The 57,087-nt window shown below is 72.4% G+C and carries 50 protein-coding genes (1 of these 50 only partly in view); 19 read left to right on the top strand and 31 right to left on the bottom strand.

Annotated features, from left to right (window positions below; all coding sequences use genetic code 11):
• The 7 genes in view from Cba03nite_RS13835 to Cba03nite_RS13805 are tightly spaced (at most 2 nt apart) and all read right to left on the bottom strand, a layout consistent with a single transcriptional unit that may run on beyond the window.
• Positions 1 to 807, bottom strand: the 5' portion of a protein-coding gene (locus tag Cba03nite_RS13835; RefSeq protein WP_203745826.1) for a glycoside hydrolase family 26 protein. The gene continues 204 nt to the left of window position 1, outside the view; the window shows 807 of its 1,011 coding nt (coding positions 1–807); it begins with the start codon at positions 805 to 807; its stop codon lies beyond the left edge, outside the window.
• Entirely contained in the window at positions 804 to 2,402 is a 1,599-nt protein-coding gene (locus Cba03nite_RS13830) for an MATE family efflux transporter (protein WP_203745825.1), read from the bottom strand. Before Cba03nite_RS13830 ends, Cba03nite_RS13835 begins: the two co-directional genes overlap by 4 nt.
• Positions 2,399 to 3,268, bottom strand: coding sequence for a sulfotransferase domain-containing protein (locus Cba03nite_RS13825; RefSeq protein WP_203745824.1), 870 nt, complete (start codon positions 3,266 to 3,268; stop codon positions 2,399 to 2,401). The genes Cba03nite_RS13830 and Cba03nite_RS13825 overlap by 4 nt, the downstream gene beginning before the upstream one ends.
• 2 nt (positions 3,269 to 3,270) lie before the next feature.
• Positions 3,271 to 4,485: a protein kinase family protein gene (locus Cba03nite_RS13820; protein ID WP_203745822.1), complete on the bottom strand. Its 1,215-nt coding sequence runs from the start codon at positions 4,483 to 4,485 to the stop codon at positions 3,271 to 3,273.
• Positions 4,482 to 5,921, bottom strand: a complete 1,440-nt coding sequence (locus tag Cba03nite_RS13815; protein ID WP_203745820.1) for an O-antigen ligase family protein — start codon at positions 5,919 to 5,921, stop codon at positions 4,482 to 4,484. Before Cba03nite_RS13815 ends, Cba03nite_RS13820 begins: the two co-directional genes overlap by 4 nt.
• The gene (locus Cba03nite_RS13810; RefSeq protein ID WP_203745819.1) at positions 5,918 to 6,916 is read right to left on the bottom strand and encodes a DUF3048 domain-containing protein; all 999 of its coding nucleotides are present in this window, start codon (positions 6,914 to 6,916) and stop codon (positions 5,918 to 5,920) included. Before Cba03nite_RS13810 ends, Cba03nite_RS13815 begins: the two co-directional genes overlap by 4 nt.
• The gene (locus tag Cba03nite_RS13805; protein WP_203745817.1) at positions 6,913 to 8,637 is read right to left on the bottom strand and encodes a Wzz/FepE/Etk N-terminal domain-containing protein; all 1,725 of its coding nucleotides are present in this window, start codon (positions 8,635 to 8,637) and stop codon (positions 6,913 to 6,915) included. Before Cba03nite_RS13805 ends, Cba03nite_RS13810 begins: the two co-directional genes overlap by 4 nt.
• A gap of 357 nt (positions 8,638 to 8,994) precedes the next feature.
• Here Cba03nite_RS13805 and Cba03nite_RS13800 point away from each other — a divergent pair, with 357 nt between their 5' ends.
• Genes Cba03nite_RS13800 through Cba03nite_RS13785 form a run of 3 tightly spaced genes read left to right on the top strand, consistent with a single transcriptional unit; the run spans position 8,995 to position 11,890 of the window.
• Positions 8,995 to 9,438 (top strand): glycosyltransferase family protein, encoded by a 444-nt coding sequence (locus tag Cba03nite_RS13800; protein WP_239125713.1) that lies wholly within the window; start codon positions 8,995 to 8,997, stop codon positions 9,436 to 9,438.
• Positions 9,435 to 10,982 (top strand): glycosyltransferase, encoded by a 1,548-nt coding sequence (locus Cba03nite_RS39700; protein ID WP_239125711.1) that lies wholly within the window; start codon positions 9,435 to 9,437, stop codon positions 10,980 to 10,982. The genes Cba03nite_RS13800 and Cba03nite_RS39700 overlap by 4 nt, the downstream gene beginning before the upstream one ends.
• Positions 10,979 to 11,890, top strand: coding sequence for a glycosyltransferase family 2 protein (locus Cba03nite_RS13785; protein ID WP_203745813.1), 912 nt, complete (start codon positions 10,979 to 10,981; stop codon positions 11,888 to 11,890). Before Cba03nite_RS39700 ends, Cba03nite_RS13785 begins: the two co-directional genes overlap by 4 nt.
• A 54-nt stretch (positions 11,891 to 11,944) precedes the next feature.
• Here Cba03nite_RS13785 and Cba03nite_RS13780 read toward each other — a convergent pair whose 3' ends face one another.
• The 6 genes from Cba03nite_RS13780 to Cba03nite_RS13755 form a co-directional block, all read right to left on the bottom strand.
• Positions 11,945 to 13,495, bottom strand: a complete 1,551-nt coding sequence (locus Cba03nite_RS13780; protein ID WP_203745811.1) for a CBM96 family carbohydrate-binding protein — start codon at positions 13,493 to 13,495, stop codon at positions 11,945 to 11,947.
• 262 nt (positions 13,496 to 13,757) lie between these two features.
• Complete coding sequence (locus Cba03nite_RS13775) at positions 13,758 to 15,080, bottom strand: hypothetical protein (protein WP_239125710.1); 1,323 nt, start codon at positions 15,078 to 15,080, stop codon at positions 13,758 to 13,760.
• 247 nt (positions 15,081 to 15,327) lie between these two features.
• The gene (locus Cba03nite_RS13770; protein WP_203745809.1) at positions 15,328 to 17,886 is read right to left on the bottom strand and encodes a malectin domain-containing carbohydrate-binding protein; all 2,559 of its coding nucleotides are present in this window, start codon (positions 17,884 to 17,886) and stop codon (positions 15,328 to 15,330) included.
• 639 nt (positions 17,887 to 18,525) lie between these two features.
• A complete protein-coding gene (ispF, locus tag Cba03nite_RS13765) occupies positions 18,526 to 18,996 on the bottom strand; it encodes a 2-C-methyl-D-erythritol 2,4-cyclodiphosphate synthase (RefSeq protein WP_203745807.1) in 471 nt (156 codons plus the stop codon).
• Positions 18,997 to 19,066: 70 nt separating this feature from the next.
• The gene (ispD, locus tag Cba03nite_RS13760; RefSeq protein WP_203745830.1) at positions 19,067 to 19,774 is read right to left on the bottom strand and encodes a 2-C-methyl-D-erythritol 4-phosphate cytidylyltransferase; all 708 of its coding nucleotides are present in this window, start codon (positions 19,772 to 19,774) and stop codon (positions 19,067 to 19,069) included.
• A 26-nt stretch (positions 19,775 to 19,800) separates the two neighbouring features.
• Positions 19,801 to 20,286, bottom strand: a complete 486-nt coding sequence (locus Cba03nite_RS13755; protein WP_120317389.1) for a CarD family transcriptional regulator — start codon at positions 20,284 to 20,286, stop codon at positions 19,801 to 19,803.
• 297 nt (positions 20,287 to 20,583) lie between these two features.
• Between Cba03nite_RS13755 and Cba03nite_RS13750 the strand changes: the two genes are divergently transcribed.
• From Cba03nite_RS13750 to disA, 5 genes are all read left to right on the top strand, one after another.
• Positions 20,584 to 21,018, top strand: coding sequence for a hypothetical protein (locus Cba03nite_RS13750; protein ID WP_203745806.1), 435 nt, complete (start codon positions 20,584 to 20,586; stop codon positions 21,016 to 21,018).
• 92 nt (positions 21,019 to 21,110) lie between these two features.
• Positions 21,111 to 21,911: a UbiA family prenyltransferase gene (locus Cba03nite_RS13745; RefSeq protein WP_203745805.1), complete on the top strand. Its 801-nt coding sequence runs from the start codon at positions 21,111 to 21,113 to the stop codon at positions 21,909 to 21,911.
• 53 nt (positions 21,912 to 21,964) lie between these two features.
• Complete coding sequence (locus Cba03nite_RS13740) at positions 21,965 to 22,672, top strand: copper chaperone PCu(A)C (protein WP_203745804.1); 708 nt, start codon at positions 21,965 to 21,967, stop codon at positions 22,670 to 22,672.
• Positions 22,673 to 22,761: 89 nt separating this feature from the next.
• Entirely contained in the window at positions 22,762 to 24,183 is a 1,422-nt protein-coding gene (gene radA / locus Cba03nite_RS13735; RefSeq protein ID WP_203745803.1) for a DNA repair protein RadA, read from the top strand.
• Between the two features lie 54 nt (positions 24,184 to 24,237).
• Positions 24,238 to 25,344: a DNA integrity scanning diadenylate cyclase DisA gene (disA, locus tag Cba03nite_RS13730; protein ID WP_346111946.1), complete on the top strand. Its 1,107-nt coding sequence runs from the start codon at positions 24,238 to 24,240 to the stop codon at positions 25,342 to 25,344.
• Positions 25,345 to 25,351: 7 nt separating this feature from the next.
• Here the strand turns inward: disA and Cba03nite_RS13725 are convergent, their stop codons facing one another.
• The 3 genes from Cba03nite_RS13725 to Cba03nite_RS13715 form a co-directional block, all read right to left on the bottom strand.
• The gene (locus Cba03nite_RS13725; RefSeq protein WP_203745801.1) at positions 25,352 to 26,038 is read right to left on the bottom strand and encodes an RAD23 family protein; all 687 of its coding nucleotides are present in this window, start codon (positions 26,036 to 26,038) and stop codon (positions 25,352 to 25,354) included.
• Between the two features lie 60 nt (positions 26,039 to 26,098).
• Complete coding sequence (locus tag Cba03nite_RS13720) at positions 26,099 to 26,659, bottom strand: peptide deformylase (protein WP_203745800.1); 561 nt, start codon at positions 26,657 to 26,659, stop codon at positions 26,099 to 26,101.
• Positions 26,660 to 26,771: 112 nt separating this feature from the next.
• Positions 26,772 to 27,305, bottom strand: coding sequence for a glycine cleavage system transcriptional repressor (locus Cba03nite_RS13715; RefSeq protein ID WP_203745798.1), 534 nt, complete (start codon positions 27,303 to 27,305; stop codon positions 26,772 to 26,774).
• A 31-nt stretch (positions 27,306 to 27,336) separates the two neighbouring features.
• Between Cba03nite_RS13715 and Cba03nite_RS13710 the strand changes: the two genes are divergently transcribed.
• Both Cba03nite_RS13710 and Cba03nite_RS13705 read left to right on the top strand, forming a co-directional pair.
• A complete protein-coding gene (locus Cba03nite_RS13710) occupies positions 27,337 to 28,227 on the top strand; it encodes an iron-sulfur binding domain-containing protein (protein WP_203745796.1) in 891 nt (296 codons plus the stop codon).
• Positions 28,228 to 28,663: 436 nt separating this feature from the next.
• Positions 28,664 to 29,524 carry a polysaccharide deacetylase family protein gene (locus Cba03nite_RS13705; protein ID WP_203745794.1) on the top strand — a complete coding sequence of 287 codons (861 nt, stop codon included), beginning with the start codon at positions 28,664 to 28,666 and terminating at the stop codon, positions 29,522 to 29,524.
• 63 nt (positions 29,525 to 29,587) lie between these two features.
• Here Cba03nite_RS13705 and Cba03nite_RS13700 read toward each other — a convergent pair whose 3' ends face one another.
• Both Cba03nite_RS13700 and Cba03nite_RS13695 read right to left on the bottom strand, forming a co-directional pair.
• Positions 29,588 to 32,116 (bottom strand): ATP-dependent Clp protease ATP-binding subunit, encoded by a 2,529-nt coding sequence (locus tag Cba03nite_RS13700; protein ID WP_203745792.1) that lies wholly within the window; start codon positions 32,114 to 32,116, stop codon positions 29,588 to 29,590.
• A 428-nt stretch (positions 32,117 to 32,544) separates the two neighbouring features.
• Positions 32,545 to 32,895: a histone-like nucleoid-structuring protein Lsr2 gene (locus Cba03nite_RS13695; RefSeq protein ID WP_203745790.1), complete on the bottom strand. Its 351-nt coding sequence runs from the start codon at positions 32,893 to 32,895 to the stop codon at positions 32,545 to 32,547.
• Between the two features lie 512 nt (positions 32,896 to 33,407).
• Here Cba03nite_RS13695 and Cba03nite_RS13690 point away from each other — a divergent pair.
• Positions 33,408 to 34,145, top strand: coding sequence for a class I SAM-dependent methyltransferase (locus tag Cba03nite_RS13690; RefSeq protein ID WP_203745789.1), 738 nt, complete (start codon positions 33,408 to 33,410; stop codon positions 34,143 to 34,145).
• On the opposite strand, the gene Cba03nite_RS13685 is transcribed toward Cba03nite_RS13690, so the two are convergent.
• The 9 genes from Cba03nite_RS13685 to Cba03nite_RS13640 all read right to left on the bottom strand — a co-directional run bounded on the left by Cba03nite_RS13685 (position 34,135) and on the right by Cba03nite_RS13640 (position 42,778).
• Positions 34,135 to 34,899: a type III pantothenate kinase gene (locus Cba03nite_RS13685; protein ID WP_203745788.1), complete on the bottom strand. Its 765-nt coding sequence runs from the start codon at positions 34,897 to 34,899 to the stop codon at positions 34,135 to 34,137. The two genes, Cba03nite_RS13690 and Cba03nite_RS13685, sit on opposite strands and share 11 nt — an antisense overlap.
• 7 nt (positions 34,900 to 34,906) lie before the next feature.
• Positions 34,907 to 35,788 carry a carboxylating nicotinate-nucleotide diphosphorylase gene (gene nadC / locus Cba03nite_RS13680; RefSeq protein WP_203745787.1) on the bottom strand — a complete coding sequence of 294 codons (882 nt, stop codon included), beginning with the start codon at positions 35,786 to 35,788 and terminating at the stop codon, positions 34,907 to 34,909.
• Complete coding sequence (locus Cba03nite_RS13670) at positions 35,785 to 37,575, bottom strand: L-aspartate oxidase (RefSeq protein WP_239125709.1); 1,791 nt, start codon at positions 37,573 to 37,575, stop codon at positions 35,785 to 35,787. The genes nadC and Cba03nite_RS13670 overlap by 4 nt, the downstream gene beginning before the upstream one ends.
• A gap of 90 nt (positions 37,576 to 37,665) precedes the next feature.
• Positions 37,666 to 38,559 carry a septum formation family protein gene (locus tag Cba03nite_RS13665; protein ID WP_203745786.1) on the bottom strand — a complete coding sequence of 298 codons (894 nt, stop codon included), beginning with the start codon at positions 38,557 to 38,559 and terminating at the stop codon, positions 37,666 to 37,668.
• A gap of 99 nt (positions 38,560 to 38,658) precedes the next feature.
• Positions 38,659 to 39,540, bottom strand: coding sequence for a septum formation family protein (locus Cba03nite_RS13660; protein WP_203745785.1), 882 nt, complete (start codon positions 39,538 to 39,540; stop codon positions 38,659 to 38,661).
• A 95-nt stretch (positions 39,541 to 39,635) separates the two neighbouring features.
• Positions 39,636 to 40,499: a septum formation family protein gene (locus tag Cba03nite_RS13655; RefSeq protein ID WP_203745783.1), complete on the bottom strand. Its 864-nt coding sequence runs from the start codon at positions 40,497 to 40,499 to the stop codon at positions 39,636 to 39,638.
• A 79-nt stretch (positions 40,500 to 40,578) separates the two neighbouring features.
• Positions 40,579 to 41,007, bottom strand: coding sequence for an aspartate 1-decarboxylase (panD, locus tag Cba03nite_RS13650; protein ID WP_203745781.1), 429 nt, complete (start codon positions 41,005 to 41,007; stop codon positions 40,579 to 40,581).
• Positions 41,008 to 41,012: 5 nt separating this feature from the next.
• Positions 41,013 to 41,861 (bottom strand): pantoate--beta-alanine ligase, encoded by an 849-nt coding sequence (gene panC / locus Cba03nite_RS13645; protein ID WP_203745779.1) that lies wholly within the window; start codon positions 41,859 to 41,861, stop codon positions 41,013 to 41,015.
• A complete protein-coding gene (locus Cba03nite_RS13640) occupies positions 41,858 to 42,778 on the bottom strand; it encodes a Rossmann-like and DUF2520 domain-containing protein (RefSeq protein ID WP_203745777.1) in 921 nt (306 codons plus the stop codon). Before Cba03nite_RS13640 ends, panC begins: the two co-directional genes overlap by 4 nt.
• A 285-nt stretch (positions 42,779 to 43,063) precedes the next feature.
• Between Cba03nite_RS13640 and Cba03nite_RS13635 the strand changes: the two genes are divergently transcribed.
• Both Cba03nite_RS13635 and Cba03nite_RS13630 read left to right on the top strand, forming a co-directional pair.
• Positions 43,064 to 44,122 (top strand): SAM-dependent methyltransferase, encoded by a 1,059-nt coding sequence (locus tag Cba03nite_RS13635; RefSeq protein WP_239125708.1) that lies wholly within the window; start codon positions 43,064 to 43,066, stop codon positions 44,120 to 44,122.
• Positions 44,123 to 44,328: 206 nt separating this feature from the next.
• Complete coding sequence (locus tag Cba03nite_RS13630; RefSeq protein ID WP_203745773.1) at positions 44,329 to 45,483, top strand: NADH-quinone oxidoreductase subunit D; 1,155 nt, start codon at positions 44,329 to 44,331, stop codon at positions 45,481 to 45,483.
• Positions 45,484 to 45,543: 60 nt separating this feature from the next.
• Here Cba03nite_RS13630 and Cba03nite_RS13625 read toward each other — a convergent pair whose 3' ends face one another.
• The 4 genes from Cba03nite_RS13625 to folK all read right to left on the bottom strand — a co-directional run bounded on the left by Cba03nite_RS13625 (position 45,544) and on the right by folK (position 49,527).
• On the bottom strand, positions 45,544 to 46,767 hold the full coding sequence (locus tag Cba03nite_RS13625; protein ID WP_203745771.1) for a cation:proton antiporter: 1,224 nt from the start codon (positions 46,765 to 46,767) through the stop codon (positions 45,544 to 45,546).
• A gap of 272 nt (positions 46,768 to 47,039) precedes the next feature.
• Complete coding sequence (locus Cba03nite_RS13620; RefSeq protein WP_203745769.1) at positions 47,040 to 48,296, bottom strand: ABC transporter permease; 1,257 nt, start codon at positions 48,294 to 48,296, stop codon at positions 47,040 to 47,042.
• Positions 48,297 to 48,443: 147 nt separating this feature from the next.
• Positions 48,444 to 48,977: a DUF3180 domain-containing protein gene (locus tag Cba03nite_RS13615; protein ID WP_239125707.1), complete on the bottom strand. Its 534-nt coding sequence runs from the start codon at positions 48,975 to 48,977 to the stop codon at positions 48,444 to 48,446.
• 22 nt (positions 48,978 to 48,999) lie between these two features.
• Positions 49,000 to 49,527 (bottom strand): 2-amino-4-hydroxy-6-hydroxymethyldihydropteridine diphosphokinase, encoded by a 528-nt coding sequence (gene folK, locus Cba03nite_RS13610; protein ID WP_203745767.1) that lies wholly within the window; start codon positions 49,525 to 49,527, stop codon positions 49,000 to 49,002.
• A 21-nt stretch (positions 49,528 to 49,548) separates the two neighbouring features.
• Here folK and folP point away from each other — a divergent pair, with 21 nt between their 5' ends.
• From folP to Cba03nite_RS13580, 6 genes are all read left to right on the top strand, one after another.
• Entirely contained in the window at positions 49,549 to 50,382 is an 834-nt protein-coding gene (gene folP, locus Cba03nite_RS13605; RefSeq protein ID WP_203745827.1) for a dihydropteroate synthase, read from the top strand.
• A 2-nt stretch (positions 50,383 to 50,384) separates the two neighbouring features.
• Positions 50,385 to 50,741 carry a dihydroneopterin aldolase gene (gene folB / locus Cba03nite_RS13600; RefSeq protein WP_203745765.1) on the top strand — a complete coding sequence of 119 codons (357 nt, stop codon included), beginning with the start codon at positions 50,385 to 50,387 and terminating at the stop codon, positions 50,739 to 50,741.
• Between the two features lie 234 nt (positions 50,742 to 50,975).
• Entirely contained in the window at positions 50,976 to 51,293 is a 318-nt protein-coding gene (locus Cba03nite_RS13595; RefSeq protein ID WP_203745763.1) for a hypothetical protein, read from the top strand.
• 8 nt (positions 51,294 to 51,301) lie between these two features.
• The gene (locus Cba03nite_RS13590) at positions 51,302 to 51,664 is read left to right on the top strand and encodes a hypothetical protein (protein ID WP_203745761.1); all 363 of its coding nucleotides are present in this window, start codon (positions 51,302 to 51,304) and stop codon (positions 51,662 to 51,664) included.
• A complete protein-coding gene (locus Cba03nite_RS13585; RefSeq protein ID WP_239125706.1) occupies positions 51,661 to 55,395 on the top strand; it encodes an ATP-binding protein in 3,735 nt (1,244 codons plus the stop codon). The genes Cba03nite_RS13590 and Cba03nite_RS13585 overlap by 4 nt, the downstream gene beginning before the upstream one ends.
• A 29-nt stretch (positions 55,396 to 55,424) precedes the next feature.
• A partial coding sequence (locus Cba03nite_RS13580; protein WP_239125712.1) for a DMT family transporter occupies positions 55,425 to 57,087 on the top strand: 1,663 nt, incomplete at its 3' end.

Raw genomic sequence — 57,087 nt, 5'->3', positions numbered from 1 at the left:
CTTCTGCTCGACGCCGAACTCGCCGATGATCAGCGGGCGGGGGCGCTGGCGGGCGAACTCCAGGACCGGCGCCATCAGCTCGGTGAAGGAGTACATCTCCTGGCCGGGGTACACGTCGGCGCAGAGCCAGTCGACCTGGTCGTCGCCGGGGTAGTAGGGCTGCGCCCGGCCATCGATGAAGCCGTCGGCGTGCGGGCACCACACCCACGCCGCGTTGGTGGCCCCGACCTCGGTGAAGATGCCGCGCACCCGCTTCCACGCGGCTACGAAGTCCTCGGGTGAGTGGACCACGTTCTGCAGGTTGGGCCGGTCCATCTCCCACCGGTAGCGCAGCAGGATCGGCACCCGGAACGCGCGCACCGCCTCGGCGCGGCGGCGGATCTCCTCGTCGTACACCCCGGTCATGATCGAGCGGGTGTCGGTGCCCGCCCAGGACACCATGAGGAGCATGTTGCGGTGCACCAGCTCGTAGTCGTACGTCGAGGGGAAGTCCTCGCGCCACGGGTGGAACGAGTGGGCGATGGCGAGGTCGCGCCCGATCAGCTTCTCGAAGCCGTCGATGGCGTCGAGCCGGTCGCCGGTGCGCTGCGGGGCGTCGACGTACGCCCCGAAGTAGGCGCCGTCCGCGGGCACCTGCGGGCCGCGGCCGGTGGTGACGAACGGGCCCGGGTTGGGCGGGGGCATGACTTTGACGCTCGGGGAGGGGCGCACCGGGGAGGCAGGGACCTCCTCGGCGGCAGGGGTACAGCCGGCCGCCGCCACGGCCAGCGCCATCACCAGCCCCGCAGCCGGTAATGAGGTTTTCATCGCACCAAGGTCTCCACTGGGGGTGAGGCCGGCTGAGCCGGCGCCGCGACCGGCCGGCGGCGCAGCTTGCGCAGGCCCGCGAGCTGCAGCGCCTGCCGGTGACGCCAGATCAGCGCGGCGTAGAGGACGGTCGTGAGGAGCACCGCGCCGACGCCGACCAGCGGGTGGTCGCCGAGCGCGAGCCGGGCCAGCAGCGGCAGCACGCCGTAGCAGCCGACGGCCGCGGCCATCGCGATGAGCCCGCCGCGCGACAGCGGCGACAGCCCGTGCCGGCGCTGCAGCTGGAAGAGGGGCAGCAGGTTCTTCAGCAGCAGCGCCGCCGACCAGGCCAGCGCCGCGCCGACGATGCCGTACGAGGGGATGAGCACGATGTTCAGCACCACGTTCACCCCGAGCGCGATCATGGTCTGGAAGAAGGCGACGCCGGTGTTGCCGGCCATCTCCTGCACCGTGGAGACCATGCCGCAGGCCGTCGCCACCAGCATGGTCAGCGACAGCACGATGCCGACCACGCCCGCGTCGCCACCGGCCTGGTAGCCCTCGCCGAACACGGACATGAGCTGCCCGCCGAAGATGGCCCAGGTCAGGTAGAACGGCCAGGTCAGCATGATCAGCCAGGTGGTGGTCATGCGGTAGAGCTGGTTGGCCTCGTCGTGCTGGTCCTGGGCGAGCAGCCCGGAGAAGCGGTGCTGCACGGACTGCGCCAGGGCCTGGCCGCCGAGCTGCCCGATCACCAGGAACCGGGTGGCCGCGGTGTAGAGCGCCGCGTCGACCGGTCCGCGCAGCGCCGCGACGAGCACCACGTCGAGCCGCTGCAGGGCGAGCTGGGCCAGGCCGGTGCCCGCCCGGGGCGTGGAGTAGCGCCAGAACCGGCCCCAGTCCGCGCGGTCCGGGGCCGCGACCGGCTCGCCACCGGCCCGCTCGGCGCGGCGGCGCAGCCGGGCCGACCACAGCACCGCGACGACCACGGCCAGCGCGTACGGCGCGGCCCAGGCCAGGGCGAGCGCGGCGGAGCTGGTCCAGCCCGCGACGAGCACGGCGGCGACGCCGAGCAGCTGCAGACCGGGCCGCAGCACCCGCTCGACGAGCACGTGCGGCCGGGTCGAGCCCAGGCCGCGGCCGACCGCGAGGTGCACGCCGCTGAGCGTGGACAGGGGCAGGAACACGGCGAACACGCGTACCGCGGCGACGGTGCCGGCCGGGGCGTCGGGCAGCGTCACGCCGACGAACCACGGCGCGGCGGCCCACAGCGCCCCGGCGAGCACGAGACTGGCCACCACGACGGGCGCGGTGGCGACAAGGACGGTGGCGCGCAGGCGGCCCGTCTCGTCACGCACCCGCTGCTGGGCGAGCAGGTAGACGACGCCGGTCTCCGCGCCGAGCAGCGCCGCCGCGGACAGGATCAGGAACACCGAGGTGAGGGTGAACAGCACCCCGGCGACACTCGCGTCGAAGCCGCGGGTGACGACCACGGTGAGCGCGAGGCCCGCCAGCGCGGAGACGCCGGCGCCCACGAGGTTGAAGATCCCGGTGCGCATGATGCGCCCCTGGTCCACCCCGTACGCGCCGGCGTGGGCCGGCCGGTCCGCGCTCATCGCCGCCAGCTGGGCGTCCCGCCCAGCCACTCGGCCAGCCGCGCGTCGTACGGCGCGAAGTGGTCCTCCAGCCGCGAGCGCAGCCCGTCCGGCATCGCCATCCGGGGCCGGGCGTTGTGCTGGTCGTGCTCGATGCCGGGCACGTCCGGGATGCCGAGGAAGCCGCACACCCCGGAGAAGACCTGCTCCGGCTGGGCGAAGTAATCGTGGCTGTCCACCACGTGCAGGCGCTCGCGGCCGACCAGCGACTCCAGGTGCAGCAGCTGGTCGACGTACTCGCCGCGGCCGAGGTGGGCCAGGTGGCGTACGGCGTGGCTGTGGTAGCTCGGGTCGGCGGCCATCTTCGCCCGCTCGCCCGCCATGCGCTCCGGCTCCAGGGCGACGGCCTGCTCGAACTTCTCCGTCTCGAAGCCGCGCGCGTACTCGTGGGCGTGGCCGGAGTAGGCGCGCTCCACCGGGTCGCGCAGCAGCACGATCAGCTTGACGCCGGGCAGGTCCCGGGCGATGCGCTCGGGGGCCAGCGGGTGCCACATGTAGTACGGGCTGGCCTCGCCGGTGATCGCGGGCATGCCGGTGGCCTGCGCGGTGCGCTCGGCCTTGGCGCGGCTCGGGAAGTGGCCCATGAACCACTTGTGCCCGCGGTGGTAGTCCATGTCGAAGTAGTGCACGCCCTTGCGGAACCGGGGCGGCAGGTACGCCGGGTGCTGCACGAGTGCCTTGTAGAGCGAGGTCGTGCCGCCGCGCTGCGTGCCGACGATCAGGAACGACGGTGTGAGCCGCCGGTCGGCGGTGAGCTGTCCCGCGGTCCGGGCCACCACGCCCGCGCGGTGCCAGAGGAACTTGCGTACCCGGCTCTTCGCTGCCATATCTAGTTCTTCTCTCCCACCAGAGCTGCCCATCGCCCGCCGAGTCCGGCGAGCGCCCCGTTGATCCACTCGTCGACCCGCCCCATCGCCTGGCCGAATCCGTCCTGCCCGTCGCCGAGGTAGCGGCTGCCGATCTCGGCGAAGTAGAGCGCGGCCACGGCGCGCGCGGCGTCGCCGGCCACCCCGAACGGGGCGAGCAGCTCGGCGGCGCGGCTGCCGGTCGCGCGGGCGGCGGGCACCGGGTCCTGCCCGCGTACGGTCACCGCCTCGTGCAGGTCGAAGTGCACGGCGTCGTAGCCGACCGGCACGTCCGCGGCGAACCGCTCGAAGTCCCACAGCAGCAGCTGCTCGCCGTGGGCGGACATGTTGCCGCCGTTCCAGTCGCCGTGCCAGCAGCCGAAGGGCACCTCGAACCCGGCGCACTCGTCCAGCGCGCGGCGCATGAGCCCGGCGACGGGCCGGTCCCCGAGCCGGCCGATCTGGGCGCGCAGCCGCTCGGCGTAGGCGCTGCTCCGCACCGGGCCGGTGCGTACGCCGTCGACCTCGGCGATCGCGCGCATCGCGGCCGTGGACAGCGGGGTGAGCCCGACGGGCGGGGCGTCGCCGCGCACCGGCAGCGCGCCGACGACCAGCAGCCGCGCCCCGGCCCAGGTGCCGAAGTGGAGCACCTCGGGCACCCGCACCGGGCCCAGGTCGCGGCCGGCGAGCAGGCCTAGCGCCCGGTGCTCGGCCGTGATCAGCTCGGTGGTGAGTTCGTTGACGGCCATCTTGGCGTACGCCACCGTGCGCCCCGGGCCGTCGATGAGCTGGAGCACCGGCTTGCGGTTGGCCCGCGGCGGGCCGAAGCGCACGCTCAGCCGCACCGGCGTGCCGACCAGCCCGCCCAGGTGCGCGGCCAGCGACGGCTCGGCGCCGACCGCCAGCCGGTCCCGGAACACCAGGTCGCCGGCGCCGACGGTGAACACGCCCGCGAGCACGCGCTGGCGCAGCCGGTCCTTCAGCGAGCGCGGCGCGCTGGTGTTGCGGACCGCGACACCGGCGGCGCGCCGGTCCCCGTGCGGCACGAGCAGCCGTGCGGAGCCGATCGCCGGGACGACGGTGTAGACCTCGCGCCCGGCGGGCGCGCCGCGGCCCAGGAACACCCGGTCCGGCCCGGCCGGTCCCGCCCCGGTGTCCTCTCCCAGCAGGCGGCCCAGCTCGGTCAGGAACTCGCTCATGTGTAGACCCGGCTCGTCTCGTTGCGCCAGAGCAGCGCCAGCGAGATCATCATGATCACGAGGGTCATGCCCAGCGAGTTGTAGATGGTCGAGAACCAGATGGCCAGCGGTGCGGTGACCCCGCCCGCGATGCCCACCCAGGAATGGTCACGCCGGAAGCGCCACCCCATCCAGGCGAAGAACAGCAGGTAAAGGCCGGCGCCGACGAAGCCCTGCGTGATCAGGAACATCCAGAGCTGGCCGTCGCTGCCGATGTCGCGGTTGCCGCACTGCTCGCACGACGGGCTCTGCCCGATGGCGATGGAGCGCTCGCTGCCGATCGTCTCCGACTGGCCGCCGAAGCCGATGATCGGCGACGCCTTGGCCGCCTCCACCGCGGCGGCGTTGAGCGAGGCGCGGCCCTCGTTGGAGTGCGGGTTGTCGAACCGCTCCATCATGGTGCTGCCCAGCGGGGTCATCAGCACGATGAGCCCGGCCAGCGCGACGCCGACCAGCACCATGGCGACCGGCATGACGCTGCCCTTGATCGCCATCCGCACCACCAGGTAGCCGACCAGGATGGCGACCCCGGCCCACATGCCCCGGTTGAGCGAGTACACCGTCGGCACCATCGAGGCGATGAGGACCAGGACCGGCCAGGTCTTGCCCCAGAGCGTGCGCGGGCCGTGCAGGGTGGCGATGACGAACCAGGGCATCAGCAGCACCAGGCACTGGCCCCAGGTGTTGGTGTACTGGAACGGCGCGGCGGGCCGCGGCGACGGCGCCTCCCCCAGGATGCTCTGCCACTGCGCGAACTCGATCTTCACCGACGAGCGCACCCAGCCGTTGCTCATGATCGACTGGGGCAGCACCTCGGCCAGCGGGGTGACCACCTGGATGCGCGGCAGGAACATGCCCGCGATGCCGCCGATGACCAGCACCACGAAGAAGAACGCGAGGAACTTGATCACGCGCCGGGTGGGCAGCTCCCGTTCCGACATGTTGCCGATGTAGAGCAGCACCACCCCGGCCGCGAAGATGTCGCCCATCCGCTGCGCGAACGCCAGGATGCGGCCGATGCCCATCTCCGGCGGCAGCGCGTCGGGCACCGTCGCGCCGAGCATGGTCACGCTGACCAGGCCCAGGAAGAACAGCAGGATCCACAGCGTGGCCGGGGCGGGCAGCCGCACCCGGCCGCGCCGGATCAGCTCCAGCGCCATCGGGATGGCGAGCAGCGGGATCCAGGCCAGGGTCAGGCCGAGCAGCCAGCCCACCGGATACAGCACGATCATGGCGAACAGCGCCCAGTCGCGGGCCGGCAGCGGCTCGCGGGTGCCGCGGCGGCGCAGCACCGCCGCCAGCGGCGGCAGGGTCTTCACGTGGTCCGGGGGCACGACGACGCCCCGGGCGACCGGCGCGTCCTCCCGGGATGGCGTATGGCCCGCGGTGGCGGTCACGAGGTGGTCACCTTCGCCGTCGTGGGCACCAGCAGCACCCAGGTCGGTCCGGGCGCCAGGCGCACCAGGTACTGCGACGGGCCGAGGATGTTGAGCGCCGAGTAGAAGCCGGTCTTGTACCAGTGCGCCTCGACGCCCTGCCCGGACGAGAAGATCTGCGCCTTGCCCTCGCCGATCGGGTCGGCCAGCGCCACTTCCTTCTTCAGCGCTTTGACGACCTTCTTCGTGTACGGCATGGTCAGCAGCACCAGGTTCGCGGCGGCGACCGGGGCCCCGCCGACGGTGGCCTGCCACCGCTTGCTCGTCTCGTCGAACTTCCAGGTCAGCGCGGCGTGGCCGGGCGCCGACACCACGACCGTGGTGGCCGGGGTGGTGCCGGTGGCCGCGAGCGGCTCGCCGGGCTGCGCGTACTGGAACAGCGGTGCGGGCTCCAGCTGCGAGTCCGGGGCGCCGGCCTGCAGCGTGCCGGTGTTCACGTAGCTTCGCCCGGCGGCCGTGGTGAAGCCGGGCAGCTTCTTCTGCGGCGTCACCGCGGCGAGCTTCGTCGCGGTCAGCAGGTCGAGAAAGCCCTTCGGAGTGGCGTTGTGCGCCACGTACGGCCGCAGCTGGTTGAGCAGCTTGACGTCGGCCGGGCGCACCGCCGAGACCGGCCCGGCCTTGTCTGCGGGCTGCGACTGGTACACCGCCGCGGCGCGCAGCAGCCTGCCCTCGGCGAACTCCAGCTCGACGATGTCGGCGCGGTCCAGGCCGACCGGCGCGGCGGCCCCGGTGCCCACCTCGATGGGCACCAGGACCGCGGTCTTCGACACGGCGGACGCGTCGACCTCCAGGCCGGTCAGCGGGGCTCGCGGCCGGACCGCCTCGGGCGAGGGCAGCACGAACGGCGACCGGTCGGGCGCCGCGCCGGACTGCTGGCCGGCCGGGCCGACCGAGCAGCCGGCCAGGGCCGCCACTGTCAGGGCGGCCGCGAGGCTGAGGCGGATCTGGCGGGTCATCGCAGGTCGGCGGTGGTGTTGTCGTCCACGGGAGCGCGCTTGCCGACGGCCTTCTTGTCGGACTTGTCGGCGCCCGGGTTCCAGAACTCGATGCGCTCGCCGTCACCGTCGAGCCGCGGGATGACCATGGTCTGGTCGGATTCGCGTCCGGCGCGCGGCAGCTCGACCTGGGCGGGCACGACCGGCTGGGCCGCGACCGGCAGGGCCTGCGCCTTGCGCTTGCGCGACCGGCGGGCCGCGCGGGGGCTGCGCACCACGAGCATGCCCGCGAGCGGGCCCTGGACCCGGGCGACCTGCTCGATGGAGGCCTCGACGTCCTCGGCGCGGGCGACGCGGGTCTCCACGACCAGCAGCACCGCGGCGGCGATCTCGCTGAGCGCCTGCGCGTCCACGGCGCTGCTCGGCGGGGCGGTGGCCAGCAGCACCCGGTCGGCCTGCGCCTGGAGCTGGACCAGCAGGTCGGACACGGCCGCGACGGGCAGTTCGACCCGCGGGTCGATACGTCCCGGGCTCAGCAGCGACACCCCGCGGATGGCGGGCACCGCGTAGAGCGCGCTGTCCAGCGCCACCTCACCGGCGATGACGTCGCCCAGGCCCTGCATGGGCGCGACGCCCAGCAGCTGCGGCAGCGACGAGGTGCTGTCGGTGCACACGATCACGACGCGCTCGCCCGAGCGGGCGAAGGCGGCGGCGAGGTTGGAGACCACGAACTCGACCGCCGGCCCGGGGGCGGCGCCGCAGATCAGCAGCGCGTCGGTGGCCGACGGGCGGCCGCCGCGCGCCACGCCCGCGGCCACCCGCAGCACGTTGCGCAGCAGGCTGAACTCGCGCCCGAGCGCGCTGGCCGCGTCGGCCACCGCCGACCGGTCCCGGCCGCGCGGCACCTCCATCAGGATCGGCACGTCGGTGCGGTACGGGATCTGGCGGCTGTGGTAGATCCGGCTGTCCAGCCGGTCCAGCACCAGCGCACCGGCCAGGCCCAGCAGCAGGCCGATGCCGACGCCGCTGATGAGGTAGAGCATGAGGTCGGGCTTGGCGGGCCCCTCCGGCTTGGTCGCCGCGGAGAGGATGCTGCCCGGCTTGACGATCGTGGCGAGCAGCGGGATCAGCCGGTTGTTCAGCGTGTTGATCTGCTGCGTCAGGATCTGCTGCTGCTGCACCGCGCGCTGGCGGTCCACCGAGTTGTTCGGCAGCGCGGCCACCTGGCCGGCGACGTCGTTCAGCTGCTTGGTGAGACCGGAGATCTCGTCGCGCATCGCCGCGGCCTGCACGTCGAGGTTCTTCTGCGCGTCGGCGGCGCGCTGGTCCAGGTACGCCTGGGCGAAGGCCTGCGAGCCGCGCTGGGCCTCGGCCACGGTGGGCGCCTCGAAGGCGATCGACAGCACCGAGGTGTTCGCGGGGACGGTCACCGACACCCGCTCGACCAGCGTGTCCACCGGCTCGGTGATGTTGAGCAGGTGCGCGGCCGCGTCGCCGACGGTGGTCGAGCGGACCACCTGCGACTCGGTGTCGAGGTTGACCTTGACACTGGTGTCCTGTCCGACCTGGAGCACGAGCACCTTGGTCTCGGACACGTACACCTTGGGCTGGGTGGCGGCGAAGCCGAGCCCGCCGACGGCGCCCACGGCCACCGCGAGCGTCACGAGCCACCAGCGGCGGGCAAGCCAGCCGACGTAATCGCCGATGCTCGCCGTCTGCACCGACGCCGCATTAGTAGCCATTGATACCCCTTGGTTCACGAGCAATTAACACATGGCCCCGGACGAGCGGTGCAGTGCAGGTAGACGTCTCGAAAGGTAGACGGACCTCACCATAACCACCGCTGCCGGGGACGCGGTCAGCCAAACGGCCACATCTATATGAGACCGGAGTTATTGGACGCCGCCATCATGGCGACGGGCTCAAGAGTAGGCGTTCGTGAGCAGCCGTTCGGTCAGATCCCGTGCACTGTCGCGCTACCGACAATTCGCGACGAGGAAATGTTAAATCGTGTCGCTAGGCTGCGGACCGTCTACACAGGAGACGCTGCAACACAGGAGAGGACTGTGGTGGACGAATCGCAACGTGCCCGTCATGTCATGCTGGTCGGCTCCTCGGGCGGCCACCTCGCTCAGCTGTACGCGCTGCGTCCATGGTGGACCGATCGCGCCCGCACCTGGGTGACCTTCCCCACCCAGGACGCGCACAGCCTGCTGGCCGGGGAGCAGAAGGTCGTGTACGCGCACTACCCGACCACCCGCAACATCCCGAACCTGCTGCGCAACGCCCTGCTGGCGGTACGCATGCTGCGCCGCTCGCGCCCCGACGTGGTGATCTCCACCGGGGCCGGCGTCGCGCTGCCGTTCTTCGTGGTGGCCCGCCTGCTGCGCATCCCGACGGTGTACGTCGAGGTCTACGACCGGCTGGAGACGCGCACGCTGACCGCCCGGCTGTGCCGCCCGTTCACCTCGCGCATGCTCGTGCAGTTCGAGGAGCAGCTGCGGCTGTACAAGGGCGCGACGCTGGTGGGACCGCTGCTGTGACGACTCCGTTCGAGACCCACGCCCAGGTCGGGCTCACCGTCCCGGCGCCCCGCCGCCCCGAGCGCGACGCCGTGCTCGTCGTGGTCGGCACCGACGTGCACCCGTTCGACCGGCTGCTGGACTGGGCCGGCCGGATCACCGCCGAGCAGCAGGTGCCCTGCGTGATGCAGTACGGCTCGTCCGCCGCGCGCGACCTGCCCGGCTCGGCCGCGTTCTTCGACCACGAGACGCTCGGCGAGCGGCTGCGCCAGGCCGGTGTGGTGGTCTGCCACGGCGGGCCCGCCACCATCACCGAGGCGCGCCGCGCCGGGCACAAGCCGATCGTGGTCCCGCGCGACCCCACCCTCGGCGAGCACGTGGACGACCACCAGCAGCGCTTCGCCGCCCGCATGGGCGAGCTGGGCATGGTGGAGCTGTGCCGCACCGAGGAGGAGTTCCGGGCGGCGCTGCTCGCCGCGCTGGCCGACCCCACCCGGCTGCACATCTCCGGCAGCGAGGCCGGGGCGGCCGCGGTCGAGGCCGCCAAGCGGGTCGGCGCCATCGCGGACGGGCTGGTCACCCGGCCCTCGCGCGGCCTGCTGCCGACCGACGAGGTCACCGTGCTGTTCATCGGCGGCTGGGGCCGCAGCGGCTCCACGCTGACCGACCGCATGCTCGGCCAGGCCGCCGACACCTGCGCGGTGGGCGAGGTCACCCACATCTGGGAACGCGCGCTGCGCGACAACGAGCGGTGCGGCTGCGGCAGCGCGTTCGACGACTGCCCGTTCTGGGCGAAGGTCGGCGACGTCGCGTTCGGCGGCTGGCACACCCTCGACCTCGCCGACGTCATGGCGCTGAAGACGCGGGTGGACCGCATGCGCTTCGTGCCCCGCATGGCACTGCCGTACTGGCTGAACCGCCGCAAGGCGGACCTGCGCGCGTACGGTGAGCTGCACCGCAGGCTCTACCGCGCGATCGCGGAGGTGTCCGGCGCGCGCGTGGTCGTCGACTCCAGCAAGCACGCCTCGCTGGCGTTCGCGCTGCGCCACGCGCGCGGCGTGGACCTGCGGGTGCTGCACCTGGTCCGGGACGGGCGCGCGGTGGCGTACTCGTGGAGCCGCGAGGTGCGCCGCCCCGAGATCGTCGGCGCCGAGGTGTACATGCCGCAGTACTCCACCGTGCAGTCCGGCGTGCTGTGGTCCGTCCACAACGCGCTGTTCCACGTGCTGGACTGGGCCGGGGTGCCGACGCTGCGGCTGCGCTACGAGGACGTGGTGGCCCAGCCGGGCGACGGCCTGCGCCGCATCCGCGAGTTCGCCGGGCTCGGCCCCGGCGGCCTGGACTTCCTGTCCGACCCGGCACCCGGGGCCGAACTGCCCGTGGCGCAGCTGGAGACCACGCACACCGTGGCGGGTAACCCGATGCGCTTCACCACCGGCCGGGTCGAGCTGCGGCTCGACGCCGCCTGGCGCGGCAAGCTCGCGGCACGCAAGCGCCGCGTCCTCAGCCTGATCACGTGGCCCGGCCGCGTGCGCTACGGATACCTGAACTGGAGACAGAAATGACGGCGAGCGTCTCGGTGGTGGTGCCCACCCGCAACCGCCCGGAACTGCTGCGCAAGGCGATCGACGCGATCCTCGGCCAGGACTACGCCGGGCCGATCGAGATCGTGGTGGTGTACGACCAGAGCGAGCCCGACCACTCCCTGGAGCGCGCCGACGCGCACCGCCGGGTCCGGGTCATCACCAACGAGCGCACCCCGGGCCTGGCCGGGGGCCGCAACACCGGCATCCTGGCCGTCACCGGCGAGCTGGTCGCGTTCTGCGACGACGACGACGAGTGGCTGCCGGGCAAGCTCGCCGCGCAGGCGGACCTGCTGGCCGCGCGCCCGGAGGCGGAGCTGTGCTCGATCGGCGTGGTCATCGACTACGACGGCCGGGACGTGGACCGCACCCTCGGCGTCGACTCGGTGACCCTGCCTGACCTGCTGCGCTCGCGGCTGACCGAGCTGCACCCGTCCACCTTCCTGTTCCGGCGCGCGGCGCTGGTGGACGGGATCGGGCTGGTCGACGAGAACATCCCGGGCAGCTACGCCGAGGACTACGAGCTGCTGCTGCGGGCGGCCCGCCGGGCGCCGATCGCCAACGCGCCGGGGGTCGGCGTACGGGTGCGCTGGCACCGGCAGTCGTACTTCACCGCGCGCTGGGCGACCATCGCCGAGGCCCTGGAGTGGCTGCTGGAGCGCTACCCGGAGTTCGAGGGCGCGCCGCGCGGCTGCGCGCGGATCACCGGGCAGATCGCGTTCGCGCAGGCCGCGGGCGGACACCGGCGGGACGCGATGCGCTGGGCGGGGCGGACCATCCGGCACAGCCCGCGCGAGGCGCGTTCCTACCTGGCCCTGGCCGTGGCGACGCGGCTGGTCTCGGCCGACACGGTGCTGCGCCGGCTGCACGAGCGCGGCCGCGGCATCTGAGCAGTGCCCGGCAGAGGGGCGGGATCCAGCGGATCCCGCCCCTCCGTCATGCCGTCAGGCGTCGCAGAACGAGCGCCACGCCCGCTGCGAGACGGAGTCCCGCAGCCGGAAGTCGTGCGTGGTCCAGTCGATGTCGAAGTACGTGATCCAGAGACCCTTGTTCTTGATGGTCTCGTTCGCCATCGCGGTCAGCCACGCCGCCCGGGTGTTGCCGGTGGTGTCGCTGGCCAGCTTCGCGCTGCCCATCTCGGCGATGCCCCACGGCTTGCCCTCGCCCTTGGAGGTGGCCGCGACGCGGCCCACCAGGTCGGTGGCGGGGGTGTACTTGTTCTTGTCCCAGTTGTAGACGTCCCAGCCCAGCACGTCGATCACGTCGCCGCCCGGGTAGTAGTCCTTCCACTTGCGGCCGGACTGCGACATCAGCGTCCAGTCCATCAGTACCAGGGTGGCGTGCAGCTTGCTGTTGCCCGCCTGGTCGGCCAGGCCCGCCAGCCGCTTCCACGCGGCCCGGTAGTCGGGCGCGGTGAACACGCCGGACTCGATGTTGTCCTCGGGCTCGTGGTAGTAGACCCAGTACACGTCCCGGTCGCGCGGCGCCTTGGCGAACCAGTCCTTCAGGTACGCGTCGCGCGAGCCGTTGAGGATCTCCTTCGGGTTGTACTTGAACGACACGATGACGGTCCGGTTCGCCTTGCCGGCGTTGCCGGGCCAGGCCGCGGGCGCGCCGGGATAGAACACGCGCACCGACTCCAGGCCCCCGAAGTAGCCGTCCTCGCGGGCCAGCGCCTGCGTGTACGACTCGCCGTTCTCCTGGTAGAAGGACGCGCCGCAGAGCGTGCGCCCGGCCGGGATGGTGCTCGGCGGGGGCGGGTTGCCCGTGCTCGTGCTCGGGCTGGTCCCGGGGCTCACCGACGCGGACGGCGCCGCCGAGCCGGAGACGCCCGGTGACGGGGTGCCCGAGACGCTGCCGCTGGGCTTCGGCCCGCCCTGGTGCCCGTCCAGCGGGGCCCGGTCCGGCGCGCCGACCTCGATGAAGCTCACCGCGAGTGCCGGGGCGCCGTCACCGTGCTCACCCGCGAACATGGTCAGCGTCTCGGTGTCGCTGGCGTTGGTCACCGCGAACGAGACGGCGACCGGGAGCTGGTCCGGCTCGTCGCTCGGCGTCACCGCGCCGCCCACGTCGAAGCTGACCAGGTTCTTCGCGGACACCTGCGGGGCGCCCAGCACCTGGCCGAGGCCCGGCCGGTTGGTGTACGCCAGCTCGCGCTCGTTCCACTCGCTGCTGAGCACCGAGCGCACCTGGAGCCCGGCCGGCGGCTTGGCGTCCGCCTGCAGCTGCAGCGACATGCCGGAGATGCGGAAGCCCGACGGGATGGCCACCTGGAACTTCAGGTAGGTGACCGCGTAGTAGTCGGGCCGCGAGACCGAGACGAGGGTGTCCCGGGCTCCGAACACGGTGTCGGGCTCCTCGCGCACCACGTAGGTGTCCTCGGCCACCGGGATGCGCGACGACGCGGTCTCCGGCGGCTCGTCCTTGGCCAGCACCACGGCGGCGCCGATGAGCGCCACGCCGAGGCAGGCGGCGACGATCGCCGCGATGATCATTTTCCCGCGGGAGGGCGGCCAGAAGCCGCGTCGCCGTGGCCGGGGGTCGAATCGTTCGGTCGGTGCGGGTCGAGCGCGTAATGAGGGGTTGACCACAATCAGACTCCGAACAGGTCTCGCGGCCCGTGCCGCGATCTTCGTAGCGAACTCGCCACAGCGGTGTGCGGCACCGCCGCGAGACGCGAACGCCCGCACCGATGCCGCACCACTCACCGTCTATGGAGATCACATTTCTCGTGATCGGTGACCGGATCCGATCCGCTCACGCAGCCGGCAATGGAAAGAACGCAATCCTTCCATGGAACTCGCCATGAACGGTATCCGTGTCACTCGCTATCCACAGTCCCGCGGAAGTGGGGTAGATGTCCTCGGTGCCCACCCCGCGATCCTTTCCGGGGTTCCACAGGAAGGCCTTGCCGGTCCCCGGATTGATCGCGCCGATGCCCTCGGCCTCCACCGCGCCCGGCCCGGCGCTGTCGGTGCCGTTCGGGTTGTCCAGCCAGCGCTGGTGGCCGCCCACGTAGACGGCGTACCCGGCCACGGCCACCGAGAGCAGGGTGTCGCCGCCGGTGTAGTTGACCCATACCGGCTGCTTGCCGGCGACCGCGGAGGTCAGGTCCCAGCGGGCCGCGGTGTCGCAGAGCGAGCCGGTCCGCTTCGCACCCGTGGTGACCGCGGCGAACCAGGTGCCGTCGGGCGAGATGTCGACCGCCCGCATGTACGTCGGGAACGACGGCGAGCACTGCTGCTGGTAGCGGGTGGTGCTCCAGGGCGACAGCGTCGCGGGCGAGGTGGTCAGGTTGACCACCGCGATCTGGTGGCGGGCCTGCCCGGCGACCGAGCTGAAGTTGCCCATGATGACCAGCTTCGAGCCGTCCGGAGTCACGTCCATGCCGGTGACCTTCACCCCGGAGGTGGCGCCGGTGCTGGTCACCCGCGCCCCGTCGAGGTTCATGTTCACCGACGCGTCGGCCGCGCCCGTGGTCGCGTTCAGCGCCGCGAGCCCGCGCCGGGTCGCCCCGCCCACGGCCTGGAAGCGCCCGCCCAGCAGCAGGCGGTTACCGGTCAGCCGCAGCTCGTCCACCCCGCCGGTGATGTCCGGCACGGTGAACCCGGACACCGACGCCCCGGTCGTCGCGCTGATCCGCTCCACGCTGCGGGAACGTACGTTGTTGACGTTGGTGAAGTCACCGCCGATGTAGATCGACTGACCGTCCGGAGCCGCGACCAGCGAGCGCACCGTGCCGTCGACCACCGGCTTGAAGGTGTTGTCGATGGCGCCGGTGGTGGCGTTGAACGCGAACAGCCGGCGCTGCGTGATCACCGTGCCCGAGCTGGCGCTGCGGATCTGCGTGAACGAGCCGCCGACGTAGACGCGGCTGCCGATCTGCAAGACCTTGAAAGCCGTCCCGTCCAGGGCGTGCGGCGTCCAGTTGACCGGGTCCTGGCCCACCAGGGCGGAGTGCTGGATCGACACGGCCGACGCGGAGGTGCCCAGGCCCACCGCGGCGACGGTCGCCACCGAGGCGAGTGCCAGCAGCACCCTGCGCCGCCTGCCGCGACGCGCGATCGAGAAGCCATACATACCCGGATGCTGCCAAAGTTCGGCGATCCGTCCTGTCGCGCAGCCGACCATTGCCGGACCGGAATGACGCTTGCGTGAATACCACTTCACGCGCTATTCCGGGGCTATTGTCGGCAATTCGCGCCGCGATTCGGGATACGGTAGCCGTTCGTCCCCGTAACCCGCAACGACCGTCCCCCGAAAGGCGTCGGACCGGCCACCGCGGGGTGGCCGGTCCGACGTCATTCCGTTGCGGTACGCCCGCGGGTCAGCCGCGGATGAACGCGCCCGGCGAACGCCAGTCCACGTTGTCGATCGTCGGGCCGCTCACCGCGGCCGCCGTGCCCGTGAAGCTGGTGCCGTCGAACGCCCGGCGCACCAGGCGCCCGTCCGAGCCGCCGCGCGACCAGTACACGTACCCGCCGGAGAGGAACAGCACGCCCGACGGGGCGGACAGGTTCTCCAGAGCGGTGGACGTGCCGCTGCCGTTGGCCTGGTAGCGGACCGCCCCGGCGATGCCGCTGTCCGGGCTGAAGGCCCGCCAGAACAGGGCGTTCTGGCCGTTGATGGTGTAGTACAGCCGGCCGTTGCTGTAGAACATGCTCCGCACGTTCGGCAGCTCGGTGTAGATGGCCGTCTTCACCGCGGCGTACGTCAGCGTGGTCGTCGGCTTGTCGTCGACGAGCTGCGTGTCCCAGCGCGGGTCCGAGTGCGGGTTGTGCACCACGGCCGGGCCGAAGTTCACCCCGTCGAAGGTGCGCTTGTAGATGTTGCTGTCCGACATGCCGTAGTACAGCGTGTCGTCGATCAGGAACGCGCCCCGCAGGTTCTGCCAGGCCGTGCCGTCGGCGCCGCCGACCGCGGTGAGCGCGCCCGCGACGCTGCCGTCGTACGCCCGCTTGGCCACGCCGTTGCCGGTGCCCGCGCTGGTGCGCACGATCTCGACCGCGTCCACGGCCGGGTCGAGCACCCCGTGCAGGAACTCGATGTTGATCGTCCCGTCACTGGTGACCGGGAACTTCAGCGTGTGGCCCACCTTGTAGCCGACCGCGGCCACCGTGTCGTAGTCGTCGGCCACCGTGACGCCGTCGATCTTGATGTCGAACACCCGCTCGCCGACCGCGTGATACGCCCAGTCCCGGGCCGCGAAGGAGAGGCGGACCTCCACCTGCGTGCCGGCGGCCACCGGGAAGTTCCACATCATCTCCGGCGCGGCCGACGGATCGTAGCGCCGGTCCGTGAACGCGGCCAGCGGCGTGCCCGCCGGGACCGAGGCATCCAGGGTGATCGTGTTGGAAGAGATGCTGTTCGTGCTGCCACCGGTGTTGTGGTAGCCGCTCGGTGCCGCGTTGGTGTCGGCGTCCCAGTTGAGCAGGCCGTCGGTCGCGGTCAGCGCCGGGCCGCCCGCGTTCACGCGGTACAGCACGTCGTTGGCCGGGATGCTGACGGAGTTGTTCGGGAAGAACACCTCGGTCGGCAGCGCGCCCACCACGCCCTGCGGCGGCACCTGCCCGCCCGCGAGCGGGAAGTACGCGATCCGGCCGCGCTGGTAGTCGAAGTTGCCGATCCACTCGGTGTCCGAGCCGACGTAGAGGCCGTCCTCGGTGGCGTACAGCGCCGACGCGCCGATGCCGCGCGGGTGGCGGCCCGGGTTCCACGCCATCGGGATGCCGTTCATCGGCTCCAGCGCGGCCAGGCCCGGACGGGCCACCGAACCCTGGCGGGCGCGGTCACTGCCCTCCGGGTTGTTCATCCAGCGCTGGTGGCCGCCAACGTACACCGCGGTGCCGGTGATCGCCACCGACAGCAGGGTGTCGCCGCCGGTGTGGTTCACCCAGGTCGGCTGCAGGTTGGTGCCGGTCGCCGAGATCTCCCAGCGGCTCGCGGCGTCACACAGCGAGCTCGCGCCCTGCGGGCCGCCGGTGGTCACCACCACGAAGAAGCTGCCGTCCGGCGAGATGTCGAGGTCACGGACCCACTTGTCGAACGCGTTGCGGTTGCAGGTGTCGTCGAACCGGTTGGTGTGCCAGGGGGCGATCGCCGCCGACGCGCCGGTCAGGTCGAGCATCACGACCTGGTCGTAGTCGCCGCCGTTGGCCTGCTTGAAGTTGCCCAGCACGACCGCCTTGGTGCCGTCCGGCGTGACGTCGACCTCGGTCGGGCCGACCGAGGAGTTGGCCCCGGTGCCGTTGTAGTTGTGGTGCCCGGTCAGCGCCACCTGCACGAACGGGTCCATCGCACCGGTGAGCGCGTCCAGCGACGCCAGTCCGTTGCGGGTGTCGGGGCCGACCGTGGTGAAGAAGCCGCCGACCAGCAGCCGGTTGCCGAACCGCTTCACGGTGGTGACCGCGCCGTTCATCGACGGCGCCTTGAACGAGCTGAGCAGCGTGCCGTCGGCCGTGTTGAGCACGACCAGCTTGCTCCAGCCGCCGGGCACGTTGTTCACGCCGGTGAACCGCCCGCCGACCAGCACGGTGTTCGCCACCGGGCCGGGCTGCAGCGTCATCACCTCGTCGTTGATGACGGGCGTGAAGGCGGTGTCCACCAGGCCGGTGGTCGCGTCGAAGGCGAACAGGTTCGGCCGGGCGTGCACGGTGCCGGTGCCGCGGTCGGTGACGGCGGTGAACGTGCCGCCGACGAAGACCTTGTCACCGACCTTGACGATCGCGTTGACGGTGCCGTCGTTGATGTTCGGGGTAGCGGTCGACGGGACCGCGGACACCGTACGGTCGTGCGACGGCTGCACCGCCGTAGCCGGCCCCACGGCCAAGAGCACGGCGCCGAGGACTGCCAGTCCCGCGACCGTGGTGCGACCTAGTCTTCGCAAGTTAACTCCCACCCAACCCAAGGAAGTGGGCACGGGTGATCACCGGTGCCCTGGCGCGATGAGCCGCAGCTGAACGCTAAACCTGAAGCTTCAGTGAGGTTGGTTGCGCAGGCAAGGGCACGCGGCGCCAATGTGTCTGATCGGACAGTCGATTCACACCCGAGTCGGGCGTCCGCCGTATTTTCGCGGCCGTGAATCGGCCAGGTGCCGCGACCTGGCGTTGATCAGCTCGTCCTGGTGTCGGCGTTGCGACATGCGGATCGACGAGACCCGACAGCGCGCCGCCCACGACGTGATAGGAGCCGAGCAGCCAGTCTAATTCGGACTCGCTTCCACCGCCACCCCCGCCACGCCCTCAGTTCATGATCGGCCAAGTTTTCCGGGGCAGGGGGCTTGATCGCTGTTTCGTGTCAAGAAGTGCAGCTGGACCACACCTTCCGACACGAAACAGCGATCAACCCAGCGGCGCTCACGCAACAGCGCCGAGGACTGCGCCGATCTTGCGCGAAGTGTTGCCCTTATGCCCGGTTGGCGCGTGTCGTCGGCACCGTTCGCGCAAGATCGCCCGGGGTCGGAACGGTGCCCCGAGCCAGCGCGCGGGGCGGGGCGGGTGGGAGGGAGCGGTGGCCTGGGGGGAGGTCAGGGGGTGGTGGGGGTGAGGAGGGCTACGGCGATGGCGGCGAGGCCCTCGCCGCGGCCGGTGAGGCCCAGGCCGTCGGTGGTGGTGCCGGAGACGGTGACGGGGGCGCCGGCGGCTTCGGAGAGCACTCGCTGAGCCTCGCCGCGGCGCTTGCCGATCTTCGGGCTGACGCCGATGACCTGGATGGAGACGTTGCCGATGGCGAAGCCTGCCGCGCGTACCCGGCGGGCGGCCTCGGCCAGCAGCACCACGCCCGCGGCGCCGGACCACTCCGGCCGGTCGGTGCCGAAGTTGGCGCCCAGGTCGCCCAGGCCCGCCGCGCTGAACAGGGCGTCGCAGGCGGCGTGCGCGGCGACGTCCGCGTCGGAGTGCCCGGCCAGGCCGGGCGAGTCCGGCCAGTGCAGCCCGGCCACCCAGCACGGCCGCTCTGCGTCGAACGCGTGCACATCCGTACCGATACCGACCCTCACCGCGCCGCCTCTCTGTTGATCACGGTGCCAGGGTAGCGACACGCCGTCGATCCCGTACCTAAGTTCATGATCAACGCACTTCGGGGTGGGCGGTGAGGAGGGCGGTGGCGATGAGGAGGTCCAGGGGGCGGGTGATTTTGAGGGCCAGGTCGCTGCCGGGGACGGTGTGGACCTGGTGGCCTAGGCGTTCGACCAGGCCGGCGTCGTCGGTGTGGTCGTCGGTGGCCTGGGCGTGGGCGGCGAGGAGGGTTTGGCGGGGGAAGCCCTGGGGGGTCTGGATGATGCGGAGGGGGGTGCGGTCGACGGTTTCGAGGACGCGGTCGGCGGTGTCGACGCGTTTGACCGTGTCGACGACGGGGAGGGCGGGGACGACGGCGGGCAGGCCCGAGCGGACCGCCGCGGCGACCGCTTCGACCAGGTCGGGTGGGGTGAGCGCGCGGGCGGCGTCGTGGACCAGGACGATGTCGATCGTCGCGGGGACGGCGGACAGGGCGGCGGCGACCGACTCCTGGCGGGTCGCGCCGCCGGGGACCACGGTCGCGCCGGGGACCAGCGCACGCACGGCGTCGACCTCGGCGGGCGGCGCGGCGACGACGATCATGGCGACGGACGGGGCCTGGGCGACGCGGCGGCAGGCGTGCACCAGGAGGGGCTCGCCGGCCAGCTCGCGCAGGGCCTTGGGCGTACCCCCGCCCAGGCGCAGGCCCAGGCCGGCGGCGGGAACGAGAACCGCGACGTCCCTGCGCCCGGTGGGCGCTGGAACGTCGCGGCTATCGATATCAGAGGACACTGCTGGTGTGCGGGTCACGCCTCGGCGAGCACCTTGTCCAGGAGAACCTCGGCTCCGTCCTTGGTGCTCTTCTCGGCGAGCGCGACCTCGCCGACAAGGATGTCCCGGGCCTTGGCGAGCATGCGCTTCTCTCCCGCCGACAGACCGCGCTCACGCTCACGACGCCAGAGGTCACGCACGACCTCCGCCACCTTGAGCGGGTTACCCGAGGCGAGCTTCTCGAGATTCGCCTTGTACCGCCGCGACCAGTTGGTCGGCTCCTCGGTGTGCGGGGCGCGGAGGACGTCGAAAACCTTGGACAGGCCTTCCTCGCCAACCACCTCACGCACGCCGACGATCTCGGCGTTCTCGGCGGGCACCCGCACCGTAAGGTCGCCTTGAGCAACCCGAAGGACGAGGTATAGCTTCTCCTCGCCCTTGATGGTGCGGGTCTCGATAGCCTCGATGAGTGCGGCCCCGTGGTGGGGGTAGACAACGGTCTCGCCGACACTGAAATCCATAGGTACGAAACCCCTTTCGCTGTGTCTAGGGTAACACGGGCGTGCCGCGCAGTCCCAGCCCGTCTTGCACAGTTAGCGCAGCTCACCCCTGTTGTGAGCCGTATTTCTTCTGCTTGACACAGCGAGGCGCCCGTTCGTCCGCTACGCTGAGTGACCCTTTCTCCACTCATTGGCGTCTGTGGTGCCGGATGTCCGCATCGTGAACAGCCCTCAATCTCCTGCGATGCGCCACTAGCGTGAGTCTGTACGACGCGGGACAGTTAGAGGGACGCGGTGCAGACGCGCGAGGAGCCGGCGATGGGCACGCTGGGGAACGGCCTTCCGGACCTCCCGCCCGAGTGGGGAGAGGTCGTCATTCCCGATGACCCCGCTGAGCTGGCCGAGGAGGCGGAGCGGGTCCGGGCCGAGCTGAGGCGCGAGGCCAAGGCCGTGCGCCGGGCGGCCCGCCGGGCGAAGTGGCGCCGCCGCCTGCGCCTGCCCGAGCGCATCGACGACCCCGACCAGCCCTCGCTGGTGCTGCCGCTGGTCGTGCTCGGCATCGCCGTGGTGATCACGCTGCTGAGCCTGCTGCTCATCGCCTGGCCGAGCCTGACCCGAACCACCCCGACCCCGCCCCAGCCCGGCCCGCCGGTCCAGCCCGCCGTCTCCGCCCCCGCCGTCATATCCCCGAGCACCCCACCCACGACCGGCTCCCCCGCCGCACCGACCGGCGCCCAGACCTCCCCCCGCTGACCGGCTCCGCACCCCGCCGGCGAAGATCCGGGCGAGCGGCCCGAACGCGGTCCGGCACGCGGAAGGGGCTCCAGCACCGCCACACTGACGGGATGTCCCCGCTGCTGTTGCTGCGCGCCTGTCATCCACTGCCCGCCCTGGCCGTGACCGCCTTCGGGGCGCTGCTCGCCGCGGGCATGGGCCACTCCCCGGCCGGGATCGCGGCGGTCGCGGGCACTGTCGGGCTGAGCCAGCTCTCGGTCGGGTGGGCCAACGACGCCATCGACGCCGCGCGCGACGCGGCCGTGGGCCGGACCGACAAGCCGCTGGCCGGTGACCCGGCGGGCCGCCGTACCGTCGCCGTCGCGGCCGCCGTGGCCACGGGCGGCACCGTCGCCGCCTGCCTGGCCTGGGGGTGGCCCTCCGGGGCCTGGTTCCTGGCCGCGCTGGTCTCCGCGCACCTCTACAACCACCCGCTGAAGGCGACGCCGGTCTCGATCGTGCCGTATCTGGTGTCGTTCGCCTGCCTGGTCGAGTTCGTCAGCACCGCGCGGCCGGGAGCCCCCGCCGCGCCGGGCTGGCTGGTCGCCGCCGCCGCGCTGCTGGCGGGCGCGGCGCACCTGCTCAACGCGGTGCCCGACCTGGCCGACGACGCCGCCACTGGCGTGCACGGCCTGCCCCACCGGCTCGGCGCGCGGGGCAGCCTGCTGGCCGCGTCGGGGCTGCTGCTCGCGGCGACGCTGACGCTGCTGGCCGCGGCCCGCCCGCCGCTGTGGGCGGGGCTGGCGGCCCTCGCCACCACCGCGGGACTGATCGTGACCGGCTGGTACGCCGCACCGCGCACCGCCTTCCGCGCCCTGCTCGCCGCCGCCGCGGTCGACCTGGTGCTGCTGGTGCTGAGCGGGGCGCTGTGATCAGCGGCGGGTCGCCTGCAGCGCCTCGATCGCCGGACATTACGCTGACCCCCGTGACGCGCTCGATCACCATGCTCTTCGCCGGCGGTGCGGCAGCCGCTGTGCTGGCCCTGTCCGGCTGCGGTGCCGGCATGATCTCCCAGACCGCCGACCAGGTCGCGGCCGTTCCCGGCTTCAGCGCGACCGTGCCGGTGCCGGACGGCGGCAACATCGCCCTGCGCGACGCCATGGTCGGCTACCCCGGCATCAAGGGCTACCCGGCCGGTGCCGACGCCCCGCTGCAGCTGCGCATCTTCAACGACACCGACGAGCCGGTGACGCTGGAGAGCATCAGCTCGAACGACGCCGCGAGCGTGAAGCTGGGCACGGTGGCCGATCTCAAGGCCTCGCCGACCCCGGCCGCCGCGTCGCCGACGGCGTCGCCCACGGGTGCCGCGTCCGCGTCGCCGAAGGCGTCGGGCAGCCCGTCCCCGGCGGCCAGCCCGAGCCCGAGCGCGGCGGCGGCCCCGGCCAAGCCGGTCATCCAGCCCGGCGGCTACCTGGAGCTGACCCCGCAGGCGGGCCAGCTGGCGCTGCTCACCGGCCTGAAGAAGCCGCTGGCCAACGGCGAGGGCGTGCACCTCAAGCTGACCTTCTCCAACGGCGTGGTCATCGAGACCCTGCCCGGCACGGTCGTCCCGGTGGCGCCGCCGCTGAGCCTGGCGCCGCGGGTGCCGGTCGCCCCGTCGCCGCGTCCCGGCACCGAGGGCGAAGGCCACTGACCTCCCGACTTCGAGCCGCCCGGCACGCCACCGCTCGCGTGGTGCGCCGGGCGGCTTTTCACGTCGCACCTTCGCGGTAGGTTGCGCGGGTGACCGTGCGCAGCACCACCTCCAAGTCGGCCAAGCCCGCCCGCCCGGCGTACGAATGCGACGCCTGCGGGCACCAGCCGCCGAAATGGGTCGGCCGCTGCCCGGAGTGCGGCGAGTGGGGCTCGGTCGTCGAGTCGTCCACCGGCCCGGCGCTGGGCGCGATGCGTTCGGTGGCGCCGCGCGCGCCCGGTGAGCCCGCCCGGCCCATCGCCTCGATCTCCGCGACGCCCGCCCGCGCGGTGGCCACCGGCGTCAGCGAGCTGGACCGGGTGCTCGGCGGCGGCCTGGTCCCCGGCTCGGTGGTGCTGCTGGCCGGCGAGCCGGGTGTGGGCAAGTCCACGCTGCTGCTCGACGTGGCCCAGCAGTGGGCGGCGGGCGCGGGCAGCAACTCGCTCATCGTCAGCGGCGAGGAGTCGGTCAGCCAGGTGCGGCTGCGCGCCGAGCGCATGAACACCCTGCACGAGCGCCTCTACCTGGCCGCCGAGACCGACCTGGCGGCGGTGCTGGGCCACCTGGACGCGGTAAAGCCGGGCCTGCTGGTGCTCGACTCGGTGCAGACCATCGCGGCGCCGGGCAACGACGGCGTGCCGGGCGGCGTGACCCAGGTCCGCGCGGTCACCGCCGCGCTGGTCGCCGTCGCCAAGGAGCGCAACATCGCGACGGTCCTGGTGGGCCACGTCACCAAGGACGGCAACGTGGCGGGGCCCCGGGTGCTGGAGCACCTGGTGGACGTGGTGCTGCACTTCGAGGGCGACAAGCACTCCTCGCTGCGCCTGGTCCGCGGCCTGAAGAACCGCTTCGGCGCGGCCGACGAGGTCGGCTGCTTCGAGATGAACGAGAGCGGCATCGCCTCGCTGCCCGACCCGTCCGGGCTGTTCCTCACGCGGTACGCCGAGCCGGTGCCCGGCACCTGCGTCACCGTCGCCATGGAGGGCCGCCGCGCGCTGGTCACCGAGGTGCAGGCGCTGATCGGGGCCACCGTGGCGGGTTCGCCCCGGCGCACCGTGTCCGGCCTCGACTCGGCCCGGCTGGCCATGGTGCTGGCGGTGCTGCAGCGGCGCACGGAGCGGATGGCGCTGCACGACAAGGAGGTGTTCGCGGCGACCGTGGGCGGCATCCGGGTGGTGGAGCCCGCCGCCGACCTCGCCGTGGCGCTGGCCGTCGCCTCGGCCGGGCTCAACCTGTCCATGTCGCCCCGGCTCGCCGCGATCGGCGAGGTGGGCCTCACCGGGGAGGTGCGCCGGGTCGGCGCGGTGCCGCGGCGCCTGGCCGAGGCCGCCCGGCTCGGGTTCAAGTACGCGCTCGTGCCGCCCGGCTGCGGCCCGGATTCGACCGGCACACCGGCCGCCGGCATGCGGGTCGAAGAGGTGTCCGACTTGCGTACGGCACTGCACTGGGCTGCGCGCTTGTCCGCTGAGTGACGCCGCCGCCACGGGCCGCCCAGCGTCCGCCGAACGTCCCCGTAGACTGTGCCCGTGCCGATCGATCGCGACACCACCTGGAACACCGCCGTAGTCGGCGGTGATCCGTTGCGCGCCACCCTGGCACGGGTCGCCCCGGGCACGCCGCTGCGGGACAGCCTCGAGCGCATCCTGCGCGGCCGGACCGGTGCCCTCATCGTCCTGGGCTACGACAAGCTCATCGAGACCCTCTGCACGGGTGGCTTCCCTCTCGACGTCGAGTTCTCCGCCACGCGCCTGCGGGAGCTGTGCAAGATGGACGGCGCCGTCGTGCTCTCCGCCGACGGGACCCGCATCCTGCGCGCCGCGGTGCACCTGATGCCGGACGCCTCGATCCCCACCGAGGAGTCGGGCACCCGGCACCGCACCGCCGAGCGCGTCTCCAAGCAGAGCGGCTACCCGGTGATCTCGGTGAGCCAGTCGATGCACATCATCGGGGTGTATGTGGCCGGCCAGCGGCACACCCTCGACGACTCGGGCCAGATACTCTCCCGCGCCAACCAGGCCCTGGCCACGCTGGAGCGGTACAAGCTGCGCCTCGACGAGGTCAGTGGGACGCTCTCCGCGCTGGAGATCGAGGACCTGGTCACCGTCCGGGACGCGCTCGCGGTCGTGCAGCGCCTGGAGATGGTGCGCCGGATCTCCGACGAGATCGCCGGGTACGTCGTCGAGCTGGGCACCGACGGCCGCCTGCTGTCGCTGCAGCTCGACGAGATGATGGCCGGCGTGGACGCCGACCGCACCCTGGTGATCCGGGACTACCTGCCGCTGGGCCGCAAGTCGCGCACCACCGACGAGGCCCTGGTCGAGCTGGACCTGCTGTCGGCGAGCGAGCTGATCGACCTGGTGTCGGTGGCCAAGGCCATGGGCTACCCGGCGACCACCGAGGCGCTGGACGCCGCGGTGAGCCCGCGCGGGTTCCGGCTGCTGGCCCGGGTGCCGCGGCTGCCCGGCGCGATAGTGGACCGGCTGGTGGACCACTTCGGCAGCCTGCAGCGCCTGCTCGGCGCCACGGTGGAGGACCTGCAGGCGGTCGACGGGGTGGGCGACGCCCGTGCCCGCGGGGTCCGCGAGGGCCTGTCCCGCCTGGCCGAGACGTCGATCCTGGAGCGGTACGTCTGAGGACGGGCTACTGCAGCTTCAGGATCACCGACGGGCTGATCGCGGTCCCGACGCGCGCGTAGAGCCGGTACTCCCCCGCCGGGGGGACCGGCCCGTCCGGCGTCCGCTTGGCCGTCTTCTCACAGGCCGAGCTGGACTTGCCGTTCCAGATCACCGTGTACGAGCGCTCGTGGTTGGGCGGGAACTGGCGCACCTCGTGGCCCTTCGGCCCGCCGCAGTCGTCGGACGACCAGATCTTCTCGGTGCTCTTCAGGATGCGCAGCTCCTGCATGTCGGCCCCGACGTCACGGGTGCAGGTGCGCTTGGAGACGTTCTTGACGAGCAGCGTGATGTAGAGGTCCTCGCCCCGCTGGAGCGTCGTCTTGGCCGCCTTGGCGGTCACCTTGATCTCGCTGTCGGTGCACTGCTCCGGGTCCGTCTCGGTCTCCGTGGCCGCCGTGGACGGGCTCGCGCTCACCTCGGAGGCGGGCGCGATCACGTCGTCCGGGCTGGGCGACGGCTCGGCGCTCGGCTCGGCCGACAGCGCCGCCGTCGGCGTGGCCGAGGACGTGGCGGCGGTGTTCTGCGCGCCGCCGCTGCCGGCGCCACGCACCGCCAGTGTCACCATGAGAACGGCAACCAGCAGCGCACCGAGCACCATGGCGCGGCGTCGCCAGTAGACGGCTGCGGGCAGCGGACCCACTATCAGTCTCATGATGTGCTCACGCTAGCGCCCACGATCACGACACGCATCACGCGACACGCTAAGTGCGTGTCACAGATAGACTTTTCGCTGATAGATCGCGTGTGCGCCGCTCACCTTGTCCAAAAACAGCAGTCCGTTGCAGTGGTCGATCTCGTGCTGCAGCGCCCTCGCCTCGAAGGCGTCCGTCGTGATCGTCACCTTGCGGCCGCTGCCCGGCAGCTCGCCCGAGACCACGACCCGCCCGGCCCGTTTCACGTCCCCGGTCAGGTCCGGCACGGACATGCAGCCCTCCCGGCCCGGCCGCCACCGGCTGGCCTCGACGACGACCGCGTTGGCCAGCACGAAGGTGCCGTGCACGGTGACCGCCTTCGGGTGTTCCACGACGTTCACCACGAACAGCTGCACGCCCACCCCGACCTGCGGAGCGGCCAGGCCCACGCAGCCCGGCGAGACCCGCATCGTCGCGACCAGGTCCGCGGCCAGCGCCACCACCGCGGGATCGGTCGGGTCCACCGGGTCGCCGACCCGGCTCAGCACGTGGTCCGGCGCCGTGACGACCGGCAGCACCCGGCCCTCGCCGAGCGCGGCGAGATCCCAGCCCTCGATGGCCACCTCGTTGAGCTCGCTCACGCCTCCCCCTCGCCACACTCGCCGTCGGCCCGCGTGCCCGGCGCGACGCTGCGCCCGGCGCGGTCGCCCGCCTTCCGCGCCGCGGCCCGGCCGGTGCCGGTCGCGGCCGTGCTCACAGGACGTCCGCGCCCGCCGGGCGCAGATTTACCTCGACGCCCAGCTCCTCGGCGACCTTCGCCAGCCGCGCGGTCAGCTCGGCGGGCACGCCCTCGGGCAGGTCCACCTCGGCGACCAGCAGGTAGAGCGGGCCGACCAGGCGCGTGGACAGATCCGTGACGTTGCCGCCCATGTCGGCGACCACCCGGGTGACCGCCGCGACGATGCCGAGCCGGTCCGCGCCGTGCACGCTCAGCAGGTACGGCAGGCCGCCGTTGTGCGGGGGCTCGTCCGGGCCGACGGCGCGCACCGTCACCAGCAGCTGGCCGTCCGCGGACAGCGGGCGCAGCGCGGCCTCGACCTCCGCGGCGCTGGCCGGGGCGGAGCAGATGAGCGTCATCGCGAAGTGACCGCGCAGCCGCGTCATGGTCGAGTCGGTCAGGTTGGCGCCGAGCCTGGCCAGCGCCTCGGCGACATCGGCGACGATCCCGGTGCGGTCCGGTCCGATCACGGTGACGGCCAGTTCGGCCCCACCCGACGAGTTGGTCATGCGGGCATTGTGCACCAGTAGGGTGGGGCCCATGTCCGAACTCGCCTCGCTGACCACTGCGTGGTACGACACCCACGCGCGGGATCTGCCCTGGCGGGCGCCGGACGTCGGCGCCTGGCCGGTGCTGGTCAGCGAGTTCATGCTGCAGCAGACGCCGGTCGTCCGGGTGCTGCCCGTGTGGCGGGAGTGGGTGGCCCGCTGGCCCGCCCCCGCCGACCTCGCCGTGGAGGAGTCCGGCGAGGCCATCCGGGCCTGGGGACGGCTCGGCTACCCCCGGCGTGCGATGCGCCTGCACGCCTGCGCGACGGCGCTGGTCGAGCGGCACGGCGGCGAGGTGCCCCGGCGGCTGGACCAGATGCTGGCGCTGCCGGGCGTGGGCGACTACACGGCGCGGGCGGTGCTCGCGTTCGCGTACGGGCAGCGGCACCCGGTGGTCGACACCAACGTGCGGCGGGTCGCCGCGCGAACGGTCACCGGCGCGCCCGACGCCGGCGCGGCCACCACCCCCGCCGACCTGGCCCTGGTCGAGTCGCTGCTCCCGGCCGCGGACGCGGCGGCCGCGCGGGCCAGTGCGGCGTTCATGGAGCTGGGCGCGGTGCTGTGCACGGCGCGTACGCCCCGGTGTGAGAGCTGCCCGCTGCGGGCGCACTGCAAGTGGCGGGCCAGCGGCGCGGCGCTGCCCGAGGGGCCGTCCCGCAAACCGCAGCGGTACGCCGGCACCGACCGTCAGGTGCGGGGCCTGCTGCTGGCCGTGCTCCGCCACGCCCCCGGCCCGGTGGCCCGGCCCGCCCTCGACGTGGTGTGGGCCGACGCGGTGCAGCGCGAACGGGCGCTGGCCAGCCTGCTCGCCGACGGCCTGGTGGTCCCCCACGGCGAGCGCTACGCCCTCCCCGGCACCCCGTCCTCCAGCCAACCGGTCTGAGCCTCCGCCTTCCGCGCCCGCCGAGACCCGGGCCGGGTTGGCAAGATCGCCGTCTCGTGTCCAAACCTGCGGTCAGACCGCACTTCCCGACACGAGACCGCGATCTTCGCGGTGGTCCGCCCGTGGTGAGGGGGATGGCCGGCCAGCCAAGATCGGTGATTGGTGTCGGAACCTGGGGTCAGACCGCACTATCCGACACGAGACTGTGATCTTCGCGAGCGGTCTCGCCGCGGTGAGGTGGGTGGCCGGAGCCAAGATCGGTGGTTCGTGTCGGAACCTGCGGTCGGACCGCACTTCTGGACACGAGGCGGCGATCTTGCGCCGCGCGGCGTAACGGCGGGCGCGGCGTGACGGCGGGCTCGTGCGGCCGATATCCGACTGGCGCTCGGACTCCGCGCGGGATTGCGAATCCCGCTCGGATGGATAGAGTCCGGGCGTGGCCCCCTCCCCCGCCCGCCGCGCCCTCACCGTGCTGCTGCTCGGCGCCCTGCTCGCGCCTGCCGCGTGCAAGAGCGCAGGTCCGGACCCGATCTTCGCCGAGCCCGAACCGAGCGCCTCGCCCAGCGTGACGGCCTCGCCGAGCGCCTCCCCGAGCCCGTCGGCGCCGCCCTCGCCCACGGTGAAGCCGGTGACGGTCAAGAACCTGCAGTGGTACCTGTCCCAGGTGCCCGACTTCCCGGCCGCGCCCGCCCCGCAGCGGGTGAACGTGCCGGAGAGCAGCTCGGCGGTGTTCTGGTTCCGGGTGCCGACCAATCAGAAGGTCGCCTTCATCACCATCGACGACGGCGCGCTGTCGCGGAAGCCCGAGGTCATCGAGTTCATCCGGCAGGCGAAGATCCCGGTGACGCTGTTTCTCAACTCACCGGCCGCCACCCAGCACACGGCGTACTTCAAGGCGATCGAGGATGCGGGCGGCGTGATCGAGAACCACACGATCACGCACACCTCGCTGAAGGGCAAGTCGTACGACTTCCAGAAGAAGGAGATCTGCGGCTCGGCCGACAAGCTGGAGCAGTTGTTCGGCCGGCGGCCGACCCTGTTCCGCCCGCCGTTCGGCGAGCGGGACGCCACGACGCTGAAGGCGGCCCACGACTGCGGGGCGGTGGCGGTCTTCTACTGGACGCAGACGGTCGACAAGGGCAAGGTCCGCTACCAGACCGCCGCGAAGGTGGTGAAGCCCGGCGACGTGCTGCTCATGCATTTCCGCCCGGCCCTGATGGACGACCTGCTGGCCGCGCTCAAGGCCATCCACCGCTCCGGCCTCACCCCGGCCCTGCTGGAGGACTACGTCGGCTGACCCGTCGCCCGGGTACGCGAAAGGGGCACCGCGCCGAGCGCGGTGCCCCTTCTCGTAGTGCTGTTACGCGGCGGCGTCGCTGCCGACCGGCTCGGCCGGCGTCTCGGGGGCGGCCGGAGCCGCCGCCTTCTGCGAGGCCGTGAAGGTCAGCTTGGCCGTCTCGACCTGCTCCGGGTCGCCCTCGCAGTCGACCAGCACGTGCTGGCCGGGCTTGAGCTCCTGGAACAGGATCCGCTCGCTGAGGGTGTCCTCCAGCTCGCGCTGGATCGTCCGGCGCAGCGGCCGGGCGCCCAGGACCGGGTCGAAGCCCTTCTTCGCCAGGTAGCGCTTGGCGTTGTCGGTCAGCTCCAGGCCCATGTCCTTGTTGCGCAGCTGGGTCTCGATCCGCTTGATCATGATGTCCACGATCGAGAGGATCTCCACCTCGGTCAGCTGGTGGAAGACGATGGTGTCGTCGATGCGGTTCAGGAACTCCGGGCGGAAGTGCTGCTTCAGCTCGTCGTTGACCTTGACCTTCATCCGCTCGTAGTTCGACTCGGCGTCCTCGGACTTCTGGAAGCCCAGCGAGACCGCCTTGGCCACGTCCCGGGTGCCCAGGTTGGTGGTCAGGATGATCACGGTGTTCTTGAAGTCCACGATGCGGCCCTGGCCGTCGGTCAGGCGACCGTCCTCCAGGATCTGCAGCAGCGTGTTGAACACGTCCGGGTGAGCCTTCTCGATCTCGTCGAACAGGACCACCGAGAACGGCCGGCGGCGCACCTTCTCGGTGAGCTGGCCGCCCTCGTCGTAGCCGACGTATCCGGGCGGGGCGCCGACGAGGCGGGACACCGTGTACCGGTCGTGGAACTCGGACATGTCCAGCTGGATCAGCGCGTCCTCGCTGCCGAACAGGAACTCCGCGAGCGCCTTGGACAGCTCGGTCTTACCGATACCCGACGGGCCGGCGAAGATGAACGAGCCGGACGGGCGCTTCGGGTCCTTGAGGCCCGCCCGCGTACGCCGGATCGCCTTGGAGACCGCCTTGACCGCGTCGATCTGGCCGACGACCCGCTTGTGCAGCTCGTCCTCCATGCGCAGCAGGCGGGAGGTCTCCTCCTCGGTCAGCTTGTACACCGGGATGCCGGTCCAGTTGGCCAGGACCTCGGCGATCTGCTCGTCGTCCACCTCGCTGACGACGTCCAGGTCACCGGCCTTCCACTGCTTCTCCCGCTCGCCCTTCTGGCCCAGGAGCTGCTTCTCCTTGTCGCGCAGCTGCGCGGCCCGCTCGAAGTCCTGCGCGTCGATCGCGGACTCCTTGTCGCGGCGCACCTGGGCGATCTTCTCGTCGAAGTCGCGCAGGTCCGGCGGCGCGGTCATGCGGCGGATGCGCATCCGGGCACCGGCCTCGTCGATCAGGTCGATCGCCTTGTCCGGCAGGAAGCGGTCGGAGATGTACCGGTCGGCCAGGTTCGCCGCGGCGACCAGGGCCGCGTCGGTGATGGTGACCCGGTGGTGCGCCTCGTAGCGGTCCCGCAGGCCCTTGAGCATCTCGATGGTGTGCGCCACCGAGGGCTCGCCGACCTGGATCGGCTGGAAGCGCCGCTCCAGCGCCGCGTCCTTCTCCAGGTGCTTGCGGTACTCGTCGAGCGTGGTGGCGCCGATGGTCTGCAGCTCGCCGCGGGCCAGCATCGGCTTGAGGATGCTGGCGGCGTCGATCGCGCCCTCGGCGGCGCCCGCGCCGACCAGGGTGTGGATCTCGTCGATGAACAGGATGATGTCGCCGCGCGTGCGGATCTCCTTGAGCACCTTCTTCAGGCGCTCCTCGAAGTCACCGCGGTAGCGGGAGCCGGCCACCAGGGCGCCGAGGTCGAGGGTGTAGAGCTGCTTGTCCTTCAGCGTCTCCGGCACCTCGCCCTTGACGATCTTCTGGGCCAGACCCTCGACGACCGTCGTCTTGCCGACGCCGGGCTCGCCGATCAGCACCGGGTTGTTCTTGGTGCGGCGGGACAGCACCTGCATGACCCGCTCGATCTCCTTCTCCCGGCCGATCACGGGGTCGAGCTTGCCCTCCCGCGCCGACTGGGTCAGGTTGCGACCGAACTGGTCCAGCACGAGGCTGGTGGACGGAGCGGCCTCGCCGGTGGCGGCGCCGGCCGCGGCCGGCTCCTTGCCGCCCTGGTAGCCGGAGAGGAGCTGGATGACCTGCTGGCGCACCCGGTTGAGGTCGGCGCCGAGCTTCACCAGCACCTGGGCCGCGACACCCTCACCCTCGCGGATCAGACCGAGCAGGATGTGCTCGGTGCCGATGTAGTTGTGGCCGAGCTGCAGCGCCTCGCGCAGCGACAGCTCCAGCACCTTCTTGGCCCGCGGCGTGAACGGGATGTGCCCGCTCGGCGCCTGCTGGCCCTGGCCGATGATCTCCTCTACCTGCTGGCGCACGCCCTCCAGCGAGATGCCGAGACTTTCCAGCGCCTTCGCCGCGACGCCCTCACCCTCGTGGATGAGGCCGAGCAGGATGTGCTCCGTGCCGATGTAGTTGTGGTTGAGCATCCTGGCTTCTTCCTGAGCCAGGACGACCACCCGACGCGCCCGGTCGGTGAACCGCTCGAACATTCCCGCTCCTCACCTACGCCTCAGTCCTCGAACTCCCGGGGGGAGATCCTCGGCGGCGAAGCTGTTTCACTCACTCTAACGCCAGAGTCCGACCATGTCGGCCCACCGGAAACGGTCCTCTGGTCACCGTTGGGTAACCGTCAGGTCGCTCACCGTCGGGCAGACAGCGGAGTAAAGGGTGCAAAACTCCTGCAATCCGCCGCCGGTACCGGCATCAGAGCCAACCTTGCCTCGACTGCGGCTGTTCCGCATCCAGGACCGCTACGCGCACAGCGAAAATCGGCGCCCACATTCTGATCCGGCGGGCGCACGGAACGACCGGAACGCGAAAAAACGGTACGACGCGAAGGAATCTGCATAACCCTCGCGGCGCACCGCTTTTCGTCGTAAATTTCGCAAAACTCGCAGACCCGGCCGGTCTGCGGCGGTCAGCGCAGTCCGGCGGCGTAGTAGGCCTCGATGACCTTGGCCGGCACCCGGCCCCGGTCGTTGACCTCCTTGCCCTGGTCCTTCGCCCACTCGCGCACCCGCTGGTTGAACGCACGCTGCTCAGCCGCGGTCGGCGCCTTCGCCTTCGGGGCGGCGGCCGGACCACGGCGACCGCTCTCCTTGCGCGCGGCGGCCAGGAACGGCGCCAGCGCCAATGCCAGCTTGTCATGGTTCGCCGGGCCGAGATCGATCTCGTAGTTGGCGCCTTCGAACCCGAACTTCACGCTACGGACGTCGCCTTCGGAACCATCGAGGTCGTCCGCCAGAACCACAATCTCGCGCCTGGCCATAGGGTCTTCCTTTCTCGCCGCCCCGTGCCTCCCCGCCAGTCAAGGGCGCCATGAATTGCATAGAGGGTGACGCCCGACAGGATAGAACAGTTTTCGACAGCGAATCAATTCCGGGGTAGACCTTTATTCCAGTACGGCGCGGCGGCGCGGCGCAAACCGCCGCACGGCACCGGATCGGCTATCGTCTGACAAGGGAAAATAACACCGGCTAGCCCATTCAACGTCCGGGGACGCGGCTGGGGATACCGGTTCCACGCGCCGGGATGCACGGCCCGGCGGGCACTGCATGCCGAGCCTGGCGGGTATGCCGAAAGTCGCGGCAAAGCCCGCTATCAGCGCTGCGCTACCGTACGATGACGGTCCGCCGCCGCGCCCCGTCCCGGCACCATTGCGGCGGCCGCCGAATTCATGCTCGTCAGCGCCGTCGCATAATGCCGGGACATCTCCCTGAATACGCGTGCCCCTGCACTAGGGTGACCCGGGCGGAATACGGCGGACACGGGGAGGCGGGCATGGCTGGAATCGAGGAGCACCGGCTGTCCTTCGGCAGCGCGGCACAGATCTATGAGCGGGCCCGCCCGAGCTATCCGGCCGAGGCGCTCACCTGGGCGATCGGCGCCCCGCCCGCCCGGGTGGTCGACCTGGGCGCCGGGACGGGGCAGCTCAGCCGGGTGGCGCTCGCCGCCGGCTTCGAGGTGGTGCCGGTCGAGCCGGACCCGCAGATGCGAGCGGCGCTGGCGCGGGCCAACCCCGGGGTGACCCCGCTGGCGGGCGCGGCCGAGGCGATCCCGCTGCCGGACGGCTCCGCCGACGCGATCGTCGTGGGCACCGCGTACCACTGGTTCGACCCGGCGACCGCGCACCCGGAGATGGCCCGCGTGCTGCGGGGCGGTGGCGTGCTGGCGCCCCTGTGGAACGACCGCGACACCAGCCTCGACTGGACGCGCCAGCTCGACGCGATCGTGAAGACGGCCGCCTTCCATCGCGAGCGGCTCGACGCCGACCTGGACTTCGGGCCGCTGTTCACGCCCGCCGAGCGCGCCGAATTCCGGCACACCGTGCGGCAGACCCCGCAGGGCCTGCTCGACCTGGTCGCCTCGCGCTCCTGGTACCTGACCGCCGCCCCCGCCGAGCAGGAGCGGCTGCTGAACGCGGTGCGCGAGCTGTGCGCGGACCACCCCGACCTGGCCGGCCGGGACAGCTTCGAGCTGCCCTACCTCACGGTGGCGTACCGGGCGGTCAGGCGCTGACGTTGCGCTCGTACACCATGCGCAGCCCGATCAGGGTGATCATGGGCTCGTGGTGGGTGATGGTCGCGCACTCGCTGATGACGACGGGGGCCAGCCCGCCGGTGGCGATGACCGCGGTGACCCCGCCCAGCTCCTCGATCATGCGGTTGACGACGCCGTCCACCTGCCCGGCGAACCCGTAGACCACCCCGGACTGCAGGCACTCGACGGTGTTCTTGCCGATGATGCGGGCCGGCTTGATCAGCTCGACCTTGCGCAGCTGGGCGGCGCGGGCGGCGAGCGCCTCCACCGAGATCTCGATGCCCGGGGCGAGCACCCCGCCGAGGAACTCGCCGCGGGCGCTGATCGCGTCGAAGTTGGTCGAGGTGCCGAAGTCGACCACGATGGCCGGGCCGCCGTAGAGGGCGTGCGCGGCCAGCGTGTTGACCACGCGGTCGGCGCCGACCTCCTTCGGGTTGTCGATGGCCAGCTGCACCCCCGTGCGCACGCCCGGCTCGACGACGACGGCGGGCAGGCCGCCGTAGTAGCGGCTGAGCATGGTGCGCAGTGAGCGCAGCGCGGCCGGCACCGTGGAGCACGCGGCCACCCCGGTGATCTCCACGTTGTCCCCGGCCAGCAGCCCGCGGAACATCAGGCCCAGCTCGTCGGCGGTGTTGCGGGCGTCGGTCTTGACCCGCCACGAGTGCACGATCTGCTCGCCGTCGAAGGTGGCGAGCACGGTGTTGGTGTTACCGATGTCGATACAGAGCAGCACCGGGCGTCTACTTCCGCGCTCGGAGGTCCAGGGCGATGTCCACGATAGGCGACGAGTGGGTCAGCGCCCCCACCGAGAGGTAGTCCACCCCGGTCGCCGCGTACGCGGCCGCGACCTCCAGGGTGAGCCCGCCGGTCGCCTCCAGCTCGGCCCGGTCGCCGACCGCCGCGACCACCTCGCGCAGCAGCTCCGGCGACATGTTGTCGCACAGCAGGAAGCTCGCCCCGGCGGCCACCGCCTCCTGCGCCTCGGCCAGCGTGGTCACCTCGACCTGCACCGGCACGTCCGGGAAGGTCTTGCGCACCAGGTCGTACGCCGCCGTGATGGAGCCCGCGGCGAGCTTGTGGTTGTCCTTGATCATGGCGACGTCGTACAGGCCCATGCGCTTGTTGGTCCCGCCCGCCGCGCGCACCGCGTACTTCTCCAGCGGCCGCAGGCCGGGGGTGGTCTTGCGGGTGTCCAGCACCAGCGCCTCGGTCCCGGCGAGCTGCTCGACCCAGCGGCGCGTGTGGGTGGCCACTCCGGACATGCGGCACAGCAGGTTCAGCGCGGTGCGCTCGGCCGACAGCAGGGTGCGGGTCGGGCCGGTGATCGTGGCCAGCACGTCGCCGCGCGCCACCGTGTCGCCGTCCTGCACGTGCACGGTCACCTCGGCGCCTGGCCCGGCCAGCTCGAACACCAGCTCCGCCACGGCCAGCCCGGCTACCACGCCCGCCTCGCGGGCGATCAGGTCGGCGGTGTCGGTCTGCTGCTCGGGGATGGTCGCCACGCTGGTCACGTCGAGCCGGTCCGGCCCGAGGTCCTCGCGCAGCGCGTTCGCCACGATGCGCTGCACCTCGTCCGGGTCGAGCCCGGCCTTGGCCAGCTGCGCCTGCGTGGTGTCCTTCATGCCATCGCCTCCCAGGTCTCGGTCATGGTCTCCGCGGCCAGGGCCGGGAACAGGTGGCCCCGCCAGTCCGGGGCCGCCTCTGGATGATCCTCTCGCCAGTGGCAGCCACGCGTCTCGACGCGCAGCGCCGCCGACGCCACCAGCGCGCTCGCCACGGTCAGCAGATTCGCGAACTCCCAGCCGGCGGTGCGGCCGGGCAGCGGCGGCGTGCCCACCTCGCGCAGCACGGCGGCGGTCTCGGCCAGCGTCTGCGCGCTGCGCAGCACGCCCGCGCCACGGGTCATCGCCCGCTGCAGCGCACGCCGGCGCGCGGCCAGCTCGTCAGGGTCCACCGGAGGCGCCGCCACGACGCCCTCCGGCGTCCAGGCCAGACCGGTGAACGCCGACTCGGCGTCCGCCGCACCGGGAACGGCCGGAGAGGCCGACCCACCGACCGCGTCACCACCCTCCGGCGTGCCGTCAGCGCCGAATCCGGCCTGCGGGGCGGTCGCGTCGGCGAGCACCGGGTCGGACTGCGGGGGCAGGTCGCGGGCGATGTCGGCGGCGATACGCCGGGCGAAGACCAGGCCCTCCAGCAGCGAGTTCGAGGCCAGGCGGTTGGCGCCGTGCACGCCCGTGCAGGCGACCTCACCGCAGGCGTACAGCCCGGGGATGCTGGTCCGGCCGTCGAGGTCGGTCCGCACGCCGCCGGAGGCGTAGTGCGCCGCCGGGGCCACCGGGATCAGGTCGACCGTGGGGTCCACCCCGGCCGCGAGGCAGTACGCCGTGATCGTCGGGAACCGGTTGGCCAGGTCGGGCACGTGCCGGGCGTCCAGATACACGTGGTCGGTGCCCGACGCCAGCATCTGCCGGTGGATGCCCTTGGCCACCACGTCGCGCGGAGCCAGCTCGGCCAGCTCGTGCTGCCCGACCATGAAACGCTTGCCGTCCCCGTCGACCAGGTATGCCCCCTCGCCCCGCAGCGCCTCGCTGACCAGCGGCTGCTGCGCGGTCCGGTTGCCGGGCAGGTAGAGCGAGGTCGGGTGGAACTGCACGAACTCCAGGTCGGTGACGTCGGCCCCGGCCCGCAGCGCCAGCGCCACGCCGTCCCCGGTGGACACCACCGGGTTGGTGGTCGCCGCGAAGATCTGCCCGAGCCCGCCGGTGGCCAGCACCACCGCCCGCGCCAGCACCGCGCCGACGCCGTCCTCGGTGCCCTCGCCGAGCACGTGCAGGGTGACCCCGCAGGCCCGCCCGGCGGCGTCGCGCAGCAGGTCCAGCACCAGCGCGTGCTCCACGAGCCGGATCCACGGGTCGCGGCGGACCGCGGCGTGCAGCGCCCGCTGCACCTCGGCGCCGGTCGCGTCGCCGCCCGCGTGCACGATGCGGTTGGCGTGGTGGCCGCCTTCGCGGGTCAGCATCAGCGAGCCGTCCGGGTGGCGGTCGAACTCGGCGCCCATCTTGATCAGCTCGCGTACCCGGGCCGGGCCCTCGGTCACCAGCACGTCCACCGCGGCCGGATCGCACAGCCCCACCCCGGCGACCAGGGTGTCCTGGGCGTGCGCGGCGGGGGTGTCCAGCGGGTCCAGGACCGCGGCGATGCCGCCCTGCGCCCAGCGGGTGGAGCCGTCATCGATGTTGACCTTGGTCACCACCGTGACGTGCAGGCCCGCCTCCCGCAGGTGCAGCGCGGCGGTCAGCCCGGCGATGCCGGACCCGATCACGACCACGTCGGTGGGCTCGAACCAGCTCGCCGGCCGTGCGGGCAACGCCCGCGGCGGCACCGGGAGCTCAACCGGGACTGTCAACGCCTTGCGCACCAGCACAGTCAACCGCGCCGCAGCCCGGCGTTCACCCCCGGCCCCACGTGAGTCCCCTCACGGCGCCGGCTCACCCGGTCAGCTCGGGATGCCCTTGCCCTTGCTGCCCTTGGCCGAACCGGTCATCTTCTTCGTCTCCAGCCACAGGTAGCAGCGCACCCCGCGGTCGCCCGCGGCCCAGGTGGCGCGGCTGTACGGCCACGAGATCACGCCGTACTTCGAGGTCGCGCTCTTCGCCACGCCGATGAAGTCGGCCATCACCTTGCGGCAGTTGTCGTGGAAGTAGTTCCAGTCCGCGTCGGTGCTCGGGTACTTGCGGGTCGCGGCGGCCATGAAGGTGCCGACGTACTCCGCGTTGTGCGACTTCGCGCAGTCGATCTCGGGCATGCTGTCCACCGAGCCGTTCTTGCCGGTCTCGGCGAAGCAGCCGAGCAGCAGCCCGGTCGGCAGGCTGCCGCGCAGGCTTCCCTTGCGCTGGACCCAGTCGGCGTCGTCGGTGACGGTGGTCAGCTCGTTCAGCTCGCACCGATACCACCGGGCGCCGCCTTGCCAGGCCGCCGAGGAGGGCAGCGTCAGCTCCAGGGTCAGCCGCCCGTCCCGCCACTGGCGGCCGGTGAACGCGGTCGCCCGCTCGTCGCACTCGGCGAACGCGGGCGCGACCGAGGCGTCGTCCGGCTCCGGCGGGGTGGCCAGCTCGGCGGCCGGGCCGGTCAGCTGCCCGACGTATACGGTCTCGCCGTAGTGCGCCAGCTCGCAGTCGACCGGGCGGTACGCCGTGGCGCGGCCGGTCCGCTCGTACGTGTTCTCGTGGCACACCTCGGCGCCGGGGGTGAACACCTTCGCCTCGGGCAGGGCCGCCCAGTCGTCGGCGAGCCGGCCGTCCACCCCGGCCGCGGCCGGGCCGCATCCGGTCAGCGCTGTCGCCAGTGCGCAGGCAGCCGCACCGGCGGCGATCCACCGCCTCCACGCCATGTGTCGTCCCTCCCAGACCCCGGTCCGCCCGGGGAGCCTAACCGAACAAAGGCTCGGGCGACACCGGAGCTGTCGACCATCTAGCAGCCCGGAAGGGGGTCACGACACGCTGACGAAGTTCGGCAGGCCCTTGCCCTTGCTGCCCTTGGCCGACTTCTTCATGGTGCTGCCGCCGAACCAGACGTAGCAGCGGACCAGGCGGTTGCCGTCGGCCCAGCCGTCCTCGCCCAGGTGGTACGAGACCACGCCCCAGCGCTGGGCGGTGGTGGCGGAGACGCCGAGGAACCTCCCGACGACGGCGCGGCACTGCTTGTGGATGACGTCCCACTGCCGCTCCGACTTGGGGAAGGCGACGTTCGCGGCGGCGCGGAACGAGCCCGCGAACTCGGCGTTGTGGGCGGTCGTGCAGGCCACGCGGGGCATCGTGTTGTTCGCCTTGCGGTTGTACTTGCCGCAGGTCAGCAGCGACGCCGCCGGGATGCCGTCCTTCAGGCTGGCGCTGCGCCGGACCCAGTTGGACCCGCCGCTGACCGAGTCGACCTCGGTCAGGTCGCACCGGAACCAGCGGGCGCCGCCCTTCCAGGCCGCGTCGGTCGGCGTGGTCACCTTCAGGACCAGCGTGCCGTCCGACCAGGGCCGGCCGATGTACTCCTTCGACTTCGCGTCGCACTCGGTGAACGCGGCGGCGAAGTCCTTCGCGCCCCGGGTCGCGGTCTCGGCGAACCGGCCCACGTGGACCGTCTCGGTGTAGTGCAGCTTCGAGCAGTCGACGGTCAGGTCGGTGTAGCGGCCGGTGCCCTTGGGCACCACGTCCAGGCATACCCCCGCGTCAGGAACGTAGCCCTCGACCTGCGCGACCTTCACCCAGTCGTCGGTCAGGTCGCGATCGACCGCGGCGGGCAGCTTGGCCGCGCAGCCGGCCATGGCCAGGCTCGTCAGCAGCGTCACCGTCATCGCGCCGGCCGTAAGACGTACCCGCATCGCCGTTCCTCCCCGTGTCACGGAACCCCGGGGCAGCCTAGACCGTCCCGTCCAATGCGGCGGACCGGGTTGTCGGACGGGGGCATCGGGCGAGGTCAGAAGTTGGGGACGCCCTTGCCCTCGGTGCCGCGGGCCGACTTCTTCATCGTCTTGTCGTCGAACCAGACCGCGCAGCCCACGAGGCGATTGCCCCCGTTCCAGCTGACGACGTCCTTCGGAAAGAGATACGTGCCGAAGCGGCCCGCCTGGTCCTTGCCCACCCCGACGAACTTCGCGATCAGCTCGCGGCACTGGCGGTGCAGCACGTCGAACTGCCGCTTCGACTTCGGGAACGGCGTGGTCGCCGTGGCCCGGACGGCGCCGACGTATTCGGCGTTGTGCGCCTTCGTGCACGGGACCGCGGCCACCTCGCCCTTCTCGGGCGCCGTCAGGCAACCCTGCAGCAGGTCCGCCGGCACGGATCCCTGCAGCCGACCCTGGCGGGCCGTCCAGCGGCCGGTCACGTCGAACAACTGGACCACGTCACAGCGGAACCAGCGGGCCCCGCCCCTCCAGGCTGCCTCGGTGGGCACGGAGACGTAGAGGTCGAGGCTGGCCTCCCACCAGAAACGCCCGAGGTAGCCCTTCGACTTCGCGTCGCACTCCGCGTAGGCGGTCGCCAGCTGCACCGGGCCGGGCATGGTGTCGGTCGTGAAGGTGCCGACGTGGACCGCCTCGCCGTAGTGGTTCGAGGCGCAGTCGATCTCGCCGTCTCTCGACGGGCGGGTCGCGTACTGGCCCGGCCGATCCCGGATACAGCTTCCGGCCTCCGGCGCGTAGCCCTTGACCTGTGCCACCTTGGCCCAGTCGTCGGTCAGCGCGCCGTCGGTCCCGGGCGGCGGCCCGTCGGCGCATCCCGCCGCGACCACCGTCGTCAGCAGCGCGACCACCATCCCACCGCGCAGCGAGCGTCCTCGCATGGCCGATCCTCCCCGTGTCCGAACTCCGGGCAGCGTAGAGGATCTTGTCCAGTACCCGGGATCGCCGGAACGGAGGACGTCAGCGGCTGAGCGTCAGGTCACCCCGTACGACGTCGCCGACCATGCCGCTGACCGCCTCGGCCGGGTCCGCGCCGAGCGAGATGATCCGGTTGCGCTCGTCGACGTGCACCACCCGCGGCGTGTACGCGCGCGCGGTCGCCTCGTCCACCTGCGCGTACGAGATGAGGATGACCAGGTCGCCGGGCTGCACCAGGTGCGCGGCGGCGCCGTTGATGCCGATCACGCCGGTGCCCCGCTCACCCGGGATCACGTAGGTCTCCAGGCGCGCGCCGTTGGTCACGTCCACGATCGCCACCTGCTCGCCGGGCAGCAGGTCGGCGGCGTCCATCAGATCCTCGTCGATGGTGACGGAGCCCACATAGTGCAGGTCCGCCTGGGTCACCGTGGCCCGGTGGATCTTCGACTTGAACATGGTGCGCATGAACATGGGGGTCAGTTCTCCTCGGTCCGGTCGGCCGCCCCGCTCGTGACGAGGTCGACGGGCAGGTTGTCGATGAGGCGGGTGGTGCCCACCCGGGCCGCGACCAGCAGCCGCGCCGGACCGGACACCGGGTCCTCGCTCAGGTCGGCGCCGCGCAGCGCCAGGTAGTCCACGTCCAGGCCGGCCAGCTCGGCGGTCGCGGCGGCCAGCACCTCGGCGGGGGTGTGCCGGGCCGCGCCCGCGCGCAGCGCCCGGGACAGGGCCAGCGCGGTCTCGTGCTCGTCCTCGCTCAGGTACCGGTTGCGGCTGGACAGGGCCAGGCCGTCCGGCTCCCGTACGGTCGGCACGCCGACGATCTCGGCGTCGTGCTCCAGGTCCCGCGCCATCGCCCGGATCAGGGTGAGCTGCTGGTAGTCCTTCTCCCCGAAGAACGCCGCGTCCGGCCGGGTGAGCCGGAGCAGCTTGTTCACCACGGTCAGCACGCCCGCGAAGTGGCCGGGGCGCACCGCGCCCTCCAGCACCGCGCCCAGCGGGCCGGGGTGCACGGTGACCTCGGGCTGGCCGTACGGGTACATCACCTCGGGGGTGGGCGCGAACACCAGGTCGACGCCCTCGCGCTCGCACACCGCCAGGTCCGCCTCGAAGGTGCGCGGGTAGCGGGCCAGGTCCTCGTTCGGGCCGAACTGCAGCGGGTTCACGAAGATCGTCGCGAGCACGAAGTCGCCGTGCTTGCGGGCCTCGCGCAGCAGCGTGGCGTGCCCCTCGTGCAGCGCGCCCATGGTCATCACGACCGCCACCGAGCCCTGCGCGGCGGCGCGCGCCGCGGCCAGCTCGGCGCGGGTGCGGACGACCGCGGTCACTTCGCGGCCTCGCCGAGGCCGACGTGCCCGGCGTCCGCGGCGGTGGAGTCGGCGAGCACGCCCAGCAGCGGCTCGGCGTCCGTCGCGCGCAGCCGGCCGGTGGCGATCGCCCGGTCGGCGGTGCGCCGGGCCAGTGCCACGTACGCGGGCAGCGAGTCGGGGGCGGTGCGCTCCAGTTCGCGTACGTGCCGGGCGACCGTGCCCGCGTCGCCGCGCGACACCGGGCCGGTGATCGCCGCGTCGCCCATCTTGAGCGCGTTCTCCAGCGCGGCCGTCAGCAGCGGCCCGAGCACCTTATCCGGGCTCAGCACCCCCGCGTCGCGCAGCCGGTCGGCCGCCTCGTTCACGAGCGTGACCAGGTGGTTCGCGCCGTGCGCGAGGCCCGCGTGGTAGAGCGCGCGCCGGTCCTCGGCGATCCACTCCGGGGAGCCGCCCAGGTCCGCGACGAGCGCGGCGGCGAGTTCGCGTACGCCGGAGTCGGCGGCGGTGACGCCGTACGAGATGCCGGGCAGCCGGCCCAGGTCGGCCGGGGTGCCGGTGAAGGTCATCGCCGGGTGCAGCGCCAGCGGCCGGGCGCCCACGGCGGCGGCCGGGGCCAGCACGGCCAGCCCGTGCGCGCCGGAGGTGTGCGCCACGACCTGGCCGGGCCGCAGCGCGCCGGTCGCGGCCAGGCCGGTCACCACGCCCGCGAGGGCGTCGTCCGGCACGGCGATGACCAGCAGGTCGGCCGCGGCGCGGGCCACCTCGTCGGCGGGAAGGTTGACGGCACCCGGGAGCAGGGTGCGGATGCGGTGCTTGGCGGCGGCGGAGACGCCCGAGGCCGCGACGACGTGGTGCCCGGCGGCCTCCAGGGCGGCGGCGAGGACCGCACCCACCCGGCCGGCGCCGATCACACCCACGGTGAGCTCAGCACTCATGTGACGATCCAGTCCTCTTCTTCGGGGTACCGGTCGCCGCAAGTATGCGCCCGGCTTCGGAGCGCTGGACAGAGACTGTGCGAAACCGCACTGCCGCGGAATGTTCACATAAGCACCAACGAACGGCGCCCCCGGAACCACGTCCCGGGAGCGCCGTTCGTGACCGCGCTCTCAGGACCGCGAACCCGGTGGGTGCGATCGATCCGCGGGCGGCGGACCGTAGATTCGGCAGGGCGGCCGGCGACGAACGGAGAGTGAACCGCACCCATGCGATGGCGGGACGCGATGCGAACGGCGCTGTACGGCCCGGACGGGTTCTTCGTCCGGGACCGGCCCGCCGCCCACTTCCGGACCAGCGCCCACTCCCCCCACTTCGCGCGAGCGATCGCCCGGCTCGCCGTGGACCTCGACGCCGCGCTCGGCTCCCCGGAGGTGTTCGACCTGGTGGACGTCGGCGCGGGCGGCGGCGAGCTGCTCACTGGGGTGATGGTCGCCCTACCCGAGCGGTTGCGGGCTCGCGTCCGCGCGGTCGGCGTCGAGATCACGCCCCGCGAGGGCGTGACGATCCCGTCGTCGCCGCCCTCGGCTCCGGACCGCTCAGCGGACGCACCGCGCGGCGGCTCAGCAGGCGGCGACGACGCACTGCGAGGCAGCGAGATAGAGCCGGGCCGGATCGAGTGGCGGACCGACGTGCCGCGCGGGCTGACCGGGTTGCTGCTGGCGACGGAATGGCTCGACAACGTGCCGCTGGACCTGGCGCGGGACGATACTTACCTGGACACCTCACTCGCTGCGTGCGGTCCGCTCGACGCGGCCGACGCGGACTGGGTCGCGCGGTGGTGGCCTGCGGCGCCCGGCGAGATCGTGGAGGTCGGGCGGGCCCGCGACGAGGCCTGGGCCGAGGCGGTCGGCGCGGTCACCGCTGGGCTCGCGCTCGCGGTGGACTACGGGCACCTGCGCGAGGACCGGCCTCCGCTGCCCACCGCGACGGGCTTCCGCGATGGGCGGGAGGTCCTGCCCGCCTTCGACGGCACGACCGACATCACCTGCCACGTCGCCCTGGACTCCGCGGCCGCTGCGGCCGGCGAAGACCATCTGCTGGTACGCCAGCGCGAAGCGCTCGCCCGCCTCGGCCTCGACGGCGCCCGGCCGCCGCTGACCCTGGCCTCGACCGACCCCGTCGGCTACGTGCGTGCCCTGGCCGCCGCAAGCGAGATCGCCGAACTGACCGCCCCCGCCGGCCTCGGCGCCCACTGGTGGCTCGCCCACTGGACCGGCCTCGACCCGCACCGCGTCCCCCTGCTCCACCCTGTCGCGCCCCCTTCCGGCCGTCCCACGTCCTGAGACCCGGCCCGCCGACGGGGCATGATCGCGGTCTCGTGTCGAAACATGCGGTCACAGCACACCTTTGGACACGAGACGGGGATCTTGGCACTCAGCGCGCGGCGCCCGGGGCGGGACACCGTCGGGTGAGGGTTAAGAAGGTGCCCTTCCTCTACGGATAGCGTTAAGAAGGTGCCCTTCCTTTCGGAAGGCTTACGATGGCGCGCATGGCGGATGCGGGTACGCGGGAGCTGACGGTCGGCGCGGGCGCGGGCGCGCAGCAGCTCGGCACCGACATGGTGCTGAACATCGGGCCGCAGCATCCCTCGACGCACGGCGTGCTGCGGCTGCGGCTGGTGCTCGACGGCGAGAAGGTGCTCTCCGCCGAGCCGATCATCGGCTACATGCACCGCGGCGCGGAGAAGCTGTTCGAGGTGCGCGACTACCGGCAGCTGCTGGTGCTGACCAACCGGCACGACTGGCTCAGCGCGTTCAGCAACGAGCTGGGCGCGGCGATGGCCGTCGAGCGGCTGATGGGCCTGGAGGTCCCGGAGCGCGCGGTGTGGCTGCGCACCGCGATGGCCGAGCTGAACCGCGTGCTCAACCACCTCATGTTCCTCGGCTCGTACCCGCTGGAGATCGGCGCGATCACCCCGATGTTCTACGCGTTCCGCGAGCGCGAGGTGCTGCAGGCGGTGATGGAGGAGGCCTCCGGCGGCCGCATGCACTACATGTTCAACCGCGTCGGCGGGCTGAAGGAGGAGGTCCCGGCGGGCTGGACCCGGCGCGCCCGGGAGGCCGTCGACCTGGTCGCCTCGCGCATGCCGCTGCTGGACGACCTGATCCGGCGCAACGACATCTTCCTGGCCCGCACCGTCGGCGTCGGCGTGCTCACCGCCGCCCAGGCCGCCGCGTACGGCGCCTCGGGGCCGGTCGCGCGGGCCAGCGGCCTGGACTTCGACCTGCGCCGCGACGAGCCGTACCTAGCCTACGGCGAGCTGGACGTCCCCGTGGTCACCAAGACCGCCGGCGACTGCCACGCCCGGTTCGAGGTGCTGCTCGACCAGGTGTACGCCTCGCTGGACCTGGTCCGCCAGTGCCTGGACCGGGTCGACCGGATCACCGGGCCGGTCAACGTACGCCTGCCGAAGGTGGTCAAGGCCCCCGAGGGGCACACCTACGCGTGGACCGAGAACCCGCTCGGCGTCAACGGCTACTACCTGGTCTCCAAGGGTGACAAGACGCCGTGGCGGATGAAGCTGCGCACCGCGTCGTACGCCAACGTGCAGGCGCTGTCGACGCTGCTGCCGGGGACCCTGGTGCCGGACCTGATCGCGATCCTGGGCTCGATGTTCTTCGTCGTCGGCGACGTCGACAAGTAGCCGCCGGATACGCGAAAACGCGCCCTCCCGGTCCCGGAAGGGCGCGTTCCGCGTGCTCGGTCAGCGGTAGCGGCGGTCGTAGTCGCCGCGGTCGCGCTCGCGCTCGCGGCCACGGCCGCGGTCGTCCTCGTAGTCGGACCAGCGCTCCTCGCGGTCGGAGCCGGTGATCGCCCGGGGCTCGCGCCGCGAGCCGCGGTCGTCGTCCTGGTCGTCGTCGAAGAAGCTGCTGGGGCGGTTGTCCTCGCGGCGCACCGCCGCCCACCGGTCCTCGATGCGCAGCTCGGTGCCGGAGCCGTCGCTGTGCAGCGCCGCCCGGCGCTCGCCCATGCGGACCTCGCGGCCCCGGTCGTCGCTGCGGACGCTCGCCCAGCGGTCGCCGGCGCGTACGCCCGGCCGCTCGTCGTCGTCGCGCTCGGACCAGCGGCCCTCGATCGCGTCGGCGCGGCCCGGACGGCGGTCGTCGTCGCGGTCGCGGCGGGAGGTCCAGCTGTCGCCGCCGGAGACCGGCTCGTCGGCCTCCCGGCGGCGCTCCAGCTGCTCGCGCAGCCGCTGCTCGGTCCAGGACTCCTCGTGGCGGTCGCGCTCGCGGCGCTCCGAGCGGGAACGCCGCTCCTCGCGGGGGCTCTCGGCGCGGGAGCCGTAGTCGGTGTCGCGGCCGCGGTCGAAGCCGCCGGCCGGGCTGCCGTAGACCGCGCCGCGCTGGTTGTCCTCGCCGTGCGGGTCGACGATGGTCTGCCGGGTGGTGACCTGGACCGTCTCGGTGTGCCGGACCACGCCGGGCATGCCCGCACGGCCGCCGTGCGGCGCGGGCTGGTGCGGGGCCGGCGACGGGCCGCCGCGGCCGGCGCCCGCCGGGGCCGCCTGCCCGCTGCGTGCCACCTCGGCGCGGACCGCCTCCAGCTGCGCGCGGGTCGCCTCCAGCTCGTGCCGGGTGGCCTCCAGCTGGTCCACCAGGTACTGGAACTTGTCGCCGAACGCGCGGTGCGTGGCGTGGGCGGCGGTGGAGATGTCGTCGCGGACGTCGGTCCGTACGGTGTCGATCTCGTCGAGGATCATGTCCTCGAGCTCCAGCCGAACCGTCTCGGTGTCGCGACGGAGAGTGATCGACAGGCCGATCAGGATCACCGACAGGATGACCACGCCCACCGCGGCCCGCAGTGCGGTGCCACCATCGGCGATGAACAGGAACAACGCCGCCAGCGGGGCCAGCCCGACCCCGCCCCAGAACAGCACCGGGAGCAGGCGCGCGTGGCGCTGTTCATCGCGAGTGTCCGAGTTCGGCATGTTGCTAGAGGCTACCGACAGTTGCCGCCGAGGGGAATGCTCTGCGGCGCTGAAATGCGCGAACCTCCGCCGCGGAGATCGCCTCGTGCCCGTCCGGAACAGGTGCGCGACCCAGCGGGGCTTGCGCAGCCCCAGCATCGGCGCCCGCCGAGCCGGTAATCGCTGAACTCTCGTCACGAGAGGTTCAACGATCCCTCGCCCCTTTCGCCCGTCTTGCCCACGAAAGTGGCACAGTGCTGCCGGCGCCCGCCTCCGCGGTCAGGCGCCCGGAGTCACCTCAGCGAACTCCAGCGGTCCTCGTCGCCCCACTGGTCGGTGCGGGCAGGCGCGGCCTGCGCGGGCAGGTTGGCCCAGGTGTCGCCGCTGCCCGTGGACCACGCGGCGGTGCCGGGCACGCCCACGTCGGACCAGTCGTCGGGGCTCTCCTCGTCCACCGGCAGCGGGCGGCCGAACGTCTCCACCAGCCGCGTCACCACCAGGCCGACCGCGACCACCCCGGCGGCGAGCGCGTAGTGCGAGATGCGCCAGTTCGCCGCGTCCTTGCCGGCGTACCAGACGACCAGGCTGAGCAGGCTGACGCTGAGCAGCGTGCCGAAGACGCCGCCGCGGCGCCCGTACGCGCTCACGCCGCCGACCAGCGCCGCGCCGATGGCCAGGCCGGTCAGCTCGATGCCCTCGGTCGGCACCACGACCTGCTCGGTGGCCCCGTTGAGCGCGGCGAGCAGCACGCCCGCCACCGCCGCGAGCGCGGTCGAGGCGATCAGGCCGAGCGAGGCGACGACGCCGCCCAGGCCGCCCCGGCGGTGCGCGGGGTCGCCCACCGGGCGGAACCGGCCCACGCCGCGCCGGATGGAGCGGATCGCGCCCAGCAGCCCGGCGACGAGGCTCAGCGCGGCGAACCCGGCGTACAGGTAGAGCGCCTGGTTCGTCGGGTCGAACTCGCCCGCGACGGTGAGCGGATCGGGGTGCTTCTGGATCCAGACGATGACGGCCAGCGCGGCGGCGAGGCTGCCCGCCCAGCCGGGCACGTGGAAGCCGACGACCAGGACGGCGATGACCAGGCCGACCCCGGCGGCGAGCGCGACGGCGACCCCCGCGGTCGGGACCACGCCGTCGTTGCCGCGCTCGGCGTAGAACAGCGCGGCCGCCGAGGCGACGGGGCCGAGCGCCAGGTTGACCGCCCCGGCCCGCATCGTCATCGCCGCGCCGAAGGCCAGCAGGCCCAGCGCCGAGGCGAAGACGAGCAGCTCGTTCAGCCGGTCGCCGCTGATCTGGGCCGGGTGGCTGCTGTGCAGCAGGAAGCCGAGCACCACGATGCCGAGGAGGAGCACGCCCTCCCACGCGAAGTGGATGCCGAGCCGGTCCCGGCCGACCTCGCCGTGCGCGGGGTCGTCGAAGACGTCGTCGAGGTTGGCGGCGGGCGTCGCCCGCGGCCGGTACTGCACACCCGCGACGGACTCCTCATGGAAGCTCTCGCCACGGAACCGCCGCTGCCCTGTCGCGTCGGTCGCATCGCTGTCGTAGGCCATGACTCGCGCCTCCCGAGTCGGCTGCCGGTCGCGGGGTACGACACGGCATCACGCACGGCAACCTACCGGCTGGAACGTGAATGCGACAGTCTTGTCCGGCGATAACCTGCTGCTGGCGTCTCGTGTCGGAAAGTGGTCGCGCTCGGTTCAGTCGATGTCCGGCGTCTCGTCCTCGGGCCGCCGGGGCACCCGGCACGCCCGCTCCAGCCACAGCCCCGCGGCCAGCAGCGCCAGCGAGCACACCAGCGAGACGAGCGCGGCGGGCAGGTCCCGGCCCGCCGCGGCCAGCTGGTCGGTCTGCTGCTGCTCGAAGAACAGCCAGATGCTCAGCCCGGCCGCGAACCCGGCGAAGATCGCGCCCGCCAGCGAGGAGGCCTTGGCGAGCACCACGTACCGGGCCACGGCCAGCGCCTCGACGGGCGGGCGACCCGGCCGGCGCTCGATCCGGGCCCGGGTCTGCTGCGCCAGGGCGAACTCGCCGATGGCGAGCGCGAGCAGGATGAACGCGGTCAGCCAGCCGTTGCTGCCGAGGAACGGCAGGTACGCCAGGTCGAAGTACCACTCGCTGATGACCAGCCAGGCGATCGCGGCGGAGCCGATGCCCGCCACGACGAGGGTGGCCGGGTTGGTGGGCCGCAGCCGTGGCTCCGGTGTCGACGGCTGGCTCACTTCGGTCCGCACCCCTCACTACATCGGCTGGGGGTCACTCTACTTCGAGCCGCACAGCGGGCAGGGCGGTCATCGCGGCCACCTCGGCCGCCATGGGTTCGGCCAGCACCAGCTCGTTGACCCAGCCGTGGCCGGGCAGCTCGGCGTACGGCTGCACCTCCAGCCACGGGCGCAGCACGAACGCCCGCTGGTGCGCGTGCGGGTGGGGCAGCGTCAGCTCCGGGGTGTCCCGCAGGATCGGCTCGCCGTCGTCCGTCCAGGCCGCGACGAGGTCCACGTCGAGCGTGCGCGGGCTGTAGCGCCGCGCCTGGTGGCGCACCCGCCCGGCCTCGTGCTCGATGCCCTGCGCCGTGAGGAGCCACTGCTCCACGCTCTGCGGGCCGCGCACCAGCAGCGCGGCGTTGTAGTACGCCGGCTGCTCGGTGTCGCCCCACGGCGGCGTCTCGTAGACGCCGCTCACCGCGAGCAGCTCCCCCTCCTGGGCCAGGCGCCGCACCGCGAAGCGCAGGTGGTCGGCGCGGTCGCCGAGGTTGCTGCCTATCGAGAAGACCACTGCCGTCACGCCCGATATTCTCGCAGCGTGGTGGTCGACCTGATGCGCGCGACGCCGCCCGTCGTGATGGGGGTTCTCAACGTCACCCCCGACTCCTTCTCCGACGGCGGCCTCTATGACGACCTCGACGCCGCCGTACGGCACGGGGTCGAGCTGCACGAGCAGGGCGCGCACCTGGTGGACGTCGGCGGCGAGTCGACCCGGCCGGGCGCGCTGCGGGTGGACGCCGACACCGAGATCAAGCGGGTGGTGCCGGTCATCGCGGCGCTCACCGCGGCCGGGGTGGCGACCAGTGTGGACACCACCCGCGCCGCCGTCGCCGCCGCGGCGGTGCAGGCCGGGGCCGCCGTCGTCAACGACGTCTCGGGCGGGCTGGCCGATCCGGACATGCGCCGCGTGGTGGCCGCGGCCGGCTGCCCGTACGTGGTGATGCACTGGCGCGGGCACTCGGCCGGCATGCAGTCGCTGGCCGTGTACGAGGACGTCGTCGCCGAGGTGCGCGCCGAGCTGGCGCAGCGGGTGGACGAGGCGCTGGCCGCCGGGATCGCCGCCGACCGCGTCATCATCGACCCCGGCCTGGGCTTCGCGAAGACCGCCGCGCACAACTGGGCGCTGACCCGCCACCTGGACCGGCTGCTGGACCTGGGCTTCCCGGTGCTGTTCGGCGCCAGCCGCAAGTCCTATCTGGGAGTGCTGCTCGACGGCCGCCCGGCCCCGGAGCGCGACGCCGCGACCACCGCGACCAGCCTGCTCGCCGCCGCCGCGGGCGCCTGGGGGGTACGCGTGCACGACGTGCGCGCGACCGCGGACGCGCTCGCGGTGTGGCGCGCGACGGGCCGCCCCCGGCTGCGCTACGAAGGCTGACCATGGACCTCATCACGCTCACCGGCCTGCGGGTACGCGGCAACCACGGCGTCTTCGACTTCGAGCGGCGCGACGGGCAGGACTTCGTCGTGGACGTGGTGCTCGAACTGGACCTCGGCCCGGCCGCCGTGAGTGACGACGTGCGCGACACCGTGCACTACGGCGAGCTGGCCTCACGTCTGGCCGAGATCGTGGCCGGCCCGCCGGTGAACCTCATCGAGACGCTGGCGCGGCGGCTCGTCGATGCCTGCCTGGCCGACGAGCGCGTCGCCCGGGCCACCGTCACCGTCCACAAGCCACAGGCGCCGATCCCGCTGACCTTCGCCGACGTGAGCGTCACGATGAGCGGCGCAAGGTGACGGCCGGACATCCGACACCCGCCACAAGCTGCACGGCTTGTCGCGCCGGTGGGGGCACCGTACGCTCTGCTATGGATCGAACACCGGTCCTAGACAACAGCAAAACCCCGGCGCTCCACTACGAACTGTGATCGACACGAAGCAGGGTGTCATCGGCCGCATCCCACCGCCGATGACCTCCATCGGTAAGGCTTAGGCAATTGCAGCGCCGGTCGCGCACCGGGGAGGTACCGAATGATCGCCATGGAGCTGGTCCAGGCGGCGTGGAGCCATGCCACGCCGACCCTCGACATGATCGCCGACGCGGTCCTGGCGGCCCCGGACCCCAAGGGCAACATCGCGACCAACGACATCCTCACCTTCTTCGCCACGAAGATCTCTCCGATCCTGCTGGCCATCCTCGGCGTGATCTTCATCGGCCGCGCCAGCAAGGGCGAGGTCTCGAAGGTGCTCACCAGCTCGGCAATCGCGATCATCGGCGTGGCGTTCATCGTCGGCGCGGGGGCGCTGCTGCTGGTCGGTGAGAACCTGATCGACATCATGTTCGAGTAGGCGGAGCGATGCGGCTGCGTACGGACGACGACATCTACCGGGCCCGCCTGGTCTACCTCGGCCCGCCCGGCTACACCCTCCCGGTGCAGCTGCCCTACGCGCAGTACGGCCTGTTCGTGCTGCTCGTGCCGCTCTACATGGGCATACACTGGCTGTTCAGCCAGCGCTTCGAGATCTTCCCCGCGTGGGAGATCGCGCTGGCGATCGTCACCACGTCGTACGTCTTCCGCCACGTCGATCCCGACCGCCCGGCGCGCATGGTCATCCGGACCGCGCTCACCGACTGGCGGCGCACCCGCGAGCCGGTCACCGAGCGCCGCGACCCGCGCCTGGTCGCCCGCCGCGTCGTCGTCCGGCAGGCGATCACATGACCAGCAACGATACCGAGTACGACCTGGACGACGCCGTCTCCGACGTCGTCCCCTCCGTCGAGGGACCCGCCACGCAGGGCCCGGTCGCCGTGTTCCAGCCGCCCCGGCGGCGCGAGCCGGCCGAGCCGGACGCCGTGGGCGACGAGCCCGGCGCCCGCCCCGAGGCGCGCACCGCCGACCTGCGCAGCGACCTGCAGACCGCGGCCGACCGGCGCGCCGCCGAGATGCGCGCCGCCGCCGACGCCGCGACCCAGGCGCAGCGCGAGCGCGCCGCCGCGACCCGCCGCGACCCGGAGCCGCCCCGCGCCGCCCCGCCGCTGCCGTCCGGTCCCGACATCGAGTCGCCGTTCCTGGAGCTGTTCGACTCCGAGGCCGCCGAGCCCGGCTCGGTCGGCCGCACCGCCGCACCGCCGCGCACCCCGGCCGCCCCGACCCGCGCCACGCCGCCTGTGACCAGGGTGGACGGGCCCTATGGGCGTACCGTCCGGCGGCCGGAGGAAGGCCCGGCCGGAGTGGCCCGGCGCGGTCCCGTGCGGGCCGACACCCCACCGGTGGCTCCGCCTCCGGTCACGCCCTCGCCGGTCGCGCCGTCCGCCGTGGGCGCCGGATGGGCGGACGACGACTTCGATGACGACTTCCCGCCCGGACGCGCTGACGGGGCCGCTGGGCCGGCCACCCGCGGCTCGCGCAACACGCCGGTCAGCGGTGCGCCCACGGGCGGTGGCGCTCCGCGCAACGCGCCCACCAGTGGCGGACCACGCGGCACGCAGGGCGGTGATCTCGCGGGGAACGCGCCGGTCAGCGGCGGTCCGCGTAGCGCGCAGACCGGGGGTTCCGCGGCTGACGCGCCCGTCAGCGGTGGGCCGGGCAACCGTCCCGTCAGCGGCGTGCCTCGCAACGCGCCGGTCAGCGGCGTGCCTCGCAATGCGCCGGTCAGCAGTGTTCCGCGCAACGCGCCCGTGAGCGGTGTCCCGGTCAGCGGCGTGCCCATGCGCCCCGCGGCCGAGCCGCGCAACCGGCCGGTCAGCGCCATGCCCGTCAGCTCGGTGCCGGTGAGTACCGTGCCGCTGAGCAGCCGTCCGCTGCCACCGCGTGGGACGCCCCAGGCCGCGCCGCGCTCGGCCCCGCCGGACCCCGGCCGCCGCCAGGCCCCGCCGAAGAGCCGCGGCAAGCAGGTCAAGCCGGCCGCGCCGCCGAAGACGAGCAAGGACCGCGACGCCGCGCAGGAACTCGAGGTCACCGAGATCGCGGGTCATCTCACGTTCACTCCGCACGCCGTCACCGCCTGGTACGTGCTGCCCGAGGTGCGCTGGGCGTTCCGCCCCGACGCCGAACGCGAGGCGCTGCTGTCCGCCATCAGCGAGCAGTACGCCGGCCTCGCCGGCTTCCGCCTGCACCTGCGGCGTACCACCCGGCCCTTCCCGGCCGACCAGTGGGCCGCACAGCTCGACCAGCTCACCGCCCGCCCGCTGCCGCCCGTGCCGGGCGCGCCCGGCTGGGGCGACCACCTGGTCGCCGCGCAGCGCCACCTGCGCGAGATCAACCACAGCGAGGGCCAGACCTTCCTCGGCGTCACCTTCGCCCGCCGGGCGCTGGGCGACTCGTTCAGCGAGAAGCTGCTGCGCGCCTTCGGCAAGGGCACCGCCGACTCCGAGCGCCGCAAGCTCGGCAAGCAGGTCGAGCAGTTCGACGAGGTGCTCGCCGCGTTCGGCATGCGCGGCCAGCGCGCCGCCGCCGGCGAGCTGGAATGGCTGCTCTACCGCTCCGTCGCGCTCGGCATGAGCCCGCCGGACCTCATCGGCGCGGTCGGCCACGGCCGCTGGGACAGCGGCGACCTGCTCGCGCTCACCGAGCACATCGAGCGCTACCGCACCCCGTACGGCAGCACCGTCAAGCTCGTCAACCGCATGACCGGCGAGGAGCGGCATGTCGCCGTGCTCACCGTCGGCCGCATGGAGCCGCTCGACATCCCCGAGCGGCACGAGCCCTGGCTGCACTTCCACGAGCGCCTGCCCTGGCCCATGGAGCTGTCCTCGCGGGTCGACATCCTCGGACCCGGCGACAGCTTCCGCAACCTCGAACACCGGCTGCGCATGATCCGCTCGCAGCAGCTCGACTACCTCGAGCACGGCATGGACGCCCCGCCCGAGCTGGAGCGCCTGGCCAGCCGCGCCCTCGTCATGGGCGACGAGATGACCACGGGCCTGCCCGTCGACTCCGCCCGCGCGCACGGCTGGCACCGCATCGCCGTCAGCGGCGCATCACGCGAGGAATGCCTCGAACGCGCCCGCTCCGTCGTCGCCACCTACAGCCGCGAGCTGCGCATCTCGCTGCAGCACCCCAAGCAGCAGGACCAGCTCGCCCGCGAGTTCATCCCCGGCGAGCCCGTCGCCAACACCGGCTACCTGCGCCGCATGCCGGTACGCCTGCTCGCCGCCGCGCTGCCCCAGGCCGCGTCCGTCGTCGGCGACCGCCGCGGCGACCTGATCGGCCGCACCGCCGGCACCTGCCGCCGCCCCGTCTTCCTCGACCCGCACTTCCCCATGGAGGTGCGCGAGCGCTCCGGCCTGTCCGTCATGGTCGCCGAACCCGGCGGTGGCAAGTCCACCCTGCTCGGCGCCATGGGCTACCTCAACGCCCGGCGCGGCGTGCAGGTCACCCTGCTCGACCCGTCCGGCCCGCTCGCCCGCCTGGCCACCATGCCCGAGCTGCGGCCGTACTCCCGCGTGCTCAACCTGACCGGCGGCGAGCAGGGCACCCTCGCGCCGTACTCGCTCATCCCGACGCCGCAGCGGACCGAGTTCCCGCCCGGCCCCAACGGCGACCGCGAGTACGAGATCTCCGTCAGCAACGCCCGCGCCGAACGCCGCATGCTGGTGCAGGACATCTGCTCCATGCTCATGCCGCCGCAGGTCGCCCGCGAAGCCTCCACCGCGACCCTGCTCCGCCACGCGGTGCGCACCGTGCCCGCCGAGGAGACGGCCACCCTCGACGACGTCGTACGCTGCCTCGCCAGCATCGACGACACCGGCCGGGAGCTGGCCAACCTGCTGCTCGACACCGCCGAGATGCCGCTCGCCCTGCTGTTCTTCGGCAGCCCGCCCGGCGACCTGCTCAGCACCGACGCAGCGCTCACCGTCATCACCATGTCCGGGCTGCGCCTGCCCGACCTGAAGATCGAGCGCGAGTACTGGTCCGCCGAGGAGGCGCTCGCCCTGCCGATGCTGCACACCGCGCACCGGCTCGCCGTGCGCCGCTGCTACTCCGGCGACATGCACCAGCGCAAACTCGTCGGGCTCGACGAGGCGCACTTCATGGAGGGGTGGCGGTCCGGGCGGTCGTTCCTGGTCCGGCTCGCGCGAGACAGCCGCAAGTGGAACCTCGCGGCGCTCGTCGCGTCGCAGAACCCGAAGGACATCCTCGGGCTGGACGTGCAGAACCTCGTCTCGACCGTGTTCGTGGGGCGGATCGCGCAAGACCCGGAGATCGCGTCCGAGGCGCTGCGTCTGCTGCGGGTGCCGACGGATGTGGGGTATGAGGCCGTGCTCGCGTCGCTGTCCGCGCCCGACGCGAACAGCTCGGGACGGCTCGGGTATCGCGAGTTCGTGCTGCGCGACGTCGACAGCCGGGTGCAGCGGGTGCGGGTCGACGTGTCGTACGTTGCCGGGCTGCTGGAGACGCTGGACACCACCCCGACGGGGCAGGCGGCCGGCCAGGGAGGCAAGCGGTGAAGCGGCTTGTCTCCGCCACCCTCGCCACCATGGTGCTGGCGCTGGGGACGCTGTTCGGCGCTCCCGTGCAGGCGGCGGCGCCTGCGGCGGGGGTCGGGGCGGTGGCGCCCGGGGACAAGCTGTGCTCGCTGGAGGAGTGGACCAAGCGGGGGATCGACGAGTGCGTCGGGCGGCTGCAGGAGGTGAGCGCGGCACGTATCCAGTGCGTCAGCGCCCCCAATCCGGCCGCCCCGGACTCCGGCCTCGGCGGCTGGTTCGTCGGAAAGCCCACATGGACGACCGGGGCTGACGGAAGCAGCTACCTGCTCTACAGCGAATACGGATACGCCGGGTACGACTACACGACCTACGACATCAACTGCGTGCAGACCGTCATGCACCCGGACTACAAGCTTGAAAACACCATCGCCAACGGCGAGTTCATGCTCGCCGCTGGAATCGTGGGCGTGTCCAACGCGCTGCGCGAACGAGCATGGGCCCCCAGCGAGATGTGGGGCTGGGCGGACCCGCTGGTCGAGAAGGCTACGACGGCTCTGTACAAGCAGGTCTTCAGCGTCTTCGGCGTGATCACGCTGGCTGTGATAGGTATCTACCTGCTCTGGCGTTCGCGGCAGGCACAGATGTCCATGGCGTTGACGACGGTCGGCTGGGCCATCTTGGTCATGGTGGGCGTCACTGCTATCGCAAGCTGGCCTGTCCAATCTGCAAAAGCGGCCGACGGCACGCTAGTCGGAGTCCTGAGCGTAGTTCACGGTGCGGTGGGTCCTCGCGCGCAGGCATCGACAGTGTGCGACGACCAGACCCCTGGTGCGTGTGAGGACAAACGGCCGCCTGCTGTTCGTGCAGGGGACACGGCCGTACAGGCCCTCCTTTACCGCAATTGGCTTCGCGGCGCACTAGGCTCTGCCGACAGTGAAACCGCCCGCAAGTATGGACCAGCTTTGTACAGGGCCAAGAGCCTGAGCTGGGACGACGTGGCTGCGATCCAAGATGACACCAGCCGACGTGATGGAATCATTCGTGCTAAGCAGAGCGACTGGATGAAGGTCGCGGAGCAGATCAAGTCCGAGGATCCCGAGGCCTACCAATACCTTCAAGGCACCAAAGGCATGGAGCGGATCGGTGCCGGCTTCGTCGCGATCCTGTCGGCATTCAGCTACGCAGCATTCGATGTCGTCGCCTCCCTGCTGGTGCTGCTGGGCTTCCTCGTCATCCGCTGGGCCGTGATCGCCGCACCGGCTCTGGGCACGATCGGCATGCTGCGACCCGCTAGTGCCGGCCTGCGCCGACTGGTGAACTCGGTGCTCGCCGCCCTGTTTAACGTGCTGATCTTCGGCACGGGTGCCGCAGTTTACCTTTTCGCTGTCGACCTGATCATGAGCACCTCGTCGCTGCCCGGGTGGCTCCAGGTGACGCTAGTCCTTCTGTGCGGCGTGGTGGGATGGATCCTGCTACGCCCGTATCGCCGGATCACCCAGCTCGGCGGAGGCAGTAGCGGCACGTCGCTGCTCACGGCTAGGCCGTCGGCAGCACCTTCGAATACTGCATCGAACGATCGCAGTCCAGCCGCCGTCGTCGCTCCTGGCAGTTCCACTCCTCCCACAGTTCCTGAGGCACGGCCGGAACTCGCGGTCACCGCCGAGGACCCGGCGACGGTGGTGCGGGCAGAGGTTCGTGGCGGCGGCGAGCCGG

It is taken from the genome of Catellatospora bangladeshensis (assembly GCF_016862575.1).
GTDB lineage: Bacteria > Actinomycetota > Actinomycetes > Mycobacteriales > Micromonosporaceae > Catellatospora > Catellatospora bangladeshensis.
Note: the sequence above shows the minus strand (reverse complement) of the source record. Positions and strands in the feature narration are given on the sequence as shown.

Coding starts and splice junctions, on each gene's coding strand:
- Cba03nite_RS13830 (WP_203745825.1), bottom strand. CDS start 2,402: ATGAGCGCGGACCGGCCGGCCCACGCCGGCGCGTACGGGGTGGACCAG.
- Cba03nite_RS13825 (WP_203745824.1), bottom strand. CDS start 3,268: ATGGCAGCGAAGAGCCGGGTACGCAAGTTCCTCTGGCACCGCGCGGGC.
- Cba03nite_RS13820 (WP_203745822.1), bottom strand. CDS start 4,485: ATGAGCGAGTTCCTGACCGAGCTGGGCCGCCTGCTGGGAGAGGACACC.
- Cba03nite_RS13810 (WP_203745819.1), bottom strand. CDS start 6,916: ATGACCCGCCAGATCCGCCTCAGCCTCGCGGCCGCCCTGACAGTGGCG.
- Cba03nite_RS13805 (WP_203745817.1), bottom strand. CDS start 8,637: ATGGCTACTAATGCGGCGTCGGTGCAGACGGCGAGCATCGGCGATTAC.
- Cba03nite_RS13800 (WP_239125713.1), top strand. CDS start 8,995: ATGCTGGTCGGCTCCTCGGGCGGCCACCTCGCTCAGCTGTACGCGCTG.
- Cba03nite_RS13785 (WP_203745813.1), top strand. CDS start 10,979: ATGACGGCGAGCGTCTCGGTGGTGGTGCCCACCCGCAACCGCCCGGAA.
- Cba03nite_RS13780 (WP_203745811.1), bottom strand. CDS start 13,495: ATGATCATCGCGGCGATCGTCGCCGCCTGCCTCGGCGTGGCGCTCATC.
- Cba03nite_RS13775 (WP_239125710.1), bottom strand. CDS start 15,080: ATGTATGGCTTCTCGATCGCGCGTCGCGGCAGGCGGCGCAGGGTGCTG.
- Cba03nite_RS13755 (WP_120317389.1), bottom strand. CDS start 20,286: ATGGATTTCAGTGTCGGCGAGACCGTTGTCTACCCCCACCACGGGGCC.
- Cba03nite_RS13750 (WP_203745806.1), top strand. CDS start 20,584: ATGGGCACGCTGGGGAACGGCCTTCCGGACCTCCCGCCCGAGTGGGGA.
- Cba03nite_RS13745 (WP_203745805.1), top strand. CDS start 21,111: ATGTCCCCGCTGCTGTTGCTGCGCGCCTGTCATCCACTGCCCGCCCTG.
- Cba03nite_RS13725 (WP_203745801.1), bottom strand. CDS start 26,038: ATGAGACTGATAGTGGGTCCGCTGCCCGCAGCCGTCTACTGGCGACGC.
- Cba03nite_RS13715 (WP_203745798.1), bottom strand. CDS start 27,305: ATGACCAACTCGTCGGGTGGGGCCGAACTGGCCGTCACCGTGATCGGA.
- Cba03nite_RS13710 (WP_203745796.1), top strand. CDS start 27,337: ATGTCCGAACTCGCCTCGCTGACCACTGCGTGGTACGACACCCACGCG.
- Cba03nite_RS13700 (WP_203745792.1), bottom strand. CDS start 32,116: ATGTTCGAGCGGTTCACCGACCGGGCGCGTCGGGTGGTCGTCCTGGCT.
- Cba03nite_RS13695 (WP_203745790.1), bottom strand. CDS start 32,895: ATGGCCAGGCGCGAGATTGTGGTTCTGGCGGACGACCTCGATGGTTCC.
- Cba03nite_RS13690 (WP_203745789.1), top strand. CDS start 33,408: ATGGCTGGAATCGAGGAGCACCGGCTGTCCTTCGGCAGCGCGGCACAG.
- nadC (WP_203745787.1), bottom strand. CDS start 35,788: ATGAAGGACACCACGCAGGCGCAGCTGGCCAAGGCCGGGCTCGACCCG.
- Cba03nite_RS13665 (WP_203745786.1), bottom strand. CDS start 38,559: ATGGCGTGGAGGCGGTGGATCGCCGCCGGTGCGGCTGCCTGCGCACTG.
- Cba03nite_RS13660 (WP_203745785.1), bottom strand. CDS start 39,540: ATGCGGGTACGTCTTACGGCCGGCGCGATGACGGTGACGCTGCTGACG.
- Cba03nite_RS13655 (WP_203745783.1), bottom strand. CDS start 40,499: ATGCGAGGACGCTCGCTGCGCGGTGGGATGGTGGTCGCGCTGCTGACG.
- panD (WP_203745781.1), bottom strand. CDS start 41,007: ATGTTCATGCGCACCATGTTCAAGTCGAAGATCCACCGGGCCACGGTG.
- Cba03nite_RS13640 (WP_203745777.1), bottom strand. CDS start 42,778: ATGAGTGCTGAGCTCACCGTGGGTGTGATCGGCGCCGGCCGGGTGGGT.
- Cba03nite_RS13635 (WP_239125708.1), top strand. CDS start 43,064: ATGCGAACGGCGCTGTACGGCCCGGACGGGTTCTTCGTCCGGGACCGG.
- Cba03nite_RS13630 (WP_203745773.1), top strand. CDS start 44,329: ATGGCGGATGCGGGTACGCGGGAGCTGACGGTCGGCGCGGGCGCGGGC.
- Cba03nite_RS13625 (WP_203745771.1), bottom strand. CDS start 46,767: ATGCCGAACTCGGACACTCGCGATGAACAGCGCCACGCGCGCCTGCTC.
- Cba03nite_RS13620 (WP_203745769.1), bottom strand. CDS start 48,296: ATGGCCTACGACAGCGATGCGACCGACGCGACAGGGCAGCGGCGGTTC.
- folB (WP_203745765.1), top strand. CDS start 50,385: ATGGACCTCATCACGCTCACCGGCCTGCGGGTACGCGGCAACCACGGC.
- Cba03nite_RS13595 (WP_203745763.1), top strand. CDS start 50,976: ATGATCGCCATGGAGCTGGTCCAGGCGGCGTGGAGCCATGCCACGCCG.
- Cba03nite_RS13590 (WP_203745761.1), top strand. CDS start 51,302: ATGCGGCTGCGTACGGACGACGACATCTACCGGGCCCGCCTGGTCTAC.
- Cba03nite_RS13585 (WP_239125706.1), top strand. CDS start 51,661: ATGACCAGCAACGATACCGAGTACGACCTGGACGACGCCGTCTCCGAC.